Here is a 57,671-nt window from a genome sequence, read left to right as displayed (position 1 = left end):
CGTCGGCTCCAGCAGCGACATTACGCGTGCACCTGATTTCGGAATAAATGGCTCAGGGATTTTGAACACATCGCCATACAGCGCGTTGAAGCGCGCAGCGATATCGCGGCTCAGCTCCAGGTGCTGTTTCTGATCTTCACCTACCGGAACCTGGTTGGTCTGGTACAGCAGGATATCTGCCGCCATCAGCACCGGGTAATCGAACAGACCGGCGTTGATGTTCTCTTCGTAGCGGGCTGATTTGTCCTTGAACTGCGTCATGCGGCTCAGCTCGCCGAAGTAGGCGTAACAGTTCAGTATCCAGCTCAGCTGCGCATGCTCAGGCACATGCGACTGTACGAAGATGGTGCTTTTCTCCGGATCGATACCGCAGGCAAGGTACAGTGCCAGCGTATCCAGCGTCGCTTTACGCAACGCTGCCGGGTCCTGACGTACGGTAATGGCGTGCAGATCGACGATGCAGTAAATGCAGTGGAATTCGTCCTGCATCTGCACCCACTGACGCAGCGCACCCATATAGTTGCCAATGGTCAGTTCACCGGAAGGCTGGGCGCCGCTGAAAACGATGGGTTTCATGGTTATATCCTGATAATCACAGCCCGAGTACGGGCAACAGTTCGCTAAAAGTATCGAGAGTTAAATCGGGTTGGCTGGTGGCAATCGGCTCACCGTAGTTGTAGCCAAATGTCATCGCGACATTAGGTACACCTGCCGCCTGGGCAGCGAGAATATCATTGCGGGAATCGCCGACAAACAGCAATTGTCCCGGTAATACGCCAAAACGGCCAAGGACTAAAAATATCGCTGCCGGGTGCGGCTTCTTCACCACCACATCATCGCCACCGATAATCAGCGAGAAGTAGTCGGCAATACCCAGCGATTGCAGCAGTGGCGCGACAAATGGCGTGGGCTTATTGGTCACGATTGCCAGCGGCAGCCCTTTGGCATGCAGCGCGGCCAGCGTCTCTTTCACCTGCGGGAACAGCGTGCTGCCCGCCTCTACCGTCTCGGCATAATATTTATCGAACAGCGCACGGGCATCGTGCTGCTCTTCTGGCTGCGGTTCACGGCCCAGCGCCCACGTCAGCGCGCGGGTCATCATCACATCGGCGCCGTTACCAATCCAGGTTGACGCCAGCTCCAGGCCCGGCGGCGGCAGGTGCAGATCGCCCAGCGCGAGATCGATCGCCTGCGCCAGGCCAGGCGCGCTGTGTACCAGCGTACCATCAAGATCAAACGCCAGCGCGCGGATATCAGTGAAATGAGCCATTAACCTTCTCCAGTTCGCTGCGCATCTCGTCAATCACCTTTTTGTAATCCGGGTGACCAAAGATCGCCGAACCGGCGACAAACATATCCGCACCGGCTGCCGCAATCTGACCGATGTTATCGATCTTCACGCCGCCATCCACTTCCAGACGAATGTTATAACCGCTCTGATCGATCAGGCGACGCGCCTGACGCAATTTGTCGAGCGTGCCGGGAATGAAAGATTGACCACCGAAGCCAGGGTTGACCGACATCAGCAGAATGATGTCCAGTTTATCCATCACGTAATCAAGGTAGCTGAGCGGCGTGGCCGGATTGAACACCAGGCCGGCTTTGCAGCCGTGCTCTTTGATCAGCTGCAGCGTGCGGTCCACATGCTCGCTGGCTTCCGGGTGAAACGTGATGTAGCTGGCGCCGGCTTTTGCAAACGCCGGAATCAGCGCATCAACCGGTTTAACCATCAGGTGCACATCGATCGGCGCAGTAATGCCGTAATCACGCAGCGCTTTCAGCACCATCGGCCCCATGGTCAGATTGGGAACATAGTGATTATCCATCACGTCGAAATGAACCACGTCGCCGCCTGCTGCCAGCGCTTTGGCTGTATCTTCACCCAGGCGGGCAAAGTCAGCGGATAGGATTGAAGGGGCCAGTAAAAATTGTTTCATCCGATTCTCCCAATTTTGTGCGCCAGACCGGGCTGGCGTAATGCGTTGGTCGCGGACGAAACAAACTAGCGGAAAAGCGCCAGCAGTTCGTCCACCTGAGTGCGACCACTTATGCTTCGGCTGATGGAACGCCGGGCTTTAACTACGTGTAAATCGGCATTCTGATACCACTCGCGCGTAAGCAGGGTATCGTGATTGGAAATCAGTACCGGTATGCGGCTCTCCTGCGCCAGCTTGCCGGCTAACTCGGCCAGGTGCTGCTGTTCGCGCAGGCTAAAACTGTTGGTGTGGTAAGCGGTAAAGTTGGCCGTCGCCGACAGCGGCGCATACGGCGGATCGCAATAAACCACTGAACCGGCAAGCGCACTGTTCAGAGTAACATCGTACGATTCACAGACAAAGGTTGCTTTTTGCGCGCGTTCGGCAAACCACAGCAGCTCCGCTTCCGGGAAGTAGGGCTTGCGATAGCGGCCAAAAGGTACGTTGAATTCCCCGCGCAGGTTGTAGCGGCACAGGCCGTTATAGCCGTGACGGTTGAGATAGAGAAACAGCACCGCGCGCTGGTAGGGATCGTGACTGGCATTAAATGCCGTACGCTGCGCGTAGTAGGTCTCTGCGCTGTTACCTGCGGGCGTAAACAGCTGACGCGCATCCTCGATAAAGGCCACGGCGCGCGTTTTAACGATGTTGTAGAGGTTGATCAGATCACCGTTAATGTCCGCCAGGTGATAGCGGTCATAATCGGTATTGAGGAACACGGAGCCGGCACCGACAAAAGGTTCGATTAAACAATCACCTTGCGGTAAATGACGACGGATGTCGTCAAGCAGCGGGTATTTCCCTCCGGCCCATTTCAGGAAAGCGCGATTTTTCTTCATGCTGTCGTGGTATTACATCTTAATTATTGGCTGTGGTGGAACCGACAGCAGCTCTGCGCTTAAAACGGGGCCACAGCAGCGCAGCCCCACATCACTTATTGACTCTCTTTCTTCACCTGGCTCAGCGGTTTCACCCATGGATTCGCCGCACGCACCTCAGCGGGCAGTGAAGCCACTGCACGTTTGGCTTCGGCCGGCGTGGCGTAAGCGCCGCTCACCAGCACGTACCATGGCTGACCGTTACGCGTGGTTTTATACACGTGATAACTGTTCAGATTCTGTTTTTTCGCCCAGGCATTCAGGCTCGCTTCTTTTGAGGCACCGCTCAGCTGCAGCGTGTAGCTGCCACCCGATGGCAGCGACTTGCTGGCACCGCCCGAACTGGCTGGCGCAGGGTTGTGCGCAGCGGTGGTGTGGGTTTTGCTCTCTTTCGTCGCGGTCGGCTTCGCTGCGGCCGGTGCTTTCTGCGAACTGTTTGTACGCGGAGCGCTGGTGGTGCGCGGCGCGCTGTCAGAGTGCAGTGCCGGTGGCGTGACGGCTTTACTGCCGTTGCCGCTGACCGTCGCCGGTGCCGTTGGCAGCGAGCTGTTGCCCTGTGCCCCCTGGGCTGCCGCATCCACAGAACCCTGCTGATTGTTCAGCGCGCTGTTCAGATCGCCCGGCAGCGTAACGCGCTGCTGGTTAGCCGGCGTCTCAACGGGTTCAGCCTGCGTTGGCGTAGAGGAGACCGAAGGCATAGAGATGGCTTGATTATCGCTGCCTGCCGGCGCACCCGCCGTATTTTGCGGCGCGCTACTCTCCGCCGATGGCGCGGCGCTCTGCTGGCCGCTCATCGTCGTCGAACCGGACAGATCGATGTTCTTTTCGCTGCCACCCGCAGACGGTGCAGCGCCGCCACTGCTGGCGGTGTTGGTGGCAGGTTTCTTCTCATCCGGCCCGGTCAGTGCAGAGCCAATCCCCAGCACTAAAACCAGCAGCACCAGAATACCAATGCCCATCATCATATGCTGACGAGAAACCGGCACTTTCGCTTTCGGCGCAGAAGACGATTTGCGAGGCCGCGTTGGACGGCGATCACTGGCGTCAGGTTTTAACTCGTCTTCCGGTTTGAACTCATCCATTTAGCCTCCTCCGTAAAACAGCACGCTTCCCACGTGCCGCATCACTTCTCACTACATATCATCAGGGTTTCTGGCAATCGTTGATTGCAGCCAGCACCATATCATGAGCCACGCCGGCACGCACTTCGGCGCGGCCAATTGCGAGAGGCAGCACCAGGCGTAATTCACCCGCCAGGACTTTCTTGTCACGCATCATGTGGGGCAGATAAGCTTCGGCCTGCATGCTTGCGGGGCCATTAACCGGTAAGCCCGCGCGCAGCAACAGCGCGATAATGCGATCGGTATCCGCCGCGCTGAACTGGCCGAGGCGCTCAGCGGTGCGCGCCGCCATCACCATGCCCGCCGCCACCGCTTCACCGTGTAACCAGTTGCCGTAGCCCATGTGCGCTTCAATCGCATGACCAAAAGTATGGCCAAGGTTAAGCAGCGCACGCAGGCCCGTTTCGCGTTCATCGGCAGCCACCACTTCCGCTTTTAACTCGCAGCAGCGACGAATGCAGTACGCCAGCGCATTCTCATCCAGCGCCAGCAGCGCATCAAGATTCTGCTCCAGCCACCGGAAGAAAGCCGAATCAAGGATGATGCCATATTTGATCACTTCCGCCAGGCCAGAGGCCAGTTCACGCGGCGGTAGCGTGCGCAGACAATCGGTATCCACCACCACCGAGGCGGGCTGGTAGAAAGCACCGATCATATTTTTGCCCAGCGGATGGTTGACGGCGGTTTTGCCGCCCACCGAGGAGTCAACCTGAGAGAGCAGTGTGGTTGGCACCTGAATAAAGCGCACACCACGCTGGTAGCTGGCAGCGGCAAAGCCGGTCAAATCACCAATAACGCCGCCCCCAAGGGCAACCAGCGTTGTGTCGCGGCCGTGCGGCTTCTGCAACAGGGCGGTAAACACGTCGTCCATCACTGCCAGCGTCTTATACTGTTCACCGTCCGGCAGAATCACCTGATCGACTTTTATCCCGGCATTGCTCAGCAGCGTGGCGAGCTTCTCCAGGTAGATCGGGGCCAGCGTCTGGTTGGTAACCAGCATGGCATTATCGCCTGCTTTCAGCGGCCAAAAAGAAGCCGGATCGTTAAACAGTCCGGCAGCGATGGTGATGGGGTAACTGCGATCCCCCAGTGAGACAGTGATCTTCTCCATGATGACCGATACCTATTGCTGAGCCCTCAGGGCGCTGGATTAATTTTTTTCCAGCATGTTGATGATCTGATTGGCGACAACTTTTGCACTTTGATCGTCAGTGCGAATGGTGACGTCAGCGATCTCTTCGTACAGCGGATTACGTTCACCAGCCAGCGCTTCCAGTACTTCGCGTGGCGGTTCATCAACCTGCAGCAGTGGGCGCTTTTTATCGCGCTGCGTGCGGGCAAGCTGCTTTTCGATGGTAGTTTCGAGATAGACGACCACGCCGCGGGCTGAGAGACGATTGCGGGTTTCACGGGATTTGACGGAGCCGCCACCGGTCGCCAACACGATGCCCTGCTTTTCGGTCAGCTCGTTGATGATCTTCTCTTCGCGATCGCGGAAGCCAGCTTCGCCTTCCACATCAAATACCCAGCCTACATCCGCTCCGGTACGTCGCTCAATTTCCTGATCGGAATCGAAAAATTCCATATTGAGTTGCTGAGCTAACTGACGACCAATAGTGCTTTTGCCGGCACCCATCGGCCCAACCAGAAAGATATTGCGTTTCTCTGCCATTTTGTCGGTATTACTAAGAATTCGTTGATGATACCCCGCGTACAGCACGTTGCTGGCGGGACAGGAACTGAGACCTCATGAGCATTAGCAAGAGTCAGACGGAAAATTATCTCAACACTCATGGCCGTTTGGCAACCGAATAAATTGCCTCCGGCGACCTTGTACAGGACCGGTCTGTGGTTCGCGAGACGGTAACGCTCTTCCTTTTCTGCCTGCATCTTTTGCGCTACAGGTGCGCTGGCTGTGCCCGTACGCCCAAAATCACCTACTGCTGTAAGTGCCTGGATTGATACGACTGCCACCTGCCTGTAGCTCAAATAATGCGGACATTTTTCTTCATGACGTCAGTATCGCTTGTGACCGACGCCCACCGGAAGGTTATCCTGCCGCGTTCCGTTACACCGTTTTAAAAATCGCTAAACCTTGTATGCTAATTCCTGCCCTGCGTCAACGCAGTTGGCACCACAGAGCGAATTTTCCGCTTTATCCGGCGGTAAGCGCTGCTTCCCTGACCAGTCGCGGGGTAATAAAGATAACAAGCTCACGTTTCTTGCGCTCATCCGTTTGCTGACGAAACAGAGTGCCCAGCAGTGGTAGATCCCCAAGCCACGGCACACGCTTTTCCCCTTGCGCGCGCTGCTGCTGAAAAATGCCGCCCAGCGCCAGCGTTTCACCGTCGCGCAGCGTCACCTGCGTTTCAATCTCCTGTTTATCAATGCTCAGCACCTGGCTATCGCCCATTGTCATGCTGCGCCCGGGCATGTTCTGGCTCAGCCGCAGCTTAAGCTGGATACGTCCGTTGCCCAGCACTACCGGCGTGACCTCCATGCCCAGCACCGCCTCTTTGAACTCAATGGCTGTCGCCCCGCTGTTGCCGGATTTCACCTCATAGGGGATCTCCGTCCCCTGCTTGATGGTGGCGGTCTGCTGATGTGAGGTGAATAAGCGTGGGCTGGCAATGATCTCTATCTGATTCTCCTGCTCCAGCGCGCTCAGCTCCAGATTAAGCAGTTCGCCACTGAGTTGCCCGAGCGTTACGCCCGCACGCAACGCCGGATTGGCGGTCGCCAGCGGAATCGCCAGCTGCGGATTGCGCAGCGCTTCGGTCACTGCATCGGCGGGCGAGCTGCTCCAGCTGACGCCCAGTTCGCGCAGCTGCTCTTCATTGATGGTGACGATATGCGCCGACAGCTCAACCTGCTCCAGCGGCACATCCAGCGCCCGCAGCCAGCGTTCGGTCTGGCGCAGCGCCTCTTTGCTGTCCCGTAACAGCAGGCTATTGGTACGGGTATCGACCGTCACGCTGCCGCGCGGCGACATCAGCGATCGCTCCGCCTGCAGGCTACGGTACACATCGCTGGCGCTGGCGTAGTGCAGAGCCACCGTCTGCTGCTCCAGCGGTATCTGCTGCTGCTTCTCTTCACGTTCGGCTTCCGCCCGCTGGGCCTGTAACTGCTGCCAGCTCTCCGGGTAGACCAGCAGCACGCCATCCTCCTGCACAATGCTCAGCTTCGCCAGGCGGGTTACCAGCGCCAGCGCCCGATCGTAATCCACGTTATCCAGACGCAGTGATAAGCGCCCTTCCACGCCAGGCGCAATCAACAGGTTGGTGTGCTGATAATCCGCCAGCGCCTGCAAAATTCGCTCAACCGGCGCATCATCAAACACCAGGCTTAACCGATCGTCACTGGCCTGCAGGGGCGCGCTCAGCAGCAGGAACAGCCACAGTGTCATCCATCTCATAAAATCCTCCTTTTATTACCCATGTGATTTGCTGTGGCGGGCAGCTGTGCGGCGCATGCAGCACCAGTTCGTGGGCGCTCACCTGCGCCACCTGCCAGGGTACCACCGGGAACGCACTGTGGGCGCTCAGCCGGTGGCTTTTCCCCTGCGGTGAAACCAGCCAGGCAACGAAATGCGTGGGCTTGCCGAGAATGCCCTGCAAGCGCCAGCCCTGCGGCGTGGCAACCTGCGCCTGACACAGGCCCTCCGTCAGGGGCTGAAACGGATCGCGCGCCGCGACCCAGCTGCTCCACAGCACTAACAGCAGCGCGCTACTCCGCATCATCACGCTCCAGCCAGAACTGCGTTCGCAGGCCATGCGGCTCTGCCTGTAACTGAAAGCGCTGTGGCACCGGTAACGCGGTAGTCGCCAGCGCGGTGAACAACGGCACAAACTGGTGCCAGCTCAGCTGTAGCGCCAGCTGCTGAGGCTGGCTATCCGGGTGCCAGGCTTCGAGCAGGCTGCCACGGGTGGCGATCACACTCTCCAGTGATGCCGCTGTGCTGTTTGCGATGGCCGGCTGCTGTAAGCGCGCAATCTCATCCTGTAATGTTGCAATGGGCGGACGCGCATTCAGCTGCTGCCGGCGCTGTTGCTGTTGCTGCCCGATGTCCGCCAGGTGCCAGAGTTGCGCCTCCCGCGCCTGATACTGTGGCCGCAGCAGCATCAGCCATCCCGCTATCAGTAGAATCAGAGCCAGCAGCGCCAGACTACCCAGGCGCCATGGCAAAGAGAGCCTTAGCCAGCCCTGAAATAGCTCACTCATTGCTACCCTCCTGCATACGTGCCCTGAGCGCAAAGTGGTAGTAGCCATCCGTCTGGCGCTGCACGCTGCCCTGCTGTACCGCGGTAAACAGCGGCTGCGCCAGCAGCTGACGACGGAATTCACCCACCGCCGCCATGCTTTGCGCCAGCCCTTGCAGCTGCACCTGCCCCTGCTGCCGTTCAAGACGACTGAGCCACAGGGTGTCTGGCATCAGCGCCGGCAGCTGCAGCCAGAACTGCTGCCAGCGCTGGTGGTGAATCTGCCGCTGCACACGCGCCTGCTGCGTGGCGAGAAGCGCATCGCGCTGCTGGAGCAGCACCTGCTGCTGAGCCAGCTGCTGTTGCAGTGCCGCCAGCACGCCAGTCTGGCGGATGAGTAACGCCGCGCGTTGCTGATACAGACGTTCGCCGTGCCACCACCCCAGAAATGTCAGCAACAGCGTGCCGGCCAGTGTCGATATCAGCAGCACCCGGGTGAGATGACAGGTACGCTGCCACTGCTGCGCGCGCCATGGCAGAAGATTGACCGCCAGCATTAGCGATCCTCCGGGCGCAGCGCCAGCCCAAGCGCGATAGCAAAGTCCCCCTCCTGCGCAGGCAGCGGCGGCTGGCGATAGCGCAGTAGCGCAAGGGGCTTAACATGCTGCACCTCCGCTTCAGGCAGCAGATGGGGAGACGTACAAAACACCGTTTTTATCTGCGGAAAGGTTTCATACAGATGGGCAAGCGTTAACGCATCACTGGATGCGCCGGAAGTGGCATCCTCTCCCGCTATTGTCCACAGCCAGTGTTCGCCCAACGGATGCACCAGCAGCTGTTGCGGTTGCAGCGGGAGGCGCATAGCCACCTGCATCAGCGCAAGGCTGCTAAGCTCAAAGACATCGGGGTGCAGCCCGGCCTGCAGTAAAGGGCTCAGCCACTGGGTAATCACTTCCCGGCGCGCCGCCGTTACCTGCAGCTGATTGGCCGCCCCTGCGAGACGATAATCGAGCGACAGCGTGGAGGCCTCAACCGGGAAGAGACGCGGGGCAGATGCCGCGACGTAACGGCTCAGCGCCGGCTCACGCAGCGAGGTTTCCGGCAGCGGCAGCGTGCGCTGCAGCACCAGCTGCGGCGGCAGGCCCACGCGCAGCGAATAGCGTTTCGGCAGGTGGCGCTGCCAGCGGGTCAACATCTCCTGTAACAGTGCGCTGGTTTGCAACACACCGTTGCGTAACGTATCGTGCGGCAGCGCTTGCTGCCACCAGTGTCGTAACTGCCAGCCGTGACGGCGGCGTTCGATGCCAAGGGCGCAAAGTTGCCCGTTCTGGATATCCAGACCAATTTGCCAGCGCTGAAAAGCCATACGCGCGATCTCCTTATCGTTAAAGGGAAAAACCACCGTGACCCGCGTTCGTTCGGCTGGCGGGAAGGCGGTGATCCGAACGATGACGGGTATATCAAAGCGTCAGGCTTGCCTTTATACTACCGCGCGATTGTTTATAAACTGCCCAAACGCCAACAGATGGGAATTCTCAGGTGAAGTTCGTAAAGTATTTATTGATCCTTGCAGTGTGTTGCATTTTGCTGGGAGCCGGCACGGTTTATGGTTTGTACAAATACATAGAGCCGCAGCTGCCTGATGTGAACACATTGAAAGATGTGCGCCTGCAAACCCCTATGCAGGTTTACAGCGCGGATGGTGAGCTTATCGCTCAATACGGTGAGAAACGCCGTGTCCCGCTTACGCTGCAGCAGATGCCGCCTGAGCTGATTAAAGCGTTTATCGCCACTGAAGATAGCCGTTTCTACGAGCACCACGGCGTTGATCCGATAGGGATTTTCCGTGCCGCCAGCATTGCGCTGATGTCCGGACACGCATCCCAGGGTGCCAGTACCATTACGCAGCAGCTGGCGCGTAACTTCTTCCTCAGCCCGGAACGCACGCTGATGCGTAAAATCAAGGAGGCGTTCCTTGCGATCCGTATCGAACAGCTGCTGAGCAAAGATGAAATTCTGGCGTTGTATCTTAATAAGATTTACCTCGGTTACCGCGCTTACGGCGTGGGTGCGGCGGCACAGGTCTACTTTGGCAAATCGGTTGATCAGCTCTCGCTGAGTGAGATGGCGATGATCGCCGGCCTGCCGAAAGCGCCCTCCACCTTCAACCCGCTCTATTCACATTCGCGGGCGCTGGCACGCCGCAACGTGGTGCTGGCCCGTATGCTGGACCAGAACTACATCACGCAGCAGCAGTACACCGAAGCCCGCAATACGCCGCTGACCGCCTCTTATCACGGTCCGGAGATCGCCTTCTCTGCTCCGTATCTCAGTGAGATGGTGCGCCAGGAGATGGTGAAACGTTACGGTGACAGGGCCTACGACGATGGCTACAAGGTCTACACCACCGTAACGCGCCAGCTGCAGGAAGCCGCGCAGCAGGCCGTACGCAACAATGTGATGGCGTACGACATGCGCCACGGCTACCGCGGCCCGACGAACGTCTTATGGAAAGTGGGTGAAGCGAGCTGGGATGAGACCCGCATCCTCAATACGCTGAAAAATCTGCCTGGTTACGGTCCACTCAACGCCGCCGTGGTCACCAGCGCCAGCGCCGATGAAGCGACAGCAATGCTGAAGGATGGGAGCAGCGTTTCACTGACCCTGGCCGGTGTACGCTGGGCGCGCCCGTATAAATCGGACACCCTGCAGGGCCCGACGCCGCGCAGCATCACGCAGGTACTGCAGGCCGGCCAGCAGATTTGGGTGCGTAAAGTGGGCGATGCCTGGTGGCTTGGCCAGGTTCCGCTGGTCAACTCCGCGCTGGTATCACTTAACCCGGAGAACGGCGCCGTGCGCGCACTGGTGGGCGGTTTCGACTTTAATCAGAGCATGTTTAACCGTGCCACGCAGGCGCTGCGCCAGGTCGGCTCAAACATCAAACCGTTCCTGTATACCGCAGCCATGGACCGCGGCCTGACGCTGGCGTCCATCCTCAATGACGTGCCGATTTCACGCTGGGATGCCGGTGCCGGTGCGGACTGGCGTCCAAAAAACTCACCGCCAACCTATGCCGGCCCCATTCGTTTGCGTCAGGGCCTGGGTGAATCGAAAAACGTGGTGATGGTGCGTGCGATGCGTGCAATGGGTGTCGATTATGCAGCGGAGTATCTGCAGCGCTTCGGCTTCCCGGCGCAGAACATCGTTCATACCGAATCCCTGGCGCTGGGTGCCGCCTCGTTTACCCCAATGCAGGTGGCGCGCGGCTACGCGGTGATGGCAAACGGAGGCTTCCTTGTCGATCCTTACTTCATTGCGAAGATTGAGAACGAACAGGGCGGCGTGATATTTGAAGCAAAACCTAAAATTGCCTGCCCGCAGTGCAATTTACCGGTGATCTATGGCGACACGAAAAAATCAGTGGCGCTGAACGAAGAGAGCATTGAGAACGTTGCAACGTCCGATCAGGCACAGAATCAGACCGTGCCACAGCCGGAGCTGGAGCAGGTGCCGGCGCAGCCGCAGCCAGCGGGCGATCAGCAGTACGCCCCGCACGTGATCAATACGCCACTGTCGTTCCTGATCAAGAGCGCGCTAAACACCAACATCTTCGGCGAGCCGGGCTGGATGGGAACCGGCTGGCGTGCCGGTCGCGATCTGAAACGCAATGATATTGGCGGCAAAACCGGTACCACGAACAGCTCGAAAGATGCCTGGTTCTCAGGTTACGGTCCGGGTGTGGTGACTTCGGTGTGGATTGGCTTTGATGATTCACGTGCGCTGGGACGATCTACCGTATCGGGCGCCATTCCGGATCAGATCTCCGGTTACGAAGGCGGCGCCAAGAGTGCGCAACCGGCGTGGGATGATTATATGAAATCCGCGCTGGACGGCGTACCGGTACAGCCGCTGACACCGCCAGAGGGCGTAGTGACGGTAACCATTGATCGCAGCACCGGCAAGCTGGCGAACGGTGGCGGCAATACGCGTCAGGAGTACTTCATCAACGGCACGCAGCCGACGGAGTACTCGGTCCACGATGTGGGCACCACCATTATGGACAACGGCGAGAGTCACGAGCTGTTCTGATCAAAAAAGCCGGCGCTTATGCCGGCTTTTTTTTGGGCTTACACTGCTGCCTGCGCTATACAGGCGGCTGCATCAATAGCTCAATCGTCCCTGCTTCACCAGCCACTCACGCACCATAAACAGCGCGCTGACATTGCGTGCTTCACGGAAATCCGGCTCATTGAGCAGCGCCAGCAGGTTATTCAACGGCCAGCGATGCACAATCAGCGGCTCCGGCTCATCCCCTTCCAGCTTCTCTTCATACAGCCCTTCTGCCACCACAATATTCATTTTGCTGGAGAAGTAGGAGGGCGCCATGGTCAGTTTGCCCAGCGCTTCCAGCTGCGTTGCGCCAAAGCCGGCTTCCTCTTTCAGTTCGCGGTCGGCCGCTTCGAATGCGCTTTCACCGGGATCGATCAATCCTTTCGGGAAGCCCAGCTCGTAGCTCTCCAGCCCCACCGCATACTCCTGAATCAGAATCACGTCATCGCCCAGGATCGGCACAATCATCACCGCTTCGCGATCGGAGGGCTTCATACGCTCATAGACGCGCCGCGCCCCGTTGCTGAAGGCGAGATCGACCGCTTCAATGGTAAACAGACGGGAGCGGGCAACCGCTTCTACATTGAGGATGTCAGGTTTTTTCAGTGGAGTTGTCATATCTGCCTCAAACTTTGCACAGCCTTGTGAAACGCGATGGTGTCAGCATACCGAAGCCCGCGGCTTTGTGCGATACGCAGCGTAAGTTAAGCAGCGTGATACCTCTTCGCTGGCTGTAGTTAACGCTTTGTCGCGATCTCAGCATGTCGATTTTCACAATAAGTCAACGTCCTGACAGCAAATTCAGAAAATACCGATATTTAATTGAGCCTTGTCTGGTTAACATCCCACTAAGGAATAATCCGGCAAATTATAATTCAATGATTTTGCGCGTTATTTTATCTGACATAACGCTTGTCAGAATGACTTCTGCTCGCCAAAATTGACTTGTATTGAAGGTTTTACCGGGAGTACATCGTAACCGTGAAGGCAGTTTTTTGGCTGGATTGAGCAAAGCATGAGCACTTTTATCGTCATTCTGGCTGTCATGCTGGCCTGTTCATTAGTGGCCGGAATCGGCTATTGGTACGCTATGCGGCATCGTCCGCCGTTGGCGAAACCACTGCCGTTTATCAGTCCTCCGTGCCGTAAGCTGACGGATGAAGAGCGCTCGGCGGTGGAAACCTACATTGCGTCGCTGGGGAAACCGCGTCAGCCCGGCGGTGTGCGCTCTACACGTCAGACGCGTGAGCCCGATGCGCTGGCGCTCACCGCGCAAAGCAATAATGTCTACCCGGTTACCCGCTCGATCACCCGCTATGGTCTCTCTACTGACGATCCGCAGAAATGGCGCTACTACCTCGATGAAGTCGAAGTACATCTGCCGCCGCTGTGGGAGCAGTACATTGCGGAAGAGAACTACGTTGAGCTGATCCGCACGCAAACCCTGCCGCTGGTGATCTCCCTGAATGGTCACTCCCTGATCAGCTACGCGATTGAGCAACCTGCCCTGCCGCCGCTGGTGCGCCCTATGGCGACCAATGCGTCCATTCGTAAGGAAGAGAGCGAAAACGTTGAGCTGTTGCAGGTGCGCAAAGAGTCGCCCGAAGAGTATCAACTCTCCCGGGCCGACGGCACACGTGAAGCCGTGGCGATCTGTTTCGGCTTTCTGCTGTTTTTCCTCAGTCTGGTGCTGCCCGGCAGTGCCATGATCGGGATCGCTTTGGCCGGCTGCGCGATAATTGCCGTGAGCCTCTGGTTCATGTATCGCTTCCCCGGCGAAAAAGGTCTGCGTGACGTGCACTGCCTGCGCGGTTCGCCAAAACGCTGGGGCCTGTTTGGTGAGTCTAATCAGGAGCAGAGCAATATCTCGCTCGGCATTATCGATCTGGTCTACCCGGCACACTGGCAGCCATACGTCGCGCACGATTTAGGCCAGGTGACCGATGTTGATATCTATCTGAATCGTCAGGTGGTACGTCAGGGCCGTTTCCTGTCGCTGCAGGATGAAGTGCGTAATTTCCCGGTGCAGCGCTGGCGCAAGAACCTGGTACTGGCGTGCGGTTCGCTGCTGGTGCTGGTGATGCTGTTCACCTGGATTCCGCTCAGCATGCCGATCAAACTCAGCCTCGCCTGGGTCAAGGGCACCGAGAGCATTGAAGTCAATAGCGTTAATCAGCTTAACGCGCTGCCGCTGCACGTCGGCGACAGCCTGAAAGTGAATGGCACCGGCATGTGCTCTGTGCCGGGTAACTATCAGAGCAACCGTACCTACGCGTATATGCCGTTCGATTGCTCGGCCATTTACTGGAACAATGCCGCTCCCCTGCCGCAGCCGCAGTCAGATATCATCGATAGAGCCGCAGCGCTGCTTGATACCACCACGCGCCAGCTGCACCCTGAAACCAACACCGATCCCAAACTCAATCCGCAGCTGGCTTCCGCTATTCAGAAGTCCGGCATGATCCTGCTGGATGACTTTTCCGATCTGGTGCTGAAAACGCAGGAGCTGTGCAGCCAGCAGCAGGATTGTGTGCGCCTGAAGAATGCGCTGGTCAACCTTGGCAATGCGAAAGACTGGGATACGCTGATTCACCGCGCCGACTCCGGTAAACTCAGCGGCATGAATGTGCTGCTGCGTCCCGTAAGCGCAGAGGCGCTGGAGAACCTGGTCAACACCGCTACCTCAACCTTCTTCTCACGCGAAACCCGCCGCGCTGCAGAGACGCTAAATAGCCCGCCGCCGGGCGGTTTCCTGATTATCAGCGATGAAGGGCGTCAGATGGTGACGCAGCCGCAGTCGTCAGTCTCGCTGTTTGATCTGGATGCCCCTGCCCAATGGCGCGAGCTGCAACGCCTGTCCGGCATGCTGCTGCACACACCATTTGCCGCCAGCGGCATCATCACCAGCATCAGCACGGATGCCAACGGCACGCGCCATATCGCCCTGCACAACGAGCCTGATGCCATGGCGCAGTGGCGCTATCTCGGCACTGCCCTGCTGATGGTGGCGCTCATCGCCAGCGTTATCATCAACGGCCTGCTGGCGCTGCGCCGCATCCACCGTAACCGCATGCGCATGGCAGAAATCCAGCAGTATTACGACAAGTGCTTTAACCACAATTTGAGCACCATGCAGAGCGTCCGCTCGCTGTTCTGATCGTCACAGGCAGAGCGCCCTGCTCTGCTTCTCCTCCTTTTCAATCACTTAACCAGGCTCGCCAATCCAGTTTGTGATGACGATCAAAAGATATAACAGTATACCTTTATATTATTTGCGACAAATTCTATAGTTTTTGCGTGTCAGCATTTCAGGGATCCATCCGTTAACACCAAGAATGCCTTCTTCAGAGCGGCGCTGTCGTTTCTACTCATAAGATAAAGGTACGCGAATGAAATTATCGGTTATTGAAAAAGTCGGGTTCGGCGCAGGCGATATGGCAGTGAATATAATTATTGTCGCCATGCAACTTATTCTGGCGTGGTTTTATACCGACATATATGGGCTGCACGCCGTCGATGTTGGCGTATTATTTATTGTTGTGCGCACGCTGGATGCGATTATCGATCCATTAATGGGTATTTATACGGACAAAGTGAATACCCGCTGGGGACGCTATCGCCCGTATCTGTTATGGTTTGCCCTTCCTTTTGGTTTCGCCATCTACTTAATGTTTATCACGCCGGATGTCGACTACACCCTCAAACTCGCCTGGGCTTACTTCACCTATATTTTAATGACGGTCATCTACACTGCCATTACCATTCCCTACATCTCACTGATTGGCGTAATTACCGATGACCCGCAGGAGCGCCTGAGCGCGAATGGCTATCGCTTCGTCATGACTAAAATTGCGGCATTTCTGGTGACTATTGTTGTACCGCTGATGGCCGTCTGGCTCGGACAGGGTAACAAAGCACAGGGTTATCAGATTGCGATGGGCATCATGGGCCTGCTGGGTGCGCTACTGTTTATTTTCTGCTTCTTCACTACCCGTGAGCGCAGCCGTCCGGAGGTTCCCGCCATGACGCTGGCGCAGCAATTCCGCCTGCTGCTGCGCAATGATCAATGGCTGCTGCTGGGCTTTACTATCTTGCTGTTGATGTGTGGCTACGTAATTCGCGGCTCGGTCGCTGCGTATTATGCTAAATATTTCCTTAACGGCGGCGACGCATTAATCTCTCCGTTTTTAACCACCGGCGTTGTAGCCTCAATCCTCGCCATGATCGCCACGACCTGGCTGACCCGCAGCGTCGATAAAATTAAGCTTTTCCGTTATAGCCAGATCATGACTTTTATACTCAGCCTGGGCATGTATTTCCTGGTGGGGCAAGATTCACTGTGGCTGGCGTTTATTTTCTATTTCCTGATTAATTTCTTCTGCGATATGCAAATGCCTGTCTTCTGGTCATCCATTGCTGAAGCCGTTGATTATGGCGAAAAGAAAACCGGTAAGCGCGTGTCGGGTCTCGCCTTTGGCGGCATTCTGTTCTTCCAGAAATTTGGTATGGGTATTGCGGGTGGCGTATTAGGTTTCCTGCTGAACTATTTTGATTACCAGCCTGACGTGACGCAGTCCGCTAAAGCCTTGTCCGGCATCGCCCTCATGATGACGCTCATTCCCGCGCTGTTTCATTTAATCGTCGGTTTATTAATGAAACGCTACATCATCAATAACGCATATTACATTGAGCTCAAAGCCGCGCTGGCAGACCGGAGCCACCATGCATAAACGCAGCAAAATCTGGGTCATCGGTGATGCCTCTATGGATTTAGTGCCTGACGACCAGCTGCACTATCTGAAATGCCCGGGCGGCGCCGCTGCGAACGTTGCTGTGTGCGTGGCGCGTCTCGGCGGTGAGTGTGGATTTATTGGCCGTTTGGGGCTTGACCCCGTTGGCCACTTCCTGGCGCAAACGCTACGCCGTGAACAGGTCGATATCGGGCAGCTCACGCTTGATCCCACGCTAAAAACAGCGGTGCTGATTGTGGACCTCAACGCTGAAGGCGAGCGTTCATTTAGCTATCTGGTAACACCCAGCGCTGACAGCTTTGTCTGTGACGACGACCTGCCCGCTTTTGCCGCTGGCCAATGGTTCTATTTCAACTCGATTGGTCTTGCGCGCCAGCCGTCGCGCAGCGCCTGTCTGCTCGGTGCGCAGCGGATTCGCCAGGCTGCCGGGAATGTTCTGTTTGATGTCAATCTGCGCGAAGCGATGTGGGAGCAGCCAGCCGAAATCACCGCGCAAATCGAACAGGCGATTGCGCTGGCTGATATCTGCAAAATCTCCGCCGACGAGCTTTGCCAGCTGAGCGGGCACGCCGACTGGCACAGCGCGCGCTACTGGGTACGCGATCGCGGCTGCGCAACGACGGTGATTTCGCTCGGTGCTGAGGGCGCATATCTGCTTCATCAGGGGCAGGAGATCCACTATCCGGCCGTGGCCGCAACGGTAGTTGATACGACCGGCGCGGGTGATGCCTTTGTCGGCGGTTTGCTGCACCAACTGGCACAACAGCCTGCATGGCAGACGCAATCGCTTGATGCGGCGCTGCGCGCCGCCAACTTCTGCGGCGCGGCTGCCGTTACGCGTAAAGGCGCCATGACGGCGCTGCCGGACGCGGCAGAACTGATCGCTTTCCACTCTTCGCAGACTACTGCGTCATCTCAACAGGGAGATCTTCATGATCGCGAATTACGATAAAACACTGGGTTGTCTGATTGGTGCCGCCGCAGGCGATGCGATGGGTGCCGCCACGGAAGTGCGCACGCAGCGTCAGATCAAGGCGCACTTTGGCGGCTGGGTAACCAGCTTTCAAAAACCGCCGGCCGATACGTTCGGCCGCTGTAACGAAGCGGGGATGTGCACTGATGATTTTCTTCAGGCGCGTTACATTATTGAAGCGATGCTGGCGCACCAGCGTCAGGCCAGCAGTGCAGCGATGAAAGAGGCTTTCCAGCGCTGGCTCGACTATCCGTTTTATGCCAATTTCACCGGACCCACCACGCGCGCAGCGATGAAAGCAATTTTCAACGATACCCGCGCCTCTTTGCAGGGTGAGCTGGAGGGAGAGAAGCAATCGGTACAGATCATCAATGGCGGTAATGCGGCTGCCACCAATGGCTCGGCCATGAAAATCTGGCCCGCTGCGGTGCTGCATCCGGCCGATCCGGAGCGCGCGATTCAGTGCGCGCTGGATATCGCCCGCTTTACGCACAATAATCGGCTGGCGATGTCCGGTGCGGCCGCTATGGCGGCCGCCATCAGCGAAGCCTTCAGCGTATCAGCCAGTACAGAGTCGATAGTGGCTGCCGGCATCTATGGCGCAGAGAAAGGGTTAGTGCTGGCCGATGAACAGGGTGCCGCGGAGATTGCAGGCCCGTCGGTGGCACGACGTATTGAACTGGCGGTGAACATCGGTAAACGTCACGCCCAATGGGAGACGGCTATCGTCGAACTCAGTGACATCATCGGTACCGGACTGCATGTCAGCGAAGCGGTGCCCGCAGCCTTCGGCCTGTTCGCCTGCTGTGCGCATCAACCGGTTGATGCTATTATTTCCGCCGTTAATATCGGTAATGATACGGATACCGTCGCCACCATGGTGGGCGCGCTGGTCGGCACCCAATTTGGTGCATCCGCCTTTCCGGCAGACTATCTTGCCACCTTAGATCATATGAACCACTTCTCTCTTGAGGCGCTGGCCCGCGCGATTACCGGCTAATCGCACCAACGGGGAGACAAGCGCTCCCCGCAGGGATGCATACGCGAGGTATTACGTTGGTCGTCGATAAAGCGAGCTATACGCCACTATACAAACAGCTCTATACTTTGATTTGTCAGCAGATTCTGGCCGGCACCTGGCGGATCGGCGATCGCCTGCCCACGCAGAAAGAGATAGCCCGGCAGTATGATGTCTCCCTGATTGTGGTGAAACAGGCCTGGAACGAGCTGGTTGAGAACGGCATCATCGTCTCGCTGCGCGGTACCGGTTCAGTGGTAAACGCCGTGCCGGAAGGCATCAATTTCGGCCATACTTTTCGCGGCATAACGTCGGATCTCAGCCTGGCTCAGGTACGTGTAGAGAACCATATTCTGGAGATCGCCACCCGTGGCGCGCGGGATGCACTACAGGATGGCTTAAGCCTGCCGGCCAAAAACAAGTACCTGTTTATCTCACGAGTGCGTTACGCCGAGGGCAAGCCCTTTAACCACGAAAAGATCTATATCAATCTGAGCCTCTTCCCGGATCTTCAGCTGCGGCCGGAAGATGTGCAGAACGCCTCGCTGTATGAGCAACTGAAAAGCCGCTATCAGGTTACGATTGGCTCTGCGGTTGAGAAGATCGATGCCATTCTACCCTCCCCGCAGTTGTGCGAACTACTGCAGATTAACAGCCAGACGCCGCTGCTCTCTGTCGCGCGCAAAACCTTTCTGAGCGGCAGCAGCGAACCGTTTGAGTACTGTCGCTACTGCGTCATCTCTGACTATTTCGGCGAAATTCGTTACCAGTAGCGCACTTCACTTCACGTGCGCTGGCAGTTCTGAGCCCCGATCTTCTGTGCTACCCTGTCGCCCGGTTTTTTGGCCGGAAAGAGAAAGGGCGATTACGCTTAACTCTCCGGCAAAGAGAATCAGACCGACCAGGCTGGCGCTCTTGATTTCTGACTTTTCACCCATACTTGTGAGTATCCGGCAAGGCCCGAACCATCTTTCCCGTGTCTCTGGCAGTGCGCGCCACGCGCCGCAGTGCCAGGCCCGGTGTCAAAGCAGGAGCCGCAATGAAAGAAAAAATCAGCGAAGGCGTTCGCCTCGATAAATGGCTGTGGGCCGCGCGTTTCTATAAAACCCGCGCGCTGGCACGCGAAATGATTGAAGGCGGCAAGGTGCATTACAACGGCCAGCGCAGCAAGCCGGGCAAACCGGTCGAGCTGCAGGCCGAACTGACATTGCGCCAGGGTAACGATGAGCGCACGGTGATCATCACCGCCATTAGCGACCAGCGTCGCCCGGCCAGTGAGGCCCGGCAGATGTACGCCGAAACCGATGCCAGTATTGAGAAGCGCGAGAAGACCGCGCTGGCGCGCAAGATGAATGCGCTCACGATGCCGCACCCCGATCGCCGCCCGGATAAGAAAGAGCGCCGCGATCTGATGAAATTTAAATTGTCGGGCGATGAATAACGGGCGCCCCAACGAGAGAAACCTTATGTCTGTACAAGATCAACTGCACCGTTACCTGTTCGAAAATGTCGCCGTGCGCGGCGAACTGGTTAACGTATCCCAAACCTGGCGTGACGTAGTAAAAGACCACGATTACGCCGAGCCGGTGAAAAATCTGCTGGGCGAGATGCTGGTGGCCACCAGCCTGTTAACCGCCACGCTCAAGTTTGATGGCGATATCACCGTGCAGCTTCAGGGTGACGGTCCGCTCACGCTGGCCGTGATCAACGGTAACAACCGTCAGGAACTGCGCGGTGTCGCGCGGGTGAAAGAGGATGCCACTATTGCAGCGGGCAGCAGCCTGAAAGAGATGGTCGGCAACGGCTATCTGGTGATCACCATCTCTCCGGAGAAAGGCGAGCGGTATCAGGGTGTCGTGGGTCTGGAAGCGGACACGCTGGCGGGCTGCCTGGAGGATTACTTCATGCGCTCCGAGCAGCTGCTAACTCGCCTGTTCATTCGCACCAGCGATAAAGGCGCGGCCGGCATTCTGCTGCAGGTGCTGCCGGCGCAGGAGCAGAATCCGGATGAGTTCAACCATCTGGCGACGCTGACGGAAACGGTAAAAAGCGAAGAGCTGATTGAGCTGCCGGCGACCGATGTGCTGTGGCGTCTTTACCACCAGGAGGAGGCCACCGTATTTGATCCTGTCCCGGTCTGCTTCAAGTGCACCTGCTCGTTCGAACGCTGTGGTGAAGTGCTGAATACTCTGCCGGTCGAAGAGGTGGACGAGATTCTGGCTGAAGATGGCAAGATCGACATGCACTGCGACTATTGCGGTTCGCATTACGTCTATGATGCCGTTGATATCGCTGCGATGCGTAACGCACCAAACGCGGGCAGCGATCAGCTGCACTAACCGTATGGGCGGGCGATTTAACCGCCCGCTTTTCCTGCCATATACCCCTATGATTTTGCACATAAATTAACTTATTAACGCTGACTTTAGTTTCATAAGTGGCAGAAATCGCTACTTGTCACGTTCCAGCTCGCATTTTTAACTATCTTCACTTTTCCGCTTCTCTCAGATGTGTACACTGCGCGCGATCTGCCCTGTGCGGCTATGCGCCACAGGATGCAGACTCCCCCATAAAAAATGCAATGAAGTACCGATTTAAGGAGCAGTCACATGCGCGTTAACGGCCTGACATCGCAAGACCTCGCCGCTTTGGGCATCCATAACACGACAGAAGTGGTGTACAACCCTGATTACGACACGCTCTTTCAGGAGGAGACCCGCCCCGGGCTGGAAGGTTATGCGCGAGGCATTCTGACGCAGAGCGGCGCTATCGCCGTGGATACTGGCATCTTCACCGGACGCTCGCCGAAAGATAAATACATCGTTCGTGATGACACCACGCGCGACACGCTGTGGTGGAACGACGTCGGCAACGGCAAAAATGATAATCAGCCACTGTCACAGGAGACCTGGCAGGCGCTGAAAGATCGCTGTACGCAGCAGCTCTCCGGCAAACGCCTGTTTGTCATCGACGCCTTCTGTGGCGCCAACCCGGACACCCGCCTGAGCGTACGTTTCGTGATGGAAGTAGCCTGGCAGGCGCACTTCGTGAAAAACATGTTTATCCGTCCGACCGGCGAGGAGCTGGCCACCTTCAAACCGGATTTCGTTGTCATGAATGCCGCGCAGTGCACTAACCCGGACTGGCAGGAGCAGGGTTTACACTCTGAGAATTTCATCGCCTTCAACCTTACCGAGCGCATGCAGCTGATTGGCGGCACCTGGTACGGCGGTGAGATGAAGAAAGGGCTGTTTGCGATTATGAACTATCTGCTGCCGCTGAAGGGCATTGCTTCCATGCACTGCTCGGCTAACGTCGGCAAAGCGGGCGATGTGGCGGTGTTCTTTGGCCTCTCCGGTACCGGTAAAACCACGCTCTCCACCGACCCGGATCGCCAGCTGATTGGCGATGACGAACACGGCTGGGACGATGATGGCGTGTTCAACTTTGAGGGTGGCTGCTACGCCAAAACCATTAATCTCTCCGAACAGGCAGAGCCGGAAATCTACCGCGCGATTCGCCGTGATGCGCTGCTGGAGAATGTGGTTGTGCGCGCGGATGGCACGGTGGATTACGCCGATGCCAGCAAAACGGAGAATACCCGCGTCTCCTACCCGATTGAGCACATTGAAAACATTGTGCAGCCGGTATCAAAAGCCGGTCACGCGAAGAAGGTCATTTTCCTGACCGCCGATGCCTTTGGTGTACTGCCGCCGGTCTCACGTTTAACGCCGGCGCAGACGCAGTATCATTTCCTGTCAGGCTTCACGGCCAAACTCGCCGGTACCGAGCGCGGTGTGACGCAGCCAACGCCCACTTTCTCCGCCTGCTTTGGCGCAGCGTTCCTGACGCTGCACCCCACGCAGTATTCCGATGTACTGGTGAAGCGCATGGAAGCGGCTGGCGCGCAGGCTTATCTGGTGAATACCGGCTGGAACGGTAGCGGTAAACGTATTTCGCTGAAAGATACGCGCGCCATTATCAATGCGATCCTGGCCGGAGAGCTGGATGACGTGGAGACGGAGACGCTGCCGGTATTTAATCTGCAGATGCCAAAAACGCTGACGCAGGTGGATGATGCGATGCTTGATCCGCGTCGCAGCTGGGAAAGCGCCGATGCCTGGCAGCAGGCCGCGCAGGATCTGGCACAGCGTTTTATCACCAACTTTGAAAAGTATACCGACAACGACGCAGGCAAAGCGCTGGTCCAGGCAGGCCCGCAGTTGTGAAAAGTGCTTAATAACAGGTCGGCATGAATGCCGACCCTACAATGCGTAGAGATCGTTGCAGGGTCAGCATCATTGATTGAGTATCATAAGGTCGGCATTTATGCCGACCTTACAATGTGTAGAGATCGCTGCAGGGTCAGCATCATTGACTGAGTATCGTAGGATCGGCATTTATGCCGACCTGGATAATCAAAGACTATGGTTACTGCTGATTAACGCCGTGGCGTTACTCTCCGGAATCGGCAACCATGCGCGGATGCGTAAACCGCCACGCTCGCTGTCGCCAATCTCCAGCGATCCGGCATGCGCATCAATAATACGCTGCACAATCGCCAGCCCAAGCCCGGTGCCGCTGGTGCTGCGGGCGCTGTCGCCGCGAACAAACGGCTGGAACAGATGCTGTAGCTGATCGGGTTTAATGCCCGGGCCATCGTCTTCCACCTGGAACCAGGCGCGATTAAGTTCCTGGCCGCTGCTGACCTTGATCCAGCCATTGCCGTAGCGCGCCGCATTCACCACCAGATTCGCCACCGCACGCTTAATCGACAGCGGATTGATATCCAGCATCAGCTCTTCATCCATCACCGCATTTTCAATCTCACGCTCGTAGCCGCTCTCCGCCGCCACCACTTCGCCCAAAACGCTGTTGAGATCGGCGCGCTCGGTCTGCATCTCCTGGCCGGTACGCAGGTAATCAATAAACTGCTCAATGATGGCGTTGCACTCTTCGATATCTTTATTAATCGATTCGGCCAGATAGCCATCCTCTTCGCTCATCATCTCGGTTGCGAGACGAATACGCGTCAGCGGGGTGCGCAAATCGTGGCTGACGCCGGCCATCAGCAATGTGCGATCGTCAGCCAGCTGCTTCACGCCCGCCGCCATCTGATTAAAGGCCCGCGTGACCGAGCGCACTTCCGATGCGCCATACTCGCGCAGCGGTGGCGGAATAATGCCTTTACCGACCTGCAGCGCAGCGTGCTCCAGGTCAACCAGGGGTCGGTTTTGAATACGGATAAATAGCCATGCGCCGCCAATCGCCAACAGCATAATCGCCAGGGTATAGCGGAACAGCGGGGAGAAGTCCCCTTGATGGATCTCTGTCAGCGGCACGCGCACCCAGATATCGGGTGACAGCCAGGTTTTCAGCCAGACCACCGGCGAGTTTTTGTTCACTTCCACCCGCACATCGGTCGGCCCGCCCAGCTGCTGCGCCATCTGCTCACTGAGGAATTCATAATGCTGCGCCCAGCGCAAACCGCTCTCTTCCGCCGCGGCATTGGTATACAACGAGATGCCCAGTTCGCGATAAATTTCGCGCCGGAAGGCCGGTGGCACCTCCAGCTGCGTGCCATCCTCCAGCTGCAGCCGGTCGGTCATTAGCATACGAACTTCATATGCAAGGACCTTATTGAACTGCTGCAGGCTGGGAAGAATGGCGAAATTCAGCACCACCAGATAGGTCGTTACCAGGCTGACAAACAGCAAGGTAACGATCAATAACAGGGTGCGGGCAAACGAACTGCGGGGAGAGAAGCGCAATCGCCTCATGCTTTGCTGCCGTCCGGAACGAATACGTAGCCAAGACCCCATACGGTCTGAATGTAGCGTGGATGCGCCGGATCCTCTTCTACCATGCGACGCAGACGAGAGATCTGCACGTCAATGGAACGCTCCATCGCACTGTATTCACGTCCACGCGCCAGGTTCATCAGCTTATCGCGTGATAACGGTTCACGGGGATGGCTGACCAGCGCTTTCAGTACCGCAAATTCACCGCTGGTGAGCGGCATCGGCTCATCTTCGCGGAACATTTCACGCGTGCCCAGGTTGAGTTTGAATTTACCGAAGGCGATAACGGCCTCTTCCTGCGAAGGTGCGCCTGGCAACTCATTGGCCTGACGACGCAGTACGGCGCGGATACGTGCCAGCAGCTCACGCGGGTTGAACGGTTTTGGAATGTAATCATCAGCGCCGATCTCCAGCCCGACAATACGATCCACCTCTTCGCCCTTGGCGGTAACCATAATGATCGGCATCGGGTTGCTCTGGCTGCGCAGACGGCGGCAGATAGAGAGACCATCTTCGCCCGGCAACATCAGATCGAGCACCATTAAGTGGAAGGATTCACGGGTCAGCAGACGATCCATCTGCTCGGCGTTAGCGACACTGCGCACCTGAAAGCCCTGCTCGGTGAGATAACGTTCGAGCAGCGCGCGCAAACGCATATCATCATCGACGACCAGAATTTTGTAGTTCTCTTGCATGTTCAACTCCCAAAGGCGCCATTGCCTGAGCCGATATTGTGTAAAAAAGATGCCCGTCTGTGACAGTCATTAATGGTTTATATTCTAGCCGAAATTGTTACAAAGCATATTAAACAGCAGCTTATCTTGAATTTTAACGGACGGATGCGCTTTAGCTCATGCTTTTTTAGCGCAATTTAGCGCTTGTCTGAAAAACAGGCACTTTTTCTGGTTGCCGCTGGCTCAGGATCGTTCCGGCCCCGCGTGCTGCCTGTTTCAGCCTGCCCGGCGGCAATGTGTCGGGCAGAATAGCGGATAACCGGCTGCCGGTTAGCATAAAATGTGGCGTTTTTGCCTTAAGTGATGCTTCCACTCTCGGAACAATCCCTGCCACCGCGCCAACCAGACCATCGTTAAATAAAGCCTGATAAATCAGTCAATAAAGGGCACTTTCGCTTCGTTATTCTATCTTCCACACTGCTTACCAGATGCGTTGATTGGGTTCATGTGGAGAGAAAAAATGAGAAAAACCGTTGTTCTGCTGAGCGCTCTGGTATTAACCAGCCTGACTCAGGCGCAGGCTGCCGCTCCGGCAGGAGAAGCAGCAGGGGCGCAAGCCTCAACCACGGCAAAAGGTAACTCGGATGCGATTGGCGTTGGCGCGGTAGGCGCACTGTTCGGCGTTGCCCTGGCCACCATGGGCGGCGGCGATCGCGGTGGCAATACGTCGACCACCACGGCAACAACGCCGGGGAAATAAGTTTGCGCTAACGGCGGATACGGGGCGGTTCGGGTATGTGCCCGCTGTCCCCCATCCGGCCTCTTCTGCGCGCGGAGGAGGATCCGGGAGGGAGACAGCGTGCACAATCCCCGTCCCGGCCTCTACTGCGGACTTTTCACGTACTCAATACGGTTCACAAACCAGATCTTCTGCCCCTCTGGCGTATTGACCGTCACTTCGTCGTCCACCTCTCTCTTAATCAGCGCCCGCGCCATCGGTGAATCGACCGAAATGTACTCTTTCACCGCATCGCCGTAGATCTCGTCCGGCCCGACAATGCGAAAACGCTTTACTTCACCCTGCTCATTTTCCACTTCCACCCAGGCGCCAAAAAACACTTTGCCCTCCTGCTGCGGAGCGTAATCGACAATTTTCAGATCGGCCAGACACTTACGCAGATAGCGTACCCGGCGATCGATCTGACGCAGCAGACGTTTGTTATAGGTGTAATCCGCGTTCTCGGAGCGATCGCCCAGGCTGGCGGCCCAGGAGACGATACGGGTGATTTCCGGGCGCTTTTCGTTCCACAAGTGGTCGTGCTCAGCACGTAACTTGTTATAGCCTTCGCGGGTAATCAGTTGGGTTTTCATTACATCGGCTCATTATCATCATTCTCAGGACTGCACAGAGGCTAGCACAAAGCTTTATCGGCCCGGATAGCCGCCCAGCGTCTTTTTCAGCATACGCACATAATCGGCCACCAGCCCTGGCGTCCACGTCATGATTTCCGCCCGTTCACGCAACATGCACGCGCCCCAGAATGCCGGCTGCAGTAAGAGCGTAACGATACGCAATCGCTGGCTCAGGTACCCCTCCAGCGCCACATCTACGGCGTCGATGACTGTGGTTGAGCAGTTCTTCGCCGTCAGGTTGTACAGACTATCCTGGCCATTGGCATGCCAGTAATTCGCCAGTGCCCGACGGTTATAGCGGGCGAAACTGAGCGTGATATCCGGCTGCGCCAGCCAGCGACCTCTGCCGCCAGCGAAGGCAGGAAGCGCCCGGGACGATCGTTGATCTGCCCGGCCAGCAGCAGGCGCGGCAGCGCCTCTCTTGCCGGCTCAATCTCCTGCAGTGGATAGAGACTGATATAGCCGTGCTGACCAAAACTCAGTGCCGCATGCCCGGTGCAAAACTCCCCGGCCCCGTTAATTACACCAATATAGCGATCAATCACATAGCGTCTGGGCTGCTTATCGGCTTCACACTGCGCCTGCCAGACATGCACATACAGCGGGAATGTCTCAGAATCTGACGGGAACGGTGTTTGCAGCCACGGTTTGAGCCGCGCCATGTTGCGATGGCCCCGGCAAAAGCAGGGCAGCAAGGTCAGTGAATCGCCGTCCGGCAGGCGCTGCCACTGGCGATAGACACGCCATATCGTCAGGCTAAAAGAGAGCAGCAGAAATATCAGCCAGCCGCCCAGTAACAGGCAACCGTGCAGGTCGTGCCCGCTAAAGAACAGCACGCCGCCCAGCACCATTTCGCCACACCCCAGCAGAAAGTGGCGCGCCCAGCGCCGCCGCTGAATCAGTGCCGCACTCAGACAGCGGAACAGACCGTTACACAGCAGGCACACTTCCATCACGGCAAAGATGAGCTTTTTTAACTGCCGGCCATCGCCGTGCCAGATCAACCCCACGACCAGCGTGCCGATAAAGATGAGAGAGAACAACAGATTGAGCCAGCGCTGCAGCGAAGCCTCCCCGCTGAGCAGGTTAAACAGCAGCGACAGCAGCAAGACCGCGGCCAGAACGCTGGCGGAAATATTGATATGCCCATCGATCGCTAAATCCAGTGCAATCATGGCCGCGAGAAGCAGACCACTCGCGGCCAGTAAAGCGATCGCCAGACGATAACGCACCAGCAGATCCCGGCCTGCCAGCAACATCAAAAGTTTAATCATCACTGCCTCCACTCCATGGTTTGCGGCGGATTATAGGGCAGATGTTTTCAGCGTCAGCCAGAATCCCGCGCGCTATTGTGGCGGGGTTTAACCGTTAGATCGCTAAGCGTTTCGGCAGCCATTTCTTATTTGCGGAGTGCATTCAGAAAAAGATGGATTCACCTGCGCCCGGCTGGAAATTTGCCGTCCCAATCCGTATAACTGTCCCCTGTTTCTCACCCTGTTAAGCTGTTAATGATGATGAAAGATTCGCTGAGCCAGATTATTGCAAGTGAACTGCAGGCGCGCGCCGCGCAGGTCGAGGCCGCTGTTCGCCTGCTGGATGAAGGGAACACCGTGCCGTTTATTGCACGTTACCGTAAGGAAGTGACCGGCGGGCTGGACGATACCCAGCTGCGTACGCTGGAGAGCCGTCTTGGCTACCTGCGCGAGCTGGAAGAGCGTCGCCAGTCGATTCTGAAATCCATCGATGATCAGGCAAACTGACGCCGGAGTTAGCCAGTGCCATTCAGGGCACGCTGAATAAAACCGAGCTGGAAGACCTCTATCTGCCCTATAAACAGAAACGACGCACCCGTGGGCAGATTGCCATTGAAGCCGGCCTTGAGCCGCTGGCTGAAACGCTGTGGCAGGATCCCTCGCAGGTCCCGGAGCAGCTGGCGGCGGACTACGTTGATGCTGACAAAGGCGTAGCCGACGTGCGTGCAGCGCTGGATGGTGCACGTTACATCCTGATGGAGCGCTTTGCGGAAGACGCCACGCTGCTGGCGAAAGTGCGTGACTACCTGTGGAAAAATGCGCATCTGGTATCACGCGTGGTAGAGGGTAAAGAGGAAGAGGGCGCGAAATTCCGCGACTATTTCGATCACCACGAAGCCCTTAGCACGGTGCCCTCGCACCGCGCGCTGGCGATGTTCCGCGGCCGTAATGAGGGCATCCTGCAGCTGTCGCTGAATGCTGACCCGCAGTATGACGAAGCCCCGCGTGAGAGCCACGGCGAAACGCTGATCGCCGATCACCTTGGTCTGCGCCTCAATAACGCACCGGCGGACAGCTGGCGCAAAGCGGTGGTGAGCTGGACCTGGCGCATAAAAGTGCTGCTGCACCTCGAAACCGAACTGATGGGCACTATCCGCGAACGCGCAGAGGACGAAGCGATCAACGTGTTCGCCCGTAACCTGCACGATCTGCTGATGGCCGCCCCGGCCGGAATGCGTGCCACCATGGGGCTCGATCCCGGCCTGCGTACCGGCGTGAAAGTAGCCGTGGTGGATGCCACCGGCAAACTGGTCGCTACCGATACCATCTATCCGCACACCGGCCAGGCAGCCAAAGCTGCGACCGCAGTTGCGGCGCTGTGCACGAAACATCAGGTTGAACTGGTGGCGATTGGCAACGGAACGGCTTCACGGGAAACCGAGCGCTTCTTCCTTGATGTGCAGAAACAGTTCCCGCAGATCAAAGCGCAGAAAGTGATTGTCAGCGAAGCCGGGGCCTCGGTCTATTCGGCTTCCGAACTGGCTGCGCTGGAGTTCCCGGATCTGGATGTGTCACTGCGCGGCGCCGTCTCCATTGCCCGCCGTCTGCAGGACCCACTGGCAGAGCTGGTGAAGATTGATCCGAAATCCATCGGTGTCGGCCAGTATCAGCATGACGTTAGCCAGAGCCAGCTGGCGAAGAAGCTGGATGCAGTGGTTGAGGATTGCGTGAATGCCGTGGGCGTTGATCTGAATACCGCCTCGGTCGCCCTGCTCACTCGCGTGGCCGGTCTGACGCGCATGATGGCGCAGAACATTGTCAGCTGGCGGGATGAAAACGGCCGCTTCCAGAACCGCCAGCAGCTGCTCAAGGTGAGCCGCCTCGGCCCGAAAGCCTTTGAACAGTGCGCAGGCTTCCTGCGTATCAACCACGGTGATAACCCGCTCGACGCCTCAACCGTCCACCCGGAGGCATATCCACTGGTGGAGCGTATTCTGGCGGCGACCGAGCAGGCGCTGAATGAGCTGATGGGCAATCCCGGTGGATTACGCAATCTGAATGCGCGCGACTTCACTGATGAGCGCTTTGGTCTGCCCACCGTTACCGACATCATCAAAGAGCTGGAGAAGCCAGGCCGCGATCCGCGTCCGGAGTTTAAAACCGCGCAGTTTGCCGAAGGCGTGGAAACGCTGAATGACCTGCTGCCCGGCATGGTGCTGGAAGGAGCGGTAACCAATGTGACCAACTTCGGTGCTTTTGTAGATATCGGTGTCCATCAGGATGGCCTGGTGCATATCTCTTCGCTGTCCGACAAGTTCGTTGAAGATCCGCATCAGGTGGTGAAGGCCGGCGATATTGTCAAAGTGAAGGTGATGGAGGTTGATCTGCAGCGTAAACGTATTGCGCTCACCATGCGTCTGGATGAGCAACCCGGTGAAAGCAGTTCACGCGCCGGCAATCGCGGCGCGGCAAAAGAGCCAGCCCGTTCGGCGGCAGCGAACAAAGGCCGCGGCAAACCGGCGAGCACCTCTGTGGGCAACAGCGCCATGGGTGATGCACTTGCTGCTGCCTTCGGTAAAAAACATTAATTACCTGCCTGAATCGCGCGGAGCAGCTTAATGCTCCGCGCGTAATGAGTTGATAAATTGTCCCGGCGGTCTAGGCTGAAAAAATAACCCTCCGCGTGGCCCGGCGATCTGATGGATATAATCAACGCTTTACTTGATGAGATATACGACGGTAGTTTCCCTGCTATCGCGCGTGAGCGTCTGCTCTCGCATATCCGCGCCGCGCGCGACACGGTAAAACTGCCGCGTAAAGCGCACTGGATGAGAAAGATGTGGTGCTGATTAGCTATGCCGACCAGTTCCGCGAACCTGAACAGCCCACGCTTGCCAGCTTCTCGCGCTTTTACCAGCAGCACCTGCAGTCCACCTTTAGTCTGGTGCACCTGCTGCCATTTTTCCCCTATTCATCTGACGATGGCTTCTCCGTCATTGATTACCACAAGGTCAATCCCATCTGCGGCGACTGGCAGCACATCGCCGCGCTGCACAGCGAAACGCGGTTGATGTTTGATTTTGTCTGTAATCATATGTCGTCACACAGCGCCTGGTTTCGCCATTTTCTGGCGCAGGATCCGGGCTGGGATGATTTCTTTATCAGTATGCCGCCCGCGACCGATCTCAGCGCGGTCACGCGACCGCGTACCTCACCGCTGCTCACCCCGTTTGAGATGGCGGACGGCGAGACGCGCTACATCTGGACCACCTTTAGCGCCGATCAGATTGACCTCAACTTCGCTAATCCCGACGTGCTGATTCGCATGGTCGGCGTACTGCTGGATTACCTGAATAAAGGCGCGGACTACGTGCGGCTGGATGCGGTGGGTTACATGTGGAAAACGCCCGGCACCCGCTGCATTCACCTAACCAAAACGCATCAGCTGGTGAAGCTGTTCCGCGCCATTGCCAATGAGGTGGCGCCCGGTACGGTGATCATCACAGAAACCAACGTGCCTCATCAGGACAACATCAGTTACTTCGGTAATGGTCACGACGAGGCGCAGATGGTGTATCAGTTTTCACTGCCGCCGCTGGTGTTGCACGCTATCCACTCCGGTTCAGCACGCGCGCTGCGCCAGTGGGCCAGCACGCTGGAGTCAGGCAGTGGCGGCACTACCTTTTTCAATTTCCTTGCCTCGCACGATGGCATAGGGCTCAATCCGGCGCGCGGCATCTTGTCAGAAGTTGAGATCGTGGCGCTGGTGCGTGAACTGGCGCTGGAAGGCGCGCTGGTCTCCTATAAAAACAACCCGGACGGCACCACCAGCCCCTATGAAATTAACGTGACGTATCTGGATGCGCTCAACCATCAAAACGACGATGACGATACGCGCCTGCGCCGTTTTTTGCTGGCGCACGCCATCCTGCTGGCTTTCCCGGGCGTGCCCGCCATCTATATTCAAAGCATACTTGGGTCACGAAACGATAACGAAGGGGTGCGCGCTGCCGGTCACAATCGCGCCATTAACCGGGAAAAATACAGTCTGCGCGAAATGGAGCAGTGGATCAGCGGCGGCAATCCGCTGCGCCAGCAGGTATTTGAACGGTTGAGCGCGCTGATCCAGTTACGTACGCGCCAGCCCGCTTTTCATCCGGATAACCCGATGACACTGCTGGAGAGCGAAAATGCCCTGCTGCTGCTGCGCCGTCACGCGCCCGGCAAAGAGGGCATTCTCTGCGTATTTAACCTGAGCAGCCGTGAAGTCACGACCCGGCTGCCGCAGGGGCGCCACTATCACGATCTGATTAGCGGGCAAAAAATTGATGGCCGCCAGCCGCTGACGCTGGCGGCGTGGCAATTTATGTGGCTGCGTGGATAAATTGCAGCACCTGCTGGCAGAATGCCTCCGGATGAGAGATAAAGGGTGCGTGCGCGGCTTTCTCCATCACCACGGAGGGCGATTGCGGCCAGCGCTGATCCAGTGCGGCGGCAATGCGACGCGGTACCAGCCCGTCCAGCGCGCCGTAAATGCGCAGAAACGGCAGCTGCAGGTTGTCCAGCGCCTCACGTAAGTCCTCGCGCCGCAGAATCTCCAGCCCGCCCTCCAGCACCGCGACCGCCGGCATCGGCTGCGACAGCACAACCTCTTTAAGCTGGCGCGCATCCTGGCGCGCATGCTCCGTGCCCATGGTTTGCAACGCCAGAAAACGCTCAACGGTGCGCTGAAAATCGCTGCTCAGCTGCTGCTGGAAGCTCTCCAGCGTCTCTGGTTTGATGCCTGGCCAGCTCTCCTGCGCGGTAAAGCAGGGCGAGGATGCCACGCTAATCAGCGCACTCACGCGCTGCGGTACCGTCAGCGCCAGCTGGCTGGCAACCAGACCGCCAAGTGACCAGCCGAGAAGTGCGGCACGCTCCGGCAGGTGCGGCAGCAGCAGCTGTGCCATTGCCGCCAGCGAGAGCGGTCCAGATGCCTGACTGCGGCCAAAGCCCGGCAGATCCACCAGGTGCAGGCGCAAATGCGGGCTGAGTCGCGGAACAATGTTTTGCCACACTTCGGCGTTCAATCCCCAGCCGTGCAGCAGCACAAGATCGCGATCGCCTTCGCCTGTGGTGTGCCAGTAAAGCGAACTCATCGGTATACTCCCGAAAAGTGAAAAGGAGGTCGCTATGCTATCAATCCCGGCACTGTGTTGGCTATGCCGCCTGCCGCTACATATCGCCGCACACGGTCTCTGCAGCAGCTGTTTGCGCCAGCTACCCCCGTTGCCACCGCTCTGCCCCTGCTGCGGTTTACCCGCCAGCAGCGCACAGCCCTGCGGGCGCTGCATCCGCCGTCCACCGCCGTGGCACGGCCTGGTGTGCGTCAGTGACTATGTGCCACCGCTAAGCGATTGGGTGCAGCAGCTGAAATTCTCACGCGTAACCGCACTCAGAGTGATGCTGGCGCGGCTGCTTTTGTTAAAATTATTAACAAAGCGCCGTCATGAACTGCTGCCGCGCATCGATTTGGTTTTGAGCGTACCGCTGCACCGCCGTCGCGCCTGGCAGCGCGGCTACAACCAGGCCGCCTTGCTGGCCAGACCGCTGGCGCACTGGCTCGGCTGTGACTATCGCGAAGCCGTGCGGCGCGTTCGCTACGGCGCTGCGCAGCATGCACTGAGCGCAAGCGCGCGGAAAAAGAACCTGCGCGGCGCCTTTCGGCTTGAAATGCCGGTGCGCGGACGCCATATCCTGCTGATTGATGATGTGGTCACCACCGGCAGTACGGTGGCACAAATCAGCCACCTGTTGCTGGCGCAAGGCGCGGCCAGCATACAAATCGGATGCCTGTGCCGTACCTTGTAGAGCGTCGGTGTTGGGCGTATTATAACCAGGTAATTTAGTCAACTATTGAGCAATCGCCATGATCCGTATTACTGATACTGCGCAAGAGCACTTCGCAAAACTGCTGTCAAAACAGGAAGATGGCACTCAGATTCGCGTATTTGTCATTAATCCAGGTACGCCGACCGCCGAATGTGGTGTGTCTTACTGCCCGCCTGATGCCGTCGAAGCGACCGACACCGAACTGAAGTTCGAGAAGCTCTCCGCTTATGTCGATGAGCTGAGCGCACCGTACCTGGAAGATGCCGAAATCGACTTCGTCACCGATAATCTCGGTTCTCAGCTGACGCTGAAAGCGCCAAACGCCAAAATGCGTAAAGTGTCGGATGATGCGCCAATGGCTGAGCGCGTTGAGTACCTGCTGCAGGCGCAGATTAACCCGCAGCTGGCGAGCCACGGCGGTCGCGTATCGCTGATGGAGATCACTGATGACGGTATCGCCATTCTGCAGTTTGGCGGCGGCTGTAACGGCTGCTCAATGATTGACGTCACGCTGAAAGACGGCATTGAGAAAGAGCTGCTGGCGGCCTTCCCTGAGCTAAAAGGCGTGCGCGATCTCACCGAGCACCAGCGCGGCGAGCACTCTTACTACTGATCGCTTCTGTTCTGCGGCAGCCCCGCAAGGCTGCCGCACGCTTCTGGCGCTGTTTGCGCCCTTCGCTTACCACTTTCAGTAGCGTCTGCACCTTTCTGTAGCTGAACATCTTCTCCAGCGGCACACGAAGCTTACGTCGCCAGTTGGGATACTCATCTACCGTGCCCGGCACATTCACCGGCTTTTCCATCTCCAGCCAATCCTCCGGCTGCAGCCCCAGTAGCGCGCTGTCGGTATGCGCCAGAAAACGGTGGATGGCCTGATTGAGGTTGGGTGTCAGCGCCGTATCGGCCGTGGGGTTACTGCGTGCAGGTATCACGCCGGCCTGACGCATGGCCTGCAGCAACGCCGCTCTCTCCTGATGGCGCTGCCTGATAGCGGCGTTGAGCAGGCTTTTTTTCGCAAACTGGCCCAGCTCACTGCGCAGCCGCAGATCGTCCTCATTCCAGAAGGCGGTCAGCGTCGGTAAATCATGGGTGCTGGCGCTGGCAATGGATTGCCGCGGATAGTCTGATGGCAGACGATAGCGTTTGTTCTCCTGTTCAAAGAACAGCACCTTCCACGAAAAAATACCGCGATCGCGCAGCAGACCTATGATCTCCTGCGGCACCGTCCCCAGATCCTCGCCGATCACCATGCAGCGCTCACGCTGACTCTCCAGCGCCAGGATCGCCAGCAGATCGTGCACCGGATAGGAGACGTATGCGCCTTTATCCGCCCCTTCGCCATAAGGAATCCACCATAGCCGCAGCAGCGCCATAACGTGATCAATGCGCAGTGCGCCGCAGTCGCGCATGTTGGCGCGCAGCAGATCGATAAACGGCTGATAGCCGCGCTGGCGCATGACGTGGGGATCCAGCGGTGGCAGGGCCCAGTTCTGCCCGAGCGGCCCGAGCGGATCCGGCGGCGCGCCCACTGACGCACCCAATTTATACAGCTGCGGATCCTGCCAGGTTTCGGCGCTGTGCTGCGCTACCCCTACCGCGAGATCGCGGTATAGACCCACCGCCATACCCAGTTTCTGGCTGCGCTGCCAGCAGGCGGTAAACTGCTGCTGCGCCACCCACTGCAGCCAGCTCCAGAACAGAATCTCATCCTCGTGCTGCGCGCACCACTGCTGCACCTCGGGCTGATGCGCATTGCGCCACCCCTCTGGCCATCGCTCCCAGCCCCACTCCTCGGGGTGCTGCTGGCTGCGCTCCGCCAGAATGCCGTCAAAGGCCGCCTGGTAGCGCAGATGATCGCCGCCCGCAGCAAGGAACTGCTGAAAAGCCTGCTGCGCTGCCGCGTGCGGCTGAGACTGCTGCCAGGCAAAACGCAGCGCGGTGAGTTTCAGCTCGGCGACGGCGCGGTAATCTACCCACTGCGTGGCACGCGCCTGTTTTAACGCCCTGCGGGTTGCCGCGCTGTGCCACCAGCGCTGTGCCTCGTCACTTTGCTGGAATGCCTCCAGCGAACTGACATCGATATAGAGCACGTTGAGCCAGCGGCGGGAAGAGGGGCTGTACGGGCTGGTGTGGTCGGGCTGCGCCGGATAGAGCGCGTGAAGCGGGTTAAGGCCGATAAAATCTCCGCCGTGCGCTGCCACCTGCTCCACCATCTGCAGCAGATCGCCAAAATCCCCGATGCCCCAGTTCTGTTCTGAACGCAGGGTATACAGCTGCACCAGCGCGCCCCAGCGTTTTTCTGTCTCTAATACCGCCGGTAAATAGCAGCGCTGCGGTGCGATAATAATGCGCGTCTGGCACTGCTGACGGCCCTTCTCCAGCGTCAGCTGATGATACCCTTCCGTCAGGTCAGACGGCAGCGTCAGCGTCGCGCCGCCTTTGACGTTGCCGCTGTGCGTTTCACCCTGCTCAGTGGCGAGCTGCCAGCGCCAGGCGCCGCTGCCCGCAGGCACCAGCTGAAGCGACTCTCCGACGGTAAATACCTGCACCGGCGGCAGCGGCGGTGCTTTGCCTTCTGGCGTGTTCATAATGGCCAGCAGCGCCTGTTTGGTCTCATCGCTGATGGTTTGTGATTCGCCTTTGTTGTTGATAAAGCTGAGGGCGATGCCGGCTTCCCGAGCTGCCTGATCCAGTTTCTTGATGGTCATGGGATCTCCCTTACCTGCGCGGTCAATGCGGCATTGTAGTGATGTGCTGGCGCTCCAGCCGGAGCGCCCGTGCAAAAACATAACGGACAGTGCGCACTAACGTGCGGCCTGCCAGATGCGCTGCTGATAGTCGCGGATGGCGCGGTCAGAACTAAAACGTCCGGTGCGCGCCGTGTTGAGGATCGCCGCTTTGGTCCAGGCCTCCTGATCCCGCCACAGCGCCTCCACGCGCTGCTGAGCCGCCAGATAGGCGTCAAAATCCGCCAGCACCAGCCAGGGATCGCCGTTTTTCGTCAGGCTATCCAGCAGCAGCGTAAACGCCTGCTTATCACCGGCGCTGAATTTGCCCTTCTCCAGCTCTTTCAGCAGGCTATCCAGATATCGATTCTGCTTACGCAGCTTCTTCGGGCTATAGCCACCCGCCTTAAGCGCTTTTACCTCGTCCACGCTGTTGCCGAAAATAAAGATATTTTTCTCTCCTACCGCTTCTGCAATTTCAACGTTCGCGCCATCCAGCGTACCGATAGTCAGCGCACCGTTCAGCGCCAGCTTCATGTTGCCCGTGCCCGAGGCTTCATAACCAGCGGTGGAGATCTGCTCCGAGAGATCGGCCGCGGGAATCAGCAGCTCGGCCGCGGTGATGCGGTAATCCGGGATAAACACCACTTTGAGGCGATCGCCCACCTGCGGATCGTTGTTGATCACCTCTGCCACTTTATTAATGGCATAGATGATGTTTTTTGCCAGGTAGTAGCCCGGCGCCGCTTTTGCGCCAAACAGAAACACGCGCGGCACCGTGTCAGGGTTGTCAGGGTTAGCGCGCAGCTGACGATAGCAATGCAGCAGATAGAGCAAGCTGAGATGCTGACGTTTGTACTCATGCAGACGTTTGATCTGCACATCGAAGAGCGCCTGCGGATTGATATCGATGCCGGTGACACGTTTTACGTATAGCGTCAGCCGCAGCTTGTTCTGCTGCTTCACGCTGCGGAACTGCTCACGAAACGCGTGCTTTTTTGCGTACGGCGCCAGCCACTCCAGCGCGTTGAGATCGTTCGCCCACTCGACCTGCAGCGTGTTATCAATCAGCGTGGCCAGCTGCGGATTGCACTGCTTCAGCCAGCGGCGTGGCGTAATGCCGTTGGTTACATTGTGGAACTTATGCGGCCATAGCTGGTGGTACTCCGGAAACAGATCCTTCACCACCAGCGCGGAGTGCAGCGCCGCCACACCGTTGACGGCAAAACAGCTCACCACACACAGGTTCGCCATACGCACCTGCCCTTCTGCCACCACCGCCAGCTTGTGCCACATCGCACTGTCGCCGGGCCACTGCTTCTTTACCTGCTTCTTCAGGCGACGATTAATCTCTTTGATGATCTGCAGATGGCGCGGCAGTAAATCGCGCACCAGCCGCTCATCCCAGCGCTCCAGCGCTTCCGGCATCAGCGTATGGTTGGTGTAGGCGAAAGTGCGGCTGGTGATGTGCCAGGCCTCATCCCACGCCAGCTGATGCTCATCCAGCAGCACGCGCAGCATCTCCGGGATGGCGATGGTCGGATGGGTATCATTAAGCTGGATCACTTCAACGTCCGGCAGTGTATGCAGCGCCCGACCGGCCTGATGATGGCGGCGCAGAATATCGGCTACCGCGCAGGCACACTGGAAATACTGCTGCATCAGGCGCAGGCGCTTGCCCTCCTGATGGTTATCGTTGGGATAGAGTACCTTCGTCAGCTTGTCGGCTTCGATACCCGGCTGCTCTGCCCGCAGGAAGTTACCCTCATTGAACAGGGTGAGATCAAACGGCTGGATGCCCACCGCTCTCCACAGCCGCAGCGGCAGCGTAGCGCCGTTGCGATAGCCGACAACCGGCAAGTCCCAGGCTTCGCCGCGCAGCTGAAATTTGGCTTTCCAGTAATGGCGTCCGTCACTGCCCCGTTTGACCTTGCCGCCGATGCCGACCATGACATCCTGCGCGGCGTTGTGACGAAACCACGGATAGCGATCGCGCTGCCAGTCGTCAGGCGCTTCCTGCTGCTGTCCGTCATCAAACCACTGCCGGAACAGGCCATACTGATAGTTCAGGCCGTAGCCGGTCGCCGCCTGCCCCACGGTTGCCATGGAGTCCATGTAGCAGGCCGCCAAACGCCCCAGACCGCCATTGCCCAGCGCCGGGTCGCTCTCCTCTTCCAGCAGCTCATTCAGTGCGATCTCATGTTCGGCCAGCGCCGACTGCACCTCTTTATACCAGCCTAGGTTCAGCAGGTTATTGCCGGTGAGACGACCGATCAGAAACTCCATGGAGAGATAGTTCACGTGCCGCTGGCCGCTTTTCGCCTGCACGGGCGGCTGGGTGGCCAGCATTTCCGCCAGGGCGCGGCTCAGCGCCTGCCACCACTGATGCGGGGTCATCTGCCGGGCGGAGGTCAGGCCAAGGTGCTGCCACTGGCGGGTCAGCGCGGCATCAAAGCGGGGTCTGTTAAATGTTTGCGGCGACATAGCAATCCTTTAAATCCGTGAAGGGTAAAGACCGGCAAGCGCAAAAGCTGAATGGATAAGTAAAGCTGGGGGTGTAGAAAAAAGCGACAGGGAAAGTGAGATGGGGTGAAAAAACAGGTATCAGGGCAGGCACATTTTTGTCGCGGCGCGATTTATCGCGCAATAAATTGCGCCGCTACGGGGGCTGTGCCAGTCAGCACAGCTCCAGATGCACCTCGTGCTGCTCTATCACCTTCAGCACGCTGGCGGGTGGCGCCTGGTCGGTATACATGTAATCGATCAGGCTCATATTACCGAGGTTAACCATCGCGTTACGGCCAAACTTGGAGTGATCCACCACCAGCATCACGCAGCGCGAATTCTCGATAATGGCGCGTTTGGTGCGTACTTCGTGGTAATCGAACTCCAGCAGCGAGCCATCCATATCAATGCCGCTGATACCGAGAATGCCGTAATCCAGGCGGAACTGAGAGATGAAATCAAGCGTGGCCTCGCCCATGATTCCGCCGTCACGCGTGCGCACTTCGCCGCCGGCAATAATCACGCGGAAATCGGGCTTGCCCATCAGTAAAATCGCTACGTTGAGGTTGTTTGTTACCACGCGCAGATTGTTGTGATTGAGCAGCGCATGCGCCACAGCTTCCGGCGTTGTGCCGATATCAATAAACAGCGTGGCGCCGTCCGGGATCTGGCTCGCGACGCGTTCCGCAATGCGCGCCTTTTCCGCGGACCACATCATTTTGCGGTCCTGCCATGCGGTATTTTCCGAGCTGGAGGGCAGCGCCGCGCCGCCGTGATGGCGCTGAATTTTGTTCTGATCGGCCAGATCGTTCAGATCGCGCCGGATGGTCTGCGGGCTGACCTCAAAGTGATCCACCAGCTCTTCCGTACTGACATATCCCTGACGCCGGACCAGATCGATAATGGCGTCATGACGTTGCGTCTGCTTCACATCTCTCTCCTCGGCTCACCGCCGTGTTCTTTTTTCTTCCTGCAGCTAGCGACGCGCGATTTTGCGCGTATCAACAAATGCCATCGCCAGGCCAACCAGCAACCCGGTGACGTGCGCGGCATTCGCAATCGACAGGCCAAACGCGCCGTACCAGCCAATAACCAGCCATACAATAGCGAAGCCAATCAGTCCGCGCTCGAGGTAAATACCACTTTCGGGATCGCGCTCGCCACGCAGCCAGCAATAACCCATAAGCGCATAGACCACGCCGGACAGGCCACCAAACAGTACGCCGCTGAATTTAGCCTGCATCCAGCCGCTAAGTAGCGCAGAGATCAGCATAATCACAAACAGCTTGCCGCTGCCGAGACGTTTCTCTACCGCCCCGCCGAGATACCACCACCACATCAGGTTAAACAAGATGTGCAGCAGCGAAAAGTGCAGCAGCGCATGGCTGAACCAGCGCCATACCTGGAAATATTGCGACGAGTCGGCAGGCCATGCCAGCCAATCCAGCGCCACATCATCCCCCACGATCTGCATCAGAATGAAGACGGCCACACAGACGATCATGATTGTCAGCGTGAGGGGGCCTGCGCGTGCGCGAATGTTCGCCCAGATGTTGCTGCGCTCATAGCGTAAGCCGCTCTCGGTGCTGCCGCTCTTCCAGCTCGCCGCCTGATAGCGCGGATGGTTGGGATCGCGCACAAACTGCGCGAGTTCGTTTTCGACCATCTCCAGCTTACTGTCATCATCCAGCATAATCACGTAGTGGCTTTCGCGCTCAATGCGCAGCGTTACGCCGCGCGTCGCCATGTAATCAACAAATGCCTGCGCCATGCGTGGATGGCTGAACTGGGTAATGCGCATCATGCGGTGCTCTCCTTCCTTTATCGATCAATCACAGGCTGCCGCTGGCGACCTGCGCCGGGAAAGCCGTACGCCAGGCATCAAAGCCGCCGTCAATACTGTAGACATCGCTAAAGCCCTGGCCGAGCAGGAACTGCGCCGCGCCTTTGCTGCTATTGCCGTGGTAGCACATCACCAGCACCGGCAGATCGTGCCTGGCCTGCGCGATAAAGTCGGCGAGGTTGTCGTTAGAGAGGTGCAGTGCGCCCGCCGCATGGCCCATGGCATAGCTTTGCTGATCGCGAATATCCACCAGCTGCGCACCCTGTGCCAGCTGCTCGTTTGCCTGCAGAACGTTGATACACTCGAAGGTTTCCATGGTGTCTCTCATTACTTCGTCACATTTTGCGCCTAGTTTAACCCGATAAGCTGCCGCGATAACCTGACAAAGCCTGTGGCTATGTGATTTTTTTCCTGCCGAAATGTTAGCTATATCACGCAAGAATGTTTTTATTGAGTTAAGCGCTGGCATCAATGTTGGTTTCCGATTATTATTACGCTCGAAAACGAACATTTTAGAACTATTCCGAACATCGGAGGAGATGACGTGGAAACCAAAGACCTGATCGTGATCGGCGGCGGCATCAACGGTGCCGGCATTGCAGTAGACGCTGCAGGACGCGGACTGTCAGTGCTGATGCTGGAGGCGCGGGATTTGGCCTGTGCAACCTCCTCTGCCAGCTCCAAGCTGATCCACGGTGGCCTGCGCTATCTGGAACACTACGAATTTCGCCTGGTGGGCGAAGCCCTGGCCGAGCGCGAAGTGCTGCTGAAAATGGCGCCGCACATTGCATTCCCGATGCGCTTCCGCCTGCCGCACCGTCCGCACCTGCGTCCGGCGTGGATGATCCGCATGGGCCTGTTTATGTACGACCGCCTCGGCAAGCGTACGACGCTGCCTGGCAGTAAAGGCCTGCGTTTTGGCGCGGAATCGGCCCTTAAACCTGAAATTACGCGCGGTTTCGAATATTCCGACTGCTGGGTTGATGATGCGCGTATGGTTGTTCTGAACGCGCAGGAAGTGGTGAAAAAGGGCGGTGAAGTGCGCACCCGCACCCGCGTGACCCGCGCCTGGCGTGAAGCGGGCCTGTGGATGGTGGAAGCGGAAGATGTCGATACCGGTAAAACCTTCACCTGGCGCGCTAAAGGCCTGGTAAACGCCGCAGGCCCGTGGGTGAAGCAGTTCTTTGACGATGGCCTGAAGCTGAAGTCGCCGTACGGCATTCGCCTGATCAAAGGCAGCCATATCGTGGTGCCGCGCGTACACACCGAGAAACAGGCTTACATCCTGCAGAACGAAGATAACCGTATCGTGTTTGTGATTCCGTGGATGGATGAGTTCTCTATCATCGGTACTACCGACGTGGAGTACAAAGGCGATCCGAAAGACGTGAAAATTGACGATAACGAAATCGGTTATCTGCTCAAGGTCTTCAACGCGCACTTTAAAAAGCAGCTGACCAGCGATGATATCGTCTGGACCTACTCCGGCGTGCGTCCGCTGTGTGATGACGAATCCGATTCACCGCAGGCGATTACCCGCGATTACACGCTGGATGTGCATGACGATAATGGTCAGGCGCCGCTGCTGTCGGTGTTTGGTGGCAAGCTGACCACGTATCGTAAGCTGGCAGAGCACGCGCTGGAGAAACTGGCGAAGTACTATCCGGATGCCGGCCCGGCCTGGACAAAAAATGCCGTGCTGCCGGGCGGTGACTTCTCCGGCACGCGTGAAGATTATGCGGCAGGCCTGCGCCGTCGCTATCCGTTTATCAGCGAAGGTATGGCGCGCCACTTTGCCCGCACCTACGGCAGCCGCACCGAAGTGCTGCTGGACGGCGCGAAAAGCATTGACGATCTGGGTGAAAACTTTGGCCATGAGTTCTACGAAGCCGAACTGCGCTATCTGGTGAAGCACGAGTGGGTGCGTGAGCTGGATGATGCTATCTGGCGTCGTACCAAGCAAGGCATGTGGCTGAGCGACGCCCAGCAGGCGCGTATCCGCGAATGGCTGGCGGTAAACGGCCAGAAGCCTGCGCTCTCGCTGGCCTCGTAATCCTTTTACCTGTTGCGCTAAACCCCGCTACCACAGCGGGGTTTTTTGTTTCCGCTTTCCTCTCCGCCACCTGATTCACTGCGCCAGATCAATGCCAGCCGCTCCGCTTACCGTCTGAATATTCCGTAACTGGATTAAAGAAATCGTCAGTGATTAGTTTTTTCCTTAACAAGATAACGTGAATGCTGTAATTGAAATTGAGAGTGGCCATTAATGAATAATAAAATATTGGCAGGATTGATATTAAGCGCTGCACTAACTGGTGGATTATATTACTATGTAAATTTCAGGAAGGTTTACATTATTAATGTCCATCAGGATCACTACTCCGCCTCTATCATCGTAGATCAGTTTCCTTACTCTGATAATAAAAAAATAAAATGGTGGTTGAGTAATCGACAACAGATATTAGAAAAATACAAGATTAATCCATTTAATGAAAATGGTGCTATAAGTTACTATTTTTATGAAATTGGTGAAGGTTATCAGCCACTGGAGCAACAAGATCGCATCTGTTTTGATGACATGCAGCCGCCTGCAAATTGCCTTGATAAGAACTTACTGATGAAAATTCAGCGCACGCGAGGTAATAACGTTATATTCAGCTCTGACTCTGGAAGTTATCTGTTAGATAAAGATAATAAAATAAGTAAACTACATTAATTCCGCTGATATACGCAACCAATCGCGCCGCTACCCATATGCACACTATCTGTAGCGGCGCAATTCATTGCGCGTGTAAGAACCTGAGCTTACAGCCCGGTGTTTTCGCGGATATATTGACGCGCTTTCACTGCATATTCGAACGGATTGGCAAGCGCCGGGTCCTGTTCTGCTTCCACCACCATCCAGCCTTTATAGCCGTAATCGTCGAGGATTTTGAACACCGGTTTGAAATCAATCACGCCATCGCCCGGTACGGTAAAGGTGCCTCTCTTCACGCCGTCGAGGAAGGATAACGATTTCTCACGCACTTCGGTCACTACGCTGTCGCGCACGTCTTTCAGGTGGACGTGGAAAATACGCGGCAGGTATTGCGTCAGGATATCCAGCATCGCCTGCTGTGACCCTTCGGAGTAGTAGATATGGCCGGTGTCATACAGCAGCCCCACGTTGTCATTGGTCAGCGCCATGAAACGATCAATCTCTGCAGGCGTCTGAATGCCGGTGCCCATGTGGTGGTGCAGCGTTACGCGCATGCCCTTCTTCGCAGCGATATCGGCCAGCTCGTTGTAGCCTTCCGCTGTCAGGCGCCACTCCTCGTCGGTGAAGATCGGCTTCTGCTCCAGCACCGGCAGCGTGGTGCCCTGAATGCTTTTGCTCTGCTCGGAGCAGCCAATCACCCGCGCACCCATCGCATGCAGGAAGTTCATGTGATTGATGAACTCATCAATGGTTTTCGCTTTATCACCATTCGCGAAGAAGGTGCTGAACCACGCGTTGCAGATCTGGATGCCACGTATCTCCAGCATCGGTTTCAGTATCGCCGGATCTTTCGGGTATTTACTGCCCACTTCGCTGCCGGTAAAGCCGGCCAGCGCCATCTCGCTTACCGTCTGCTGGAAGGTGTTCTCGCTACCCAGCTCTGGCATGTCATCGTTGGTCCAGCCGATCGGTGCAATCGCCAGCTTTACGTTGTCTTTGTTCATTGCAAATCCCTGATTCTGATAGAGGTCAACATGCGCACGGCGCAATTATCTGGCGTAGAAATCCGGACGTGATGGCATATCCACCGGCTCAATTCCACCGCTGTTCTGCGCTTTCAGGCAGGCGTCGGCCGCCACGGATGCCGCAAAGCCATCCCAGGCTGAAGGTCCGGTCAGCTCACCGGCTTTCACATCATTGATAAACGCCTGCAGCTCAACGTCGTAGGCATCAATAAAGCGGTCTTTCCAGTCGGTCAGCAGCGCATTGCCGAGGCGCGCGTTTTTACGCGTCTGGATCGCAGAAGGTTCAGGCAGCTTCGCGATACCCTCTTCGCCCACCACTTCACACTGGATGTCGTAGCCGTAGGCGCAGTTCACGAAGATTTCGACATCAATGCGAATGCCTTTCTGCGTTTCAAACAGCACGATTTGCGGATCTTTCAGTTTGGCGTGTGATTTTGAGGTCGTGCGCGGGAACACCACCTGCACGCTTTTGTAGTCGTCCTCGGTCAGCCAGCGCAGCACGTCCAGTTCATGAATCAGGGTATTCGTGATCGCCATATCGGTGGTGTAATTCTCGCCAACGCTCTGATTGCGGTGCGCACAGTGCAGCATCAGCGGCTCGCCGATCTCACCGTCAGTGATCACTTTTTTCAGCGCGCGATAGCCGGCATCGTAAGGGCGCATAAAACCGACCTGCACCAGGCGCTTACCGTGTTTGATCTCGGCATCAACAATCCGGCGGCAGCCCTCTGCGCTCAGCGCCAGCGGCTTTTCACAGAACACCGGTTTACCCGCCGCGATGGCGGCCAGCGTAAACTCTTCGTGTGTTGGATCCCATGAGGTCACCAGTACGGCGTCAACTTCTGGCGAGTTAATCACTTCATGGCCATCCTGATACACCTGAGCATCGATGTTCAGGCGCTGTAACGCCGCGCGGGCGCCGTCGGTATTAATATCGGACACTGCCACTACTTTTGCGCCCTGCAATACGTTGTTGCAGCGACGGATATGCTCCTGGCCGATTGCGCCAGTACCAATTACACCGAGTTTGAGCGTCATAATTACACCTGTAGAGTCGGATAAGTAGGGTAAAACGTGGCCGGAAAATCCGGCCGAATATTAATATTTACGCGCCTGATCGATATTTTGATTCAGCTTGTCAGCCACCTGCTGCGTACGCTCAGAGGTTGAGGTCTGGGCAACACCCACATGCCACCAGCTGAAATATTTGTGCACCATGGTTTTCGGCAGCACTTTAATGTCGATAAGCGTAGAGACGGTCTGTTTCTGTGCATCAATCAGCGCCGCTTCAAGCTGCTCCAGCGTGGTGACGCGATAGGTTTTACAGCCGTAGCCCCCGGCAATCGCCGCGAAATCAACCGGGATGAAGCCGCCGTCCAGCTTGCCGCCCTCCGCATTACGGAAGCGGAACTCGGTAGTAAAGCTGTCCATACCGTGTTCCATCTGCAGGTTGTTGATGCAGCCGTTGGTCATGTTATCCAGCAGAATGACGTTGATCTTCGCGCCCTCCTGGATGGAGGTGACCAGCTCTGAGTGCAGCATCATGAATGAGCCATCGCCCACCATTGCGTAGACTTCGCGATGTGGCTGCGCCAGCTTCACGCCCAGCGCGGCATTCACTTCATAGCCCATGCACGAGTAGCCGTACTCAACGTGGTACGCGTTGTAATCTTTGGTGCGCCATACGCGCTGCAGGTCGCCCGGCAGACTGCCCGCTGCGGCAACAATCACTGCATCCTTTGGGAGCTGCTCATTCAGGGTGCCCAGCACGCTACTCTGCGTCAGTACTGATTGAGTTAAACGCTCAAATTCGGCAAACAACGCTTCACGATCGATGTGGTCGGCAATTTCCGGAATGAAATCGTCCGTGTTAAACGTGGCGGCATAGACGCGCTGCGTCTCTTTCAGCAGCTTGCTCTGCGCCTGATTGATCTGATCGCCCCAGTGGTTCTCGAAGCCCTGCAGACCTTTCTCCAGTGCCGTCAGCCCCTCACGCGCATCGGCCAGCAGCTGCACCCCATCCAGCTTGTAGCTGTCGAAATTGTTGACGTTAATGTTGAGGTAACGGATATCCGGATGCTGGAAGATCCACTTAGAGGCGGTAGTGAAATCGGTGTAGCGCGTACCGATACCAATCACCAGATCGGCCTCTTTTGCCAGCAGGTTCGCCGCCAGGCAGCCCGTTTCACCCACGCCGCCCACGTTCAGCGGATGGTCAGAGACGATAGTGCCCTTGCCGGCCTGCGTTTCGGCAAAGGGAATATTGAAACGCTCGGCAAATTTCAGCAGCGCTGCACCTGCATCGGAATATTTCACCCCACCGCCCACCACGATCAGCGGCTTGTGCTTGCTCGCGATCAGCGCCAGGGCGGCGTCCAGCTGCGCCGCCACGGGCAGGCGACGATCCAGCAGGTGAACGCGCTTCTGGAAGAAGTAGTCCGGGAAGTCCCAGGCTTCGCCCTGCACATCCTGCGGCAGCGACAGCGTAACCGCACCGGTTTCTGCGGGATCGGTCAGCACGCGCATGGCGTTGATACAGGCGGTCATCAGCTGCTCAGGACGGCTGACGCGGTCCCAGTATTTACTCACGGCGCGGAACGCATCGTTGGTGCTGATGCTGAGATCGTGACTCTGCTCAATCTGTTGCAGTACCGGGTCTGGCTGGCGGGTAGCAAACACATCACCCGGCAGCAGCAGTAAAGGAATGCGGTTCGCAGTCGCGGTGGCGGCGGCGGTAATCATATTCGCCGCGCCGGGCCCGACCGAAGAGGTACAGGCGATAATCTGGCGGCGCAGTGACTGCCTGGCAAAACCGATCGCCGCATGCGCCATGCCCTGCTCATTACGCCCCTGATGCACCACCAGATCGCCGCTGTCCTGCTCCAGCGCCTGGCCCATGCCGAGCACGTTACCGTGGCCGAAAATGGCAAAGATGCCCTTCACAAATTTGGTTTCAACGCCGTCTACGTTCAGATACTGGTTATCCAGAAATTTCACCAGTGCCTGCGCCGTGGTAAGTCTGATTGTGCCCATATGCTTCTTCCTTTACATGCCAGTACCGGCGTGCGGTACAACGCGGTTCGGGTGTGACTGCCGTTTACGGCACCCGCGGATTAAGTGAAACGTGTGGCGATTATAAACAAATATTTTTTTCATAAAACATGATTACAGAAGAAACATTTCATTTTGCGATGGAGATCAAATTCAGCAATGAAACGCAGGCGGTAACAGCGTTAAGCCCGGGTAAAGTGGAACAGCAGATTATGATTTAACTGGCATAACGAAATTTCATTTCATCTCAGTAGCTTCCTCTGTTCACCTCGGTTTTCCTGCGACCTGGCTCACAAGCCAGAGCATGCATGAAATCGCTGCTTTCAGAGTGGTGCTTATTGCGGCTCAGCCAGACTTTTACCTGGCTCACAAAATCGCGATGGATGTTTCATTTCATATTGAAATTGGAATTTTTATTCCTCATACTGCCACTCTAGCCAATCAGGCACTTTACGAACCCGGAAGCAAAGCGCTCGATGTCGGGCGACAGCGCCCGCCGTGTCTGCTTATCACAGAAGGAAATCATCGGTATGAGTACACAACAGAAGCGGCTTGATGTGATTTGTATTGGACGCATCGCCGTAGACCTTTACGGTCAGCAAATCGGATCGCGCCTGGAGGATATGACAAGCTTTAACAAATATCTGGGCGGATCTTCCGGCAATGTCGCTTACGGCACGGCGATTCAGGGGCTGAAATCAGCCATGCTGGCGCGCGTTGGCGATGAACACAATGGCCGCTTTCTGCGTGAAGAGCTCCAGCGCGTGGGCTGTAACACCGATGGGCTGATTACTGATAAAGATCGCCTGACCGGACTGGTCATCCTCGGCATTAAAGATGAAGAGACCTTCCCGCTGATTTTCTACCGTGATAACTGTGCCGATATGGGCCTGGTGCCGGAGGATATCGATGAGGCGTTCATCACCTCTTCGCGCGCCGTGGCGGTGACCGGCACGCACCTCTCACATCCGGATACCCGTGCCGCCGTGCTGAAAGCGCTGGATATCGCTAAACGCAACGGGCTGCGTACCGCGCTGGATATCGACTACCGTCCGGTGCTGTGGGGCCTGACATCGCTGGGCGACGGTGAAACGCGTTTCATTGAGTCCGGCCAGGTGACACGGCAGCTGCAGGAAGTGGTGCACTATTTCGATCTGATCGTAGGTACGGAAGAGGAGTTCCATATTGCCGGCGGCAGCACCGATACCCTGACCGCGCTGAAAAACGTGCGTCAGGCGAGTAAAGCCACATTGGTGTGTAAGCGCGGCCCGCTGGGTTGCGTGGTGTTTGAAGGTGATATTCCGGACAGCTGGGAGCAGACTAAACTGCAGAGCGGCGTACGCGTTGAAGTACTGAACGTGCTGGGCGCCGGCGATGCCTTTATGTCCGGTCTGCTGCGCGGCTGGCTGAATGATGAGAGCTGGGAACAGGCGTGCCGCTACGCCAACGCCTGCGGCGCGCTGGTGGTTTCGCGCCACGGCTGTGCGCCGGCGATGCCGACCAAAGAGGAGCTGGATGACTTCCTCAGCCGCGATAAGGCGGTGAAACGCCCGGATCTGGACGCGCGTCTGAACCATCTGCACCGCGTAACCACCCGCAAGCAGCAGTGGCCGGAGCTTAACGTGTTCGCATTTGACCACCGTAAACAGCTGGCGGATATGGCGCGCGAAGCGGGCGTCAGTGAAGATCGCATTCCACAGTTGAAACTGCTGCTGCTGCAGGCCGCGCAGGAAGCGGCCGATGAAGCGGGCCTGAATGAAAAGAGCGGCATTCTGGCGGATACCACTTACGGCCAGAAAGCGCTGAACGCCATCACCGGTAAGCACTGGTGGATTGGCCGCCCGATTGAGTTACCCAGCTCGCGTCCGCTGCGCCTGGAGCACGGCAACATCGGCTCTCAGCTGGTCGACTGGCCGGCAGAGCACGTGGTGAAGTGCCTGGTGTTTTACCATCCGCACGACAGTGCCGAACTGCGTAAAGAGCAGGATGATCTGATTCTTGACGTGTGGAAAGGCTGTAACAAGAGCGGACATGAGCTGCTGCTGGAAGTGATTCTGCCGGAGAGTAACCCGGACCGTAAAGAGTCGTACTACTACGATATGCTGAGCCACTTCTACAGTATGGGGATTCAGCCGGACTGGTGGAAACTGCCGCCGCTCTCCGCAGAGAGCTGGCAGGCGATTAGCGGACTGATCGAGCAGAATGATCCCCACTGCCGCGGCATTCTGCTGCTCGGCCTTGACGCGCCGGAAGAGAAGTTGAAAGCGGGCTTCGCCGCAGCGGCACAGGCGCCCTGGGTGAAGGGCTTTGCTGTCGGGCGCACCATCTTCGGCCAGCCTTCACGTCAGTGGCTGAACGGCGAGCTGGATGACAAAGCGCTGATTGAGACGGTGAAAGGCAACTACCTGCGATTAATCGGCTACTGGCGCGCCGCGCGGGGCTGATTGATTTTAGCATCATACGGAAGCGGCCTGCGGGGCCGCTTTTTTTTGCTGGCAGGTTCATGCGTATGCGCTTCTCGCAAAGAACCCCTGTTTTGTGAGGCATTTCATAAAGCGATGAAATAGCCGTCACGATAGCGTCAAACAAATGAAATTTTCCATCCATCTGGTACTATAGCGCTCAATATCCAGCCATTTTTTCCTTGTTAACGGGCCGACGTAATGACCAACAACCCCACGCAATTAACCTTGTTACAGGACGATATCCGTCGTCGCTATGAGACGCTGAGTAAACGCCTGAAGCAGGTGGCTCGTTATATCCTTGATAACAGCAACAGCATCGCGTTTGATACCGTCGCCTCAATTGCGCAGCAGGCGGATGTGCCGCCCTCGACGCTGATCCGCTTTGCCAATGCGTTTGGCTTCAGCGGTTTCAATGAGATGAAACAGGTCTTCCGTCAGCATCTGATGGAAGAGACCGTCAACTATACCGAGCGCGCGCGCCTGTTCCGCCAGACGGCCACCGATGACAGTGCCAGCTCGCCGGAGAGCCCGGTTGAGATCCTGAATGTGTTCACTATGGTGAACAGCCAGGCGCTACAGCAGCTGGCGATGCAGGTCAATCCGGACCAGCTGAATAAAGCGGTAAAAATGCTGAACGAGGCTGAAAATATCTACATTATTGGTCTGCGCCGTTCGTTCAGCGTGGCCTCTTACCTGGTGTACGCGCTGCGTCATCTGGAGCGTCGGGCGTTTCTGATTGATGGCCTCGGCGGCATGTTTACCGAGCAGCTCAGCATGGTAAACCCTAAAGATGTGGTGATTGCGATCAGCTACTCGCCTTACGCGCGTGAAGCGGTCGAGCTGGTTGAGCTGGGCGCCAAACGTGGCGCGCACCAGATTGCCATCACCGATAGCCAGGTGAGCCCGCTGGCGGCCTTTAGCGATGTCTGCTTTGTGGTGCGCGAAGCGCAGGTAGATGGCTTCCGTTCTCAGGTGGCGTCGCTGTGCCTGGCGCAAACGCTGGCGGTATCGCTGGCGCTGAATAACAGCGCCAGCGAATAACCGGCTGGCGCAGGCATAAAAAAGGCAGCCCTGTGGCTGCCTTTTTTGCTACGCCTGAAGGCGCGATGGTATTGCACGGCCGCCCCTGAGGCGACCGCGGGTACTTATCGACTGCGCGGATACTCATCGCTGTTCACCCAGGCGTGATCTTTCTCCCAGGTAAATTTCCACAACCGCACCGGCCCGGCCATCACGTTCAGGTAGTAGTTATCATAGCCGGCCAGCGTGGCAACCGGATGGTAACCGCGCGGCACGGTGACCACATCGCGGTTATACGGCGCCATGCACTCATCCAGCGAGCGATCGTCGGTGTAGACGCGCTGCATGGCGAAACCGGGCTCCGGATCGAAACGGTGATAGTAGGTCTCTTCCAGATAGGTTTCGTCCGCACTCTCCTTCTCATCGTGCTTATGGCTCGGATAGGAGCTGGTCGCCCCTTCGTCGGTGTACACTTCCACCACCAGCAGGCTGTCAGCCTCTTTGTTATCCGGCAGGATGTTGTGCACCAGACGCTGGTTGCGCCCTTTACCGCGACGCTCAACGCCGACATCCTCTGGCGTAATCAGCCGCGCGGGCAGGTTGCCGCTACCCGGCGCATTACACACTGCCAGCTCCAGATCGCTGTCCGCTGTCACCTGTACTTCATCGTGATGCGGGACGTATACCGACCAGGGTGGCGTACGTTCGAACGGCGACATACGCTTGCCCAGATTCGGGAACTCTGCATGACGGGTTTTCACCGAGGCCAATCCGGCGACCAGCACCAGACACAGCTCTTTCTCGCCGCTGCTCAGTGTTAACGTCTGGCCCTTCTTCAGCAGATAGGCATCAAAGCCCACATACTCCCAGCCCGCGCTCTCTGGCGTCACGTGCTGGATACGGCCATTGCTGTCCGGCTGCTGCACTTTCGAAATCAGAGACATCCTGCTCCTCCTGTTACGCGCGATTAACCCAGCGTTGGCATGCTGAACTCAGAAACGGTCTGCTGACCGCTCGGCCAGCGCACGGTGGCGGTTTTCATGCGGGTGTAGAAGCGGACGCCATCCGGCCCGTGCACGTTAAGCGCGCCAAATACCGAACGCTTCCAGCCGCCGAAGCTGTGGAATGCCATCGGTACCGGTACCGGAACGTTCACGCCAACCATGCCCGCCTCCACGTTCTGCACGAACTCGCGTGCCGTGTGGCCGTTGCTGGTAAAGATGGCGCTGCCGTTACCGAATTCGTGGCTGTTCACCAGCTGCAGTGCGCTGTCGAAATCGCTGGCGCGCATGATGCTCAGCACCGGTCCGAAGATCTCTTCGCGCCAGATCACCATATCCGGGGTAACGTTATCGAACAGCGTACCGCCCACGTAGTAACCCTCTTCGTGACCGGCAACTTTCACGCCGCGACCGTCAACCACCAGCTTCGCGCCCTCCTGCTCACCTTTATCGATGTAGCCCAGCACTTTCTTCTGATGCGCTGCGGAAACCACCGGCCCCATCTCATTCTCTTCCGCCCCTTTCTGCATGCCAGGACCGACGCGCAGCGCTTTGATCAGCGGCGTCAGGCGGGCAATCAGTTTGTCGGCGGTGTCATCACCTACGGCGACCACAACCGGCAGCGCCATGCAGCGTTCGCCGGCAGAACCAAACGCGCCGCCCATTATGGCGTTAACGGTGGCATCCAGATCGGCGTCCGGCATCACAATCGCGTGGTTTTTCGCCGCGCCAAACGCCTGTACGCGTTTGCCATGTGCACTGGCGGTTTTGTAGATGTGCTCTGCCACGCCCGAAGAGCCCACAAAGCTGACGGCCGCGATGCGCGGATCTTTATACAGCTGCTCGGCATCTTCGTTGGAGGAGTGCACCACGTTGAACACGCCGTCCGGCAGGCCTGCCTCTTTCAGCAGCTCAGCCATACGCACGGAGGCGGACGGATCCAGCGCCGGTGGCTTCAGGATAAAGGTGTTACCGCAGGTTAGCGCAATCGGGAACATCCACAGCGGCACCATAGCCGGGAAGTTGAACGGGGTGATACCCGCCACCACGCCCACCGGCTGCATCAGCGAGTAGCTGTCTACGCCCGTGCCCACGCTCGGAGAGTTCTCGCCTTTGAGCAGATGCGGAATGCCGCAGGCAAATTCAATCACTTCGATACCGCGCGTCAGCTCACCCAGCGCATCGGACCATACTTTGCCGTGCTCAGACACAATCAGTTCAGCCAGTTCGTCACGGTGCTTTTCCATCAGCGCTTTGAAGTTGAACATGACGCGGGCGCGGCGCAGAGGAGAGGTTTTCGACCACTCCGGGAACGCTGCGTGCGCGATCTCAATCGCTTTTTCCACTTCAGCCGCCGTGCTCTGCGTCAATTCACGGACCACTTTGCCGGTGGCCGGATCGTATACCGGGATGGTTTCATTGCTGGCGCTGTGGGTAATTTTGCCACCGATAAAGTTACCTGTGATTGTCATGTCGTTGCCTCATTGATGTGTAAGTTCCCTGCAGGCAGTCGGTATCGATCGTCACGCCACCTGTTCAGGCAATACGAAAAGCGTGGTATGAAGCTATTACAATGAAATAAATTTTTCAAATAGTTCTTTTTGGAAAATTCCCTTTTAGCGGCCTGGATCGCATTTTTTCCGGGGTTGTATTCAGGCAGCCGCAACCCGGCAGTTCCCCTGTGGACAAGGGCACGGTAAGCCTGGGGGATAATTCGGGCAGGGTCAGAAACGGGCGGCAGAGTGGGGTTGACGGTCAGGCGGAAGAGAGCGTCTGCGAAACGAAATATGAAATTTTTGCGAGGCAGATCCAATATCTGGCATTCCATAATTCACTAAAAACGAAATAAATGTTTTCTTTGCTGCATCTGCGCTGAGTACAGCGTGAAACCTACCCTTATCTGTGTCTGAAACAAGACACGCTTTGTTAGTGTTGGCCTCGGTCGGAGGCCTTTTTTTCTCTCCTGAATCACTGCGAACAGGCTCTAGGTTATCTCCTCCCGGGGCAGGTTTCTCAGCATCCGCAGGGTGCAGAACAGTGCAAAACAGACCAGCAGGGCCGCCAGCAGATACACCAGCGACACGCCGGCATAGCTCATGATGAAACCGGCAATCGGGCCGGTGATACCCAACGACAGATCCATAAACGCGGTATAGGTCGCCAGCGCGCTGCCCTGATTCTGCTGCGGTACCATCTTTACGGCCACAACACCGATCGCCGGGAACACCAGCGAGAAGCCTGCGCCGGTAAGAAACGCCCCGGCTTTAGCCATCCACGGATCAACAGAGCCCGCCACCATAAACAGGCCAACCGCTTCAATCGCGAAACAGATGCTGGCAACGCGCAGCCCGCCCAACTTGTTGATGGCATTGGGGAACAGCAGGCGCGCGCCCACAAAGGCCGCGCTGAACATCGACAGCGCGAAAGCGGCACCATCCCAGCCTCTCTCACGGTAAAACAGGGTAATAAAGGTCGCGATAACGCCAAATCCGGCCGACCCCATCGCCAGCAGCAGGCCGAAACCGTATACCTTACCCAGTACCGCACGGAAGGGTAGCGGACGGGCTTTGCTCCCTTTCACCGGCGCCCGCGGCAGCGCCAGCACGATAGCCAGTACGCTAATGGCAATGATGACGCCGGAGAGCAGCAGCAAACCGCCGCTGCGGAAGATAATCACCCCAAGCGGTGCGCCAATCGCCATCGCGCCATAGGTGACGATGCCGTTCCATGAAATCACCCGGCCGATGTGCAGCGATCCGACTTTTGCCACACCCCATAGCGACGTACCGGTGCCGCAGAAGCTCTGACCCACGCCAAGCAGCACACGCCCGAGGCACAGCAGCGCCAGGCTGAGGATCGCCTGCTCCTCCATCAGGGCCGACAGTAAAATGCACAGCCCGCTAATCAAGCTGCCAAATAGCCCGAGCACTACCACTCTCTTCGGTCCCAGCTGTCGGCATAACGACCCGCGTGCGGGCGGCTCAGCAGCGTGGCGATATATTGCAAACTGATCACCACGCCGGCCCAGAAGGCGTTGTAGCCCAGCCCATCGTTGACGAACCCCGGCAGCACCGCTAGCGGCAGACCAATAGTGAGATAAGTAGCGAAGTTGAACTTCACGATCGAGAGAATGTTGAGATTCAGGCGGAGCCGGCTGTACTCCACGGCGGCAGGCTGGTCAGGCATGAGTGATTACGCTCGTGTTTGACGGAATTTTTATATAGAAGCTAACTATACGCCATTTCTCGCGCCGCGCACCCGCCGATCGCCCCGCTACACAGTCATCATTCCGTCATATCGCCGCCGTAGACTCGCCGCCAGTGAAATCCCAAAGAGGATAACAATCTGATGCCGCGCCTGTACTTCTGCCAGGCTCGCGCGCCGCGCCACCTCTGTCATGGAGGTCGCCTGTGACGCGTGCCGTTCCCATCGAACTGAAGAGTCTCAGATGGTCAGTGGGTAACCTGACGATTCTGCACGATCTCTCTCTGACCATCGCCGCGGGTGAAGTTGTCGCCCTGCTCGGCCCCAGCGGCTGCGGCAAAAGTACGCTGTTAAAGCTGCTGGCGGGACTGCTGCAGCCCAGCGCTGGCGAGCTGTGGATTGGCGACCGCTGCGTGGCGTCCGCCCGCCACTGCGACGCACCGGAACAGCGCCATCTCGGCATGGTGTTTCAGGATTACGCCCTGTGGCCGCACATGACCGTTGCACAGAACGTGGCGTTCCCGCTGCGTATGCGCGGCGTCAGCAAAAGCACAGCGCGCCTGCAGGCGGATGCGGCGCTGGCTCAGGTGGCGCTGGCCGATTTTGGCGATCGCAAGCCGGCGCTGCTCTCAGGCGGCCAGCAGCAGCGCGTCGCCCTCGCCCGCGCACTGGTTGCGAAGCCCGCTATTCTGCTGTTTGACGAACCGCTCTCCAATCTGGATCGCGACCTGCGTGAAACCCTGGTTCATACCATGGCCGACCTGCTGCGTGCCGCTGGCATCACGGCGGTTTACGTCACGCACGATCGCGAAGAGGCTAGCACGCTGGCGGATCGCATCGTTCATCTGGCGCAGGGCCGGATTGTTTCCATTACTCACCTTAAAGGGAATCCCCATGCCATCTCTCGCGTTAGTTAAAACAGGAGTTATCAGTGCGATGATACTGACATCCGCCATGATGATGAACGATGCCCGGGCGCTCACGGTCTACACCGCCGGGCCGGGTTCGCTGGCAAAAAGCCTTGCTGTCGGCTTTGAAAAACAGACCGGCATTCACGTGAACATTTTCCAGGCTACCACCGGTAAAGTGATGGCGCGCCTTGAGGCCGAACAGGCTAACCCGCAGGCGGATGTGCTGATCTCCGCCTCCTGGGACACCGCAGAAGATCTGCAACAGCGCGGCTGGCTGCTGCCGTACCAGAGCGCCAACGCCAGCCATGTGCCACCGCAGTTCAGGAGCGACAGCTACGTGGCGCAGGGCATTTCGGCGCTCGGCATCGTCTGGAATACGCAGAGCAACGCGCCGGAACCGAAAGCCTGGCAGGATCTGACGGCACCCGCGTTTAAAGATAAGGTGACCATGCCCGATCCGGCGCTGTCCGGCGCCACGATCGATCTGCTGACAGGCCTGCAGAACGCTGAAGGCGAAAAAGCCTGGCAGCTGTTTGAGCAGTTGAAAGCCAATGGCATGGTGATCAGCGGCCCGAACGCGCAGGCGGTAACGCCCGTCCTGCAGGGGGCGAAAGCGGCCGTGTTTGGCGCGGTGGATTATGTCACCTACAACAACATCGCTCAGGGCGAGAGCGTGAAAGTGATCTTTCCGGCGAACGGTACGGTTGTAGCACCGCGCCCCATGATGATCCTGAAAAGCAGCCAGCATGCGGACGAGGCGAAGAGATTCATCGATTATGTGCTGTCCGATGCGGGTCAGGAGCAGGTAGCAAAAGCCTGGCTGATGCCCGCCCGCACCGATATCAGGGCGCAGCGCCCGCTGTTTACCGACATCAAACTGCTGCCGGACACCCATGACGGCAGCAGCGACCGCGCCGCGGTGCTGAAACGCTTTGCTACCCTGTTCGGACAATAAAACATGGCGCGGGCCCTGAATGGACTCATTCTGCTGGCGCTGCTGCTGCTGGTGGCGCTGCCGCTGCTGTTCATCGTGCTGCAGGCGCTGTTTCCTCACCTGGGCGAAGGCAGCTGGCGCGGCGCTTTTAGCGCACTGCCCGCGCTATGGGACGATCCGCAGCTTGTGCCGATGTGGCTGGGCACGCTCAGCGTGGGCGGCGGCGTCGCGCTGTGCAGCCTGCTGCTGG

48 protein-coding genes and 4 pseudogenes (1 of these 52 running past the window's edge) are annotated in these 57,671 nt (G+C 57.5%); 22 read left to right on the top strand and 30 right to left on the bottom strand.

Features of this window, described 5'->3' with window-relative positions:
• The 12 genes from trpS to pilM all read right to left on the bottom strand — a co-directional run.
• On the bottom strand, nucleotides 1–576 hold the 5' portion of the coding sequence (gene trpS, locus HA48_RS09490) for a tryptophan--tRNA ligase (RefSeq protein WP_128600887.1). 426 nt of this gene lie to the left of the window's left edge; the window shows 576 of its 1,002 coding nt (coding positions 1–576); its start codon is at nucleotides 574–576; its stop codon lies beyond the left edge, outside the window.
• Between the two features lie 16 nt (nucleotides 577–592).
• Complete coding sequence (locus HA48_RS09485; RefSeq protein ID WP_128600885.1) at nucleotides 593–1,270, bottom strand: phosphoglycolate phosphatase; 678 nt, start codon at nucleotides 1,268–1,270, stop codon at nucleotides 593–595.
• Nucleotides 1,254–1,937, bottom strand: a complete 684-nt coding sequence (gene rpe / locus HA48_RS09480; RefSeq protein ID WP_128600882.1) for a ribulose-phosphate 3-epimerase — start codon at nucleotides 1,935–1,937, stop codon at nucleotides 1,254–1,256. The genes HA48_RS09485 and rpe overlap by 17 nt, the downstream gene beginning before the upstream one ends.
• Before the next feature lie 65 nt (nucleotides 1,938–2,002).
• Entirely contained in the window at nucleotides 2,003–2,815 is an 813-nt protein-coding gene (dam, locus tag HA48_RS09475) for an adenine-specific DNA-methyltransferase (protein WP_128600880.1), read from the bottom strand.
• 95 nt (nucleotides 2,816–2,910) lie between these two features.
• Nucleotides 2,911–3,936: an SPOR domain-containing protein gene (locus HA48_RS09470; protein WP_128600877.1), complete on the bottom strand. Its 1,026-nt coding sequence runs from the start codon at nucleotides 3,934–3,936 to the stop codon at nucleotides 2,911–2,913.
• 61 nt (nucleotides 3,937–3,997) lie between these two features.
• Nucleotides 3,998–5,086, bottom strand: coding sequence for a 3-dehydroquinate synthase (aroB, locus tag HA48_RS09465; protein ID WP_128600875.1), 1,089 nt, complete (start codon nucleotides 5,084–5,086; stop codon nucleotides 3,998–4,000).
• 39 nt (nucleotides 5,087–5,125) lie between these two features.
• The gene (aroK, locus tag HA48_RS09460; RefSeq protein ID WP_010617392.1) at nucleotides 5,126–5,647 is read right to left on the bottom strand and encodes a shikimate kinase AroK; all 522 of its coding nucleotides are present in this window, start codon (nucleotides 5,645–5,647) and stop codon (nucleotides 5,126–5,128) included.
• 483 nt (nucleotides 5,648–6,130) lie between these two features.
• Nucleotides 6,131–7,390: a DNA uptake porin HofQ gene (gene hofQ / locus HA48_RS09450; protein ID WP_128600869.1), complete on the bottom strand. Its 1,260-nt coding sequence runs from the start codon at nucleotides 7,388–7,390 to the stop codon at nucleotides 6,131–6,133.
• The gene (locus tag HA48_RS09445; RefSeq protein ID WP_244182823.1) at nucleotides 7,332–7,715 is read right to left on the bottom strand and encodes a HofP DNA utilization family protein; all 384 of its coding nucleotides are present in this window, start codon (nucleotides 7,713–7,715) and stop codon (nucleotides 7,332–7,334) included. Before HA48_RS09445 ends, hofQ begins: the two co-directional genes overlap by 59 nt.
• Entirely contained in the window at nucleotides 7,702–8,196 is a 495-nt protein-coding gene (locus tag HA48_RS09440) for a HofO family protein (protein WP_167377145.1), read from the bottom strand. Before HA48_RS09440 ends, HA48_RS09445 begins: the two co-directional genes overlap by 14 nt.
• Nucleotides 8,189–8,731, bottom strand: coding sequence for a PilN domain-containing protein (locus HA48_RS09435; protein ID WP_128600866.1), 543 nt, complete (start codon nucleotides 8,729–8,731; stop codon nucleotides 8,189–8,191). The genes HA48_RS09440 and HA48_RS09435 overlap by 8 nt, the downstream gene beginning before the upstream one ends.
• Nucleotides 8,731–9,540: a type IV pilus biogenesis protein PilM gene (gene pilM, locus HA48_RS09430; RefSeq protein WP_128600864.1), complete on the bottom strand. Its 810-nt coding sequence runs from the start codon at nucleotides 9,538–9,540 to the stop codon at nucleotides 8,731–8,733. The genes HA48_RS09435 and pilM overlap by 1 nt, the downstream gene beginning before the upstream one ends.
• A gap of 173 nt (nucleotides 9,541–9,713) precedes the next feature.
• Here pilM and mrcA point away from each other — a divergent pair, with 173 nt between their 5' ends.
• Nucleotides 9,714–12,263, top strand: coding sequence for a peptidoglycan glycosyltransferase/peptidoglycan DD-transpeptidase MrcA (mrcA, locus tag HA48_RS09425; RefSeq protein ID WP_128600862.1), 2,550 nt, complete (start codon nucleotides 9,714–9,716; stop codon nucleotides 12,261–12,263).
• A 72-nt stretch (nucleotides 12,264–12,335) separates the two neighbouring features.
• On the opposite strand, the gene nudE is transcribed toward mrcA, so the two are convergent.
• A complete protein-coding gene (gene nudE, locus HA48_RS09420; protein ID WP_128600860.1) occupies nucleotides 12,336–12,902 on the bottom strand; it encodes an ADP compounds hydrolase NudE in 567 nt (188 codons plus the stop codon).
• A 397-nt stretch (nucleotides 12,903–13,299) separates the two neighbouring features.
• Here nudE and HA48_RS09415 point away from each other — a divergent pair, with 397 nt between their 5' ends.
• The 8 genes from HA48_RS09415 to pckA all read left to right on the top strand — a co-directional run bounded on the left by HA48_RS09415 (nucleotide 13,300) and on the right by pckA (nucleotide 23,255).
• Nucleotides 13,300–15,441, top strand: a complete 2,142-nt coding sequence (locus HA48_RS09415) for an intracellular growth attenuator family protein (protein WP_128600858.1) — start codon at nucleotides 13,300–13,302, stop codon at nucleotides 15,439–15,441.
• A gap of 232 nt (nucleotides 15,442–15,673) precedes the next feature.
• The gene (locus HA48_RS09410; protein ID WP_128600855.1) at nucleotides 15,674–17,014 is read left to right on the top strand and encodes an MFS transporter; all 1,341 of its coding nucleotides are present in this window, start codon (nucleotides 15,674–15,676) and stop codon (nucleotides 17,012–17,014) included.
• Nucleotides 17,007–17,987 carry an aminoimidazole riboside kinase gene (locus HA48_RS09405; RefSeq protein WP_128600853.1) on the top strand — a complete coding sequence of 327 codons (981 nt, stop codon included), beginning with the start codon at nucleotides 17,007–17,009 and terminating at the stop codon, nucleotides 17,985–17,987. Before HA48_RS09410 ends, HA48_RS09405 begins: the two co-directional genes overlap by 8 nt.
• Nucleotides 17,968–19,008, top strand: coding sequence for an ADP-ribosylglycohydrolase family protein (locus HA48_RS09400; protein ID WP_128600849.1), 1,041 nt, complete (start codon nucleotides 17,968–17,970; stop codon nucleotides 19,006–19,008). The genes HA48_RS09405 and HA48_RS09400 overlap by 20 nt, the downstream gene beginning before the upstream one ends.
• A 56-nt stretch (nucleotides 19,009–19,064) precedes the next feature.
• On the top strand, nucleotides 19,065–19,799 hold the full coding sequence (locus HA48_RS09395; protein ID WP_128600903.1) for a GntR family transcriptional regulator: 735 nt from the start codon (nucleotides 19,065–19,067) through the stop codon (nucleotides 19,797–19,799).
• A gap of 266 nt (nucleotides 19,800–20,065) precedes the next feature.
• Nucleotides 20,066–20,467, top strand: coding sequence for a ribosome-associated heat shock protein Hsp15 (hslR, locus tag HA48_RS09390; RefSeq protein WP_128600847.1), 402 nt, complete (start codon nucleotides 20,066–20,068; stop codon nucleotides 20,465–20,467).
• Between the two features lie 25 nt (nucleotides 20,468–20,492).
• On the top strand, nucleotides 20,493–21,365 hold the full coding sequence (hslO, locus tag HA48_RS09385) for an Hsp33 family molecular chaperone HslO (protein WP_128600844.1): 873 nt from the start codon (nucleotides 20,493–20,495) through the stop codon (nucleotides 21,363–21,365).
• A gap of 270 nt (nucleotides 21,366–21,635) precedes the next feature.
• Entirely contained in the window at nucleotides 21,636–23,255 is a 1,620-nt protein-coding gene (gene pckA, locus HA48_RS09380) for a phosphoenolpyruvate carboxykinase (ATP) (protein WP_128600842.1), read from the top strand.
• Between the two features lie 189 nt (nucleotides 23,256–23,444).
• Here pckA and envZ read toward each other — a convergent pair whose 3' ends face one another.
• Nucleotides 23,445–24,806 (bottom strand): two-component system sensor histidine kinase EnvZ, encoded by a 1,362-nt coding sequence (envZ, locus tag HA48_RS09375; protein WP_128600840.1) that lies wholly within the window; start codon nucleotides 24,804–24,806, stop codon nucleotides 23,445–23,447.
• On the bottom strand, nucleotides 24,803–25,522 hold the full coding sequence (ompR, locus tag HA48_RS09370; RefSeq protein WP_001157751.1) for an osmolarity response regulator transcription factor OmpR: 720 nt from the start codon (nucleotides 25,520–25,522) through the stop codon (nucleotides 24,803–24,805). Before ompR ends, envZ begins: the two co-directional genes overlap by 4 nt.
• A 499-nt stretch (nucleotides 25,523–26,021) precedes the next feature.
• On the opposite strand from ompR, the gene yjbE reads away from it, so the two are divergent.
• Nucleotides 26,022–26,261 (top strand): exopolysaccharide production protein YjbE, encoded by a 240-nt coding sequence (yjbE, locus tag HA48_RS09365; protein WP_128600838.1) that lies wholly within the window; start codon nucleotides 26,022–26,024, stop codon nucleotides 26,259–26,261.
• A gap of 122 nt (nucleotides 26,262–26,383) precedes the next feature.
• On the opposite strand, the gene greB is transcribed toward yjbE, so the two are convergent.
• From greB to HA48_RS09350, 3 genes are read right to left on the bottom strand one after another with little or no spacing between them, the layout of a single operon-like run.
• Nucleotides 26,384–26,872 carry a transcription elongation factor GreB gene (greB, locus tag HA48_RS09360; RefSeq protein WP_128600835.1) on the bottom strand — a complete coding sequence of 163 codons (489 nt, stop codon included), beginning with the start codon at nucleotides 26,870–26,872 and terminating at the stop codon, nucleotides 26,384–26,386.
• Nucleotides 26,873–26,926: 54 nt separating this feature from the next.
• Nucleotides 26,927–27,106, bottom strand: a complete 180-nt coding sequence (locus tag HA48_RS09355) for a hypothetical protein (RefSeq protein ID WP_128600832.1) — start codon at nucleotides 27,104–27,106, stop codon at nucleotides 26,927–26,929.
• 41 nt (nucleotides 27,107–27,147) lie between these two features.
• Nucleotides 27,148–28,188: a hypothetical protein gene (locus HA48_RS09350; protein ID WP_128600830.1), complete on the bottom strand. Its 1,041-nt coding sequence runs from the start codon at nucleotides 28,186–28,188 to the stop codon at nucleotides 27,148–27,150.
• A 237-nt stretch (nucleotides 28,189–28,425) separates the two neighbouring features.
• Between HA48_RS09350 and HA48_RS09345 the strand changes: the two are divergent.
• Both HA48_RS09345 and HA48_RS09340 read left to right on the top strand, forming a co-directional pair.
• Nucleotides 28,426–30,755 (top strand): annotated as a pseudogene (locus HA48_RS09345) (Tex family protein).
• A gap of 111 nt (nucleotides 30,756–30,866) precedes the next feature.
• Nucleotides 30,867–32,551 (top strand): annotated as a pseudogene (locus HA48_RS09340) (alpha-amylase family glycosyl hydrolase).
• On the opposite strand, the gene bioH reads toward HA48_RS09340, so the two are convergent.
• On the bottom strand, nucleotides 32,532–33,305 hold the full coding sequence (gene bioH, locus HA48_RS09335; RefSeq protein ID WP_128600828.1) for a pimeloyl-ACP methyl ester esterase BioH: 774 nt from the start codon (nucleotides 33,303–33,305) through the stop codon (nucleotides 32,532–32,534). The pseudogene HA48_RS09340 and the gene bioH overlap by 20 nt on opposite strands.
• A 34-nt stretch (nucleotides 33,306–33,339) precedes the next feature.
• Here bioH and gntX point away from each other — a divergent pair, with 34 nt between their 5' ends.
• Together gntX and nfuA are read left to right on the top strand one after the other, a co-directional pair.
• Complete coding sequence (gene gntX, locus HA48_RS09330; RefSeq protein ID WP_128600825.1) at nucleotides 33,340–34,017, top strand: DNA utilization protein GntX; 678 nt, start codon at nucleotides 33,340–33,342, stop codon at nucleotides 34,015–34,017.
• A 58-nt stretch (nucleotides 34,018–34,075) separates the two neighbouring features.
• Entirely contained in the window at nucleotides 34,076–34,651 is a 576-nt protein-coding gene (gene nfuA / locus HA48_RS09325; protein ID WP_128600823.1) for a Fe-S biogenesis protein NfuA, read from the top strand.
• On the opposite strand, the gene malQ is transcribed toward nfuA, so the two are convergent.
• The 5 genes from malQ to glpE form a co-directional block, all read right to left on the bottom strand.
• Nucleotides 34,614–36,746 (bottom strand): 4-alpha-glucanotransferase, encoded by a 2,133-nt coding sequence (malQ, locus tag HA48_RS09320; protein WP_128600821.1) that lies wholly within the window; start codon nucleotides 36,744–36,746, stop codon nucleotides 34,614–34,616. The two genes, nfuA and malQ, sit on opposite strands and share 38 nt — an antisense overlap.
• Before the next feature lie 96 nt (nucleotides 36,747–36,842).
• On the bottom strand, nucleotides 36,843–39,248 hold the full coding sequence (gene malP / locus HA48_RS09315) for a maltodextrin phosphorylase (protein WP_128600819.1): 2,406 nt from the start codon (nucleotides 39,246–39,248) through the stop codon (nucleotides 36,843–36,845).
• A gap of 193 nt (nucleotides 39,249–39,441) precedes the next feature.
• Nucleotides 39,442–40,200, bottom strand: a complete 759-nt coding sequence (locus tag HA48_RS09310) for a DeoR/GlpR family transcriptional regulator (protein WP_128600816.1) — start codon at nucleotides 40,198–40,200, stop codon at nucleotides 39,442–39,444.
• Nucleotides 40,201–40,245: 45 nt separating this feature from the next.
• Nucleotides 40,246–41,070, bottom strand: a complete 825-nt coding sequence (gene glpG, locus HA48_RS09305; protein WP_128600901.1) for a rhomboid family intramembrane serine protease GlpG — start codon at nucleotides 41,068–41,070, stop codon at nucleotides 40,246–40,248.
• Nucleotides 41,071–41,101: 31 nt separating this feature from the next.
• Complete coding sequence (gene glpE, locus HA48_RS09300; protein WP_128600814.1) at nucleotides 41,102–41,428, bottom strand: thiosulfate sulfurtransferase GlpE; 327 nt, start codon at nucleotides 41,426–41,428, stop codon at nucleotides 41,102–41,104.
• A 228-nt stretch (nucleotides 41,429–41,656) separates the two neighbouring features.
• Here glpE and glpD point away from each other — a divergent pair, with 228 nt between their 5' ends.
• Entirely contained in the window at nucleotides 41,657–43,165 is a 1,509-nt protein-coding gene (gene glpD / locus HA48_RS09295) for a glycerol-3-phosphate dehydrogenase (RefSeq protein WP_128600811.1), read from the top strand.
• Between the two features lie 213 nt (nucleotides 43,166–43,378).
• Nucleotides 43,379–43,828 carry a DUF943 family protein gene (locus HA48_RS09290; RefSeq protein WP_128600809.1) on the top strand — a complete coding sequence of 150 codons (450 nt, stop codon included), beginning with the start codon at nucleotides 43,379–43,381 and terminating at the stop codon, nucleotides 43,826–43,828.
• Nucleotides 43,829–43,917: 89 nt separating this feature from the next.
• Here HA48_RS09290 and iolE read toward each other — a convergent pair whose 3' ends face one another.
• From iolE to iolD, 3 genes are read right to left on the bottom strand one after another with little or no spacing between them, the layout of a single operon-like run.
• Nucleotides 43,918–44,814 (bottom strand): myo-inosose-2 dehydratase, encoded by an 897-nt coding sequence (gene iolE, locus HA48_RS09285; RefSeq protein ID WP_128600806.1) that lies wholly within the window; start codon nucleotides 44,812–44,814, stop codon nucleotides 43,918–43,920.
• A 45-nt stretch (nucleotides 44,815–44,859) separates the two neighbouring features.
• On the bottom strand, nucleotides 44,860–45,873 hold the full coding sequence (gene iolG / locus HA48_RS09280; protein ID WP_128600804.1) for a bifunctional inositol 2-dehydrogenase/D-chiro-inositol 1-dehydrogenase: 1,014 nt from the start codon (nucleotides 45,871–45,873) through the stop codon (nucleotides 44,860–44,862).
• A gap of 60 nt (nucleotides 45,874–45,933) precedes the next feature.
• Entirely contained in the window at nucleotides 45,934–47,868 is a 1,935-nt protein-coding gene (gene iolD, locus HA48_RS09275; RefSeq protein ID WP_128600801.1) for a 3D-(3,5/4)-trihydroxycyclohexane-1,2-dione acylhydrolase (decyclizing), read from the bottom strand.
• A 322-nt stretch (nucleotides 47,869–48,190) separates the two neighbouring features.
• Here iolD and HA48_RS09270 point away from each other — a divergent pair, with 322 nt between their 5' ends.
• The 3 genes from HA48_RS09270 (at nucleotide 48,191) to HA48_RS09260 (ending at nucleotide 51,392) form a co-directional block, all read left to right on the top strand.
• On the top strand, nucleotides 48,191–48,442 hold the full coding sequence (locus HA48_RS09270; protein WP_128600799.1) for a hypothetical protein: 252 nt from the start codon (nucleotides 48,191–48,193) through the stop codon (nucleotides 48,440–48,442).
• On the top strand, nucleotides 48,417–50,330 hold the full coding sequence (locus HA48_RS09265) for a bifunctional 5-dehydro-2-deoxygluconokinase/5-dehydro-2-deoxyphosphogluconate aldolase (protein WP_128600797.1): 1,914 nt from the start codon (nucleotides 48,417–48,419) through the stop codon (nucleotides 50,328–50,330). Before HA48_RS09270 ends, HA48_RS09265 begins: the two co-directional genes overlap by 26 nt.
• Before the next feature lie 219 nt (nucleotides 50,331–50,549).
• Entirely contained in the window at nucleotides 50,550–51,392 is an 843-nt protein-coding gene (locus HA48_RS09260) for a MurR/RpiR family transcriptional regulator (RefSeq protein ID WP_128600794.1), read from the top strand.
• Between the two features lie 104 nt (nucleotides 51,393–51,496).
• On the opposite strand, the gene iolB is transcribed toward HA48_RS09260, so the two are convergent.
• The 3 genes and pseudogenes from iolB to HA48_RS09245 all read right to left on the bottom strand — a co-directional run bounded on the left by iolB (nucleotide 51,497) and on the right by HA48_RS09245 (nucleotide 55,558).
• On the bottom strand, nucleotides 51,497–52,315 hold the full coding sequence (gene iolB, locus HA48_RS09255) for a 5-deoxy-glucuronate isomerase (protein ID WP_128600791.1): 819 nt from the start codon (nucleotides 52,313–52,315) through the stop codon (nucleotides 51,497–51,499).
• 23 nt (nucleotides 52,316–52,338) lie between these two features.
• Complete coding sequence (locus tag HA48_RS09250; RefSeq protein WP_128600789.1) at nucleotides 52,339–53,844, bottom strand: CoA-acylating methylmalonate-semialdehyde dehydrogenase; 1,506 nt, start codon at nucleotides 53,842–53,844, stop codon at nucleotides 52,339–52,341.
• 512 nt (nucleotides 53,845–54,356) lie between these two features.
• Nucleotides 54,357–55,558, bottom strand: a pseudogene (locus tag HA48_RS09245) (MFS transporter).
• 224 nt (nucleotides 55,559–55,782) lie between these two features.
• On the opposite strand from HA48_RS09245, the gene HA48_RS09240 reads away from it, so the two are divergent.
• From HA48_RS09240 to HA48_RS09230, 3 genes and pseudogenes are all read left to right on the top strand, one after another.
• Nucleotides 55,783–56,493, top strand: a complete 711-nt coding sequence (locus tag HA48_RS09240) for an ABC transporter ATP-binding protein (RefSeq protein ID WP_128600787.1) — start codon at nucleotides 55,783–55,785, stop codon at nucleotides 56,491–56,493.
• Nucleotides 56,471–57,442, top strand: a complete 972-nt coding sequence (locus tag HA48_RS09235) for an ABC transporter substrate-binding protein (protein WP_244182821.1) — start codon at nucleotides 56,471–56,473, stop codon at nucleotides 57,440–57,442. Before HA48_RS09240 ends, HA48_RS09235 begins: the two co-directional genes overlap by 23 nt.
• 3 nt (nucleotides 57,443–57,445) lie before the next feature.
• A pseudogene (locus tag HA48_RS09230) lies at nucleotides 57,446–57,671 on the top strand (iron ABC transporter permease); the annotation flags it as partial.

The sequence above is a fragment of the Pantoea wallisii genome (assembly GCF_002095485.1).
GTDB classification, from domain to species: Bacteria; Pseudomonadota; Gammaproteobacteria; order Enterobacterales; family Enterobacteriaceae; genus Pantoea; species Pantoea wallisii.
The sequence above is the reverse complement of the archived record's forward strand: the minus strand, read 5'-3'. Positions and strand labels throughout refer to the sequence as shown.

Excerpts from the sequence above, each read along its gene's own strand:
- iolD (WP_128600801.1), bottom strand. The coding sequence starts at position 47,868 with ATGGGCACAATCAGACTTACCACGGCGCAGGCACTGGTGAAATTTCTG.
- hslR (WP_128600847.1), top strand. The coding sequence starts at position 20,066 with ATGAAAGAAAAAATCAGCGAAGGCGTTCGCCTCGATAAATGGCTGTGG.
- hslO (WP_128600844.1), top strand. The coding sequence starts at position 20,493 with ATGTCTGTACAAGATCAACTGCACCGTTACCTGTTCGAAAATGTCGCC.
- greB (WP_128600835.1), bottom strand. The coding sequence starts at position 26,872 with ATGAAAACCCAACTGATTACCCGCGAAGGCTATAACAAGTTACGTGCT.
- HA48_RS09260 (WP_128600794.1), top strand. The coding sequence starts at position 50,550 with ATGACCAACAACCCCACGCAATTAACCTTGTTACAGGACGATATCCGT.
- iolG (WP_128600804.1), bottom strand. The coding sequence starts at position 45,873 with ATGACGCTCAAACTCGGTGTAATTGGTACTGGCGCAATCGGCCAGGAG.
- HA48_RS09415 (WP_128600858.1), top strand. The coding sequence starts at position 13,300 with ATGAGCACTTTTATCGTCATTCTGGCTGTCATGCTGGCCTGTTCATTA.
- malQ (WP_128600821.1), bottom strand. The coding sequence starts at position 36,746 with ATGACCATCAAGAAACTGGATCAGGCAGCTCGGGAAGCCGGCATCGCC.
- HA48_RS09270 (WP_128600799.1), top strand. The coding sequence starts at position 48,191 with ATGCATGAAATCGCTGCTTTCAGAGTGGTGCTTATTGCGGCTCAGCCA.
- HA48_RS09440 (WP_167377145.1), bottom strand. The coding sequence starts at position 8,196 with ATGAGTGAGCTATTTCAGGGCTGGCTAAGGCTCTCTTTGCCATGGCGC.
- HA48_RS09265 (WP_128600797.1), top strand. The coding sequence starts at position 48,417 with ATGAGTACACAACAGAAGCGGCTTGATGTGATTTGTATTGGACGCATC.
- rpe (WP_128600882.1), bottom strand. The coding sequence starts at position 1,937 with ATGAAACAATTTTTACTGGCCCCTTCAATCCTATCCGCTGACTTTGCC.
- pckA (WP_128600842.1), top strand. The coding sequence starts at position 21,636 with ATGCGCGTTAACGGCCTGACATCGCAAGACCTCGCCGCTTTGGGCATC.
- glpE (WP_128600814.1), bottom strand. The coding sequence starts at position 41,428 with ATGGAAACCTTCGAGTGTATCAACGTTCTGCAGGCAAACGAGCAGCTG.
- HA48_RS09485 (WP_128600885.1), bottom strand. The coding sequence starts at position 1,270 with ATGGCTCATTTCACTGATATCCGCGCGCTGGCGTTTGATCTTGATGGT.
- gntX (WP_128600825.1), top strand. The coding sequence starts at position 33,340 with ATGCTATCAATCCCGGCACTGTGTTGGCTATGCCGCCTGCCGCTACAT.
- hofQ (WP_128600869.1), bottom strand. The coding sequence starts at position 7,390 with ATGAGATGGATGACACTGTGGCTGTTCCTGCTGCTGAGCGCGCCCCTG.
- nfuA (WP_128600823.1), top strand. The coding sequence starts at position 34,076 with ATGATCCGTATTACTGATACTGCGCAAGAGCACTTCGCAAAACTGCTG.
- bioH (WP_128600828.1), bottom strand. The coding sequence starts at position 33,305 with ATGAGTTCGCTTTACTGGCACACCACAGGCGAAGGCGATCGCGATCTT.
- aroK (WP_010617392.1), bottom strand. The coding sequence starts at position 5,647 with ATGGCAGAGAAACGCAATATCTTTCTGGTTGGGCCGATGGGTGCCGGC.
- malP (WP_128600819.1), bottom strand. The coding sequence starts at position 39,248 with ATGTCGCCGCAAACATTTAACAGACCCCGCTTTGATGCCGCGCTGACC.
- yjbE (WP_128600838.1), top strand. The coding sequence starts at position 26,022 with ATGAGAAAAACCGTTGTTCTGCTGAGCGCTCTGGTATTAACCAGCCTG.
- HA48_RS09445 (WP_244182823.1), bottom strand. The coding sequence starts at position 7,715 with ATGATGCGGAGTAGCGCGCTGCTGTTAGTGCTGTGGAGCAGCTGGGTC.
- HA48_RS09290 (WP_128600809.1), top strand. The coding sequence starts at position 43,379 with ATGAATAATAAAATATTGGCAGGATTGATATTAAGCGCTGCACTAACT.
- HA48_RS09410 (WP_128600855.1), top strand. The coding sequence starts at position 15,674 with ATGAAATTATCGGTTATTGAAAAAGTCGGGTTCGGCGCAGGCGATATG.
- iolB (WP_128600791.1), bottom strand. The coding sequence starts at position 52,315 with ATGTCTCTGATTTCGAAAGTGCAGCAGCCGGACAGCAATGGCCGTATC.
- HA48_RS09250 (WP_128600789.1), bottom strand. The coding sequence starts at position 53,844 with ATGACAATCACAGGTAACTTTATCGGTGGCAAAATTACCCACAGCGCC.
- nudE (WP_128600860.1), bottom strand. The coding sequence starts at position 12,902 with ATGACAACTCCACTGAAAAAACCTGACATCCTCAATGTAGAAGCGGTT.
- HA48_RS09400 (WP_128600849.1), top strand. The coding sequence starts at position 17,968 with ATGATCGCGAATTACGATAAAACACTGGGTTGTCTGATTGGTGCCGCC.
- HA48_RS09405 (WP_128600853.1), top strand. The coding sequence starts at position 17,007 with ATGCATAAACGCAGCAAAATCTGGGTCATCGGTGATGCCTCTATGGAT.
- pilM (WP_128600864.1), bottom strand. The coding sequence starts at position 9,540 with ATGGCTTTTCAGCGCTGGCAAATTGGTCTGGATATCCAGAACGGGCAA.
- iolE (WP_128600806.1), bottom strand. The coding sequence starts at position 44,814 with ATGAACAAAGACAACGTAAAGCTGGCGATTGCACCGATCGGCTGGACC.
- aroB (WP_128600875.1), bottom strand. The coding sequence starts at position 5,086 with ATGGAGAAGATCACTGTCTCACTGGGGGATCGCAGTTACCCCATCACC.
- ompR (WP_001157751.1), bottom strand. The coding sequence starts at position 25,522 with ATGCAAGAGAACTACAAAATTCTGGTCGTCGATGATGATATGCGTTTG.
- glpG (WP_128600901.1), bottom strand. The coding sequence starts at position 41,070 with ATGCGCATTACCCAGTTCAGCCATCCACGCATGGCGCAGGCATTTGTT.
- HA48_RS09350 (WP_128600830.1), bottom strand. The coding sequence starts at position 28,188 with ATGATTAAACTTTTGATGTTGCTGGCAGGCCGGGATCTGCTGGTGCGT.
- HA48_RS09470 (WP_128600877.1), bottom strand. The coding sequence starts at position 3,936 with ATGGATGAGTTCAAACCGGAAGACGAGTTAAAACCTGACGCCAGTGAT.
- HA48_RS09235 (WP_244182821.1), top strand. The coding sequence starts at position 56,471 with ATGCCATCTCTCGCGTTAGTTAAAACAGGAGTTATCAGTGCGATGATA.
- envZ (WP_128600840.1), bottom strand. The coding sequence starts at position 24,806 with ATGAGGCGATTGCGCTTCTCTCCCCGCAGTTCGTTTGCCCGCACCCTG.
- dam (WP_128600880.1), bottom strand. The coding sequence starts at position 2,815 with ATGAAGAAAAATCGCGCTTTCCTGAAATGGGCCGGAGGGAAATACCCG.
- HA48_RS09435 (WP_128600866.1), bottom strand. The coding sequence starts at position 8,731 with ATGCTGGCGGTCAATCTTCTGCCATGGCGCGCGCAGCAGTGGCAGCGT.